The sequence below is a fragment of the Rhodopseudomonas palustris genome, assembly GCF_003226555.1.
Lineage (GTDB): Bacteria > Pseudomonadota > Alphaproteobacteria > Rhizobiales > Xanthobacteraceae > Rhodopseudomonas > Rhodopseudomonas palustris_I.
Map to the genome: position 1 here is coordinate 1 of NZ_QKQS01000042.1, position 54,737 is coordinate 54,737.

The following is a 54,737-nucleotide window of genomic DNA, read 5'->3' on the forward strand; positions in this document are numbered from 1 at the left end:
AAAACCCTGCCGCGATGCCCCTGTTGTGGCCTCGCGGCAGCATCAAGCCGGCGGCGGAAACTTATGACGCAGTAGTACTAGTCCGCCCTACGATCGCCTCTCCGCTACTTCACCGCCGCCCGCATCGCGGTCCAGTCGAAGCCTTTCGCCGTCGCCAGCGCTTCGTCCTCGCCGAGGCCCTTGAACGCCAACGACAGCGCGGCGGAAGGGCCGAGGGCGATCAGGATGGTGCCGGACTTATCGCTGGCCTGGAACGTCCGCGTCACCTTGAAGCCGTCGATGGTGGTGGTGCTGGCCGGGCCGTGGCTGGCTTCGGTCTTCATCCCGGTGCCGCCGGCCGCCAGCCGGCTCTGGGCCGGCGCGCCGGCGAGCAGCTGGACGCTGACATGGATCTCGCCGCGCTCATAGCCGCGCTGCACCACCACGATGCGGCTGCCGCCGTCCTGCATTGCCAAGCCACCGAGCTTGCCGGCTTTCCAGCCCGGCAGTTCGACCAGCAGCGGCGCGTAGGGCTCCAGCCCGTCCCCGGCGCGCGCCGGCGACGGCGGCGCCAGCGCCGCTGCGGCGAGCGCGGGCGCTACGACAGCCAAACCAGCAAGACGACGACGCGCGATCATGACAACCTCCAATTCAGAACAACGGTGGCAACTTAGCAAGGCCGCCGGCCGCAGCATTGATCTGAGCGCACCATCGCCGAAGGTCGCAGTCGTCGCGTGGAGGAGCCAAGCGCGCCGGATCGGGCGCAGGCGGCATCCCCACAACGCCATCGCCAGCCCACGGCGTTCGCAGCGCTCACCCCTGCTGCCACGGCCGCCCCGATGCGGTATGTTCGATTCGATCCGACTTGCTGCCCGTGGGGACCGCGATGAAAACGGACGACACCCTGATCCTGCACGTCACGCCGCCGGGCAACACCAAGGTGTACCGCGACATCGAGATCGGCGCGGCGTCATCGCTCTATGTCCTCGCCAGGGCGATCGTCTCCGCGTTCGACTTCGATTTCGATCACGCGTTCGGATTCTACTCCGGCCTCACCGACCGGCAGTTGCTGACCAAGCATCCGATGTACGAATTGTTCGTAGATATCGGCGAGGCCGACGAAAAGCGTGCGCTCTCGGTCAAGAAGACCAAGGTCGCCGAGGCGTTTCCGACGATCGGCCACACCATGACGTTCCTGTTCGACTACGGCGACGAATGGCTGTTCCGCGTCAAGCTGATCGAAGCCGGACGCAAGATCGCCAAGGTCAGGTATCCGCGGGTCGTGGCGACGCGCGGCGAAGCGCCGGTGCAGTATCCGGAGCCCGACGATGAGGACGAGGAGGACGGACCGAGGTACATGGTCAATCTGCTGACCGGCGAAAAGATCTGGTTCAAGAAGTAGTCATCCGTCGCCTGGGCGGCGCGCACCCAATGCGCGTTAACCAACCGTTAACGATAACACGGCGCTGACGCGAACCAGACAATTGTCGTCGCGATTAGTATCACATCGAAACGATGGAGAGATGCCATGAGCGAAGCGACACTGATACTTCCGAACATGCGCGGCGGCTGCGCCACCGCCGACGGCAAAGTGCACACGCTGTTTCGGATCAACACCGCGTCCGGCGCGAGATGGCGAAGCCGGCGTCCGTGACGTCCGCGCCTCGGGCCGCGAACGACGACCACACGCCGGACGATCGCGCCCGCGAAGGATGATGACTTCGCGCTGCGGCTCACGCCGCCGCCGGCACCTTCACCCGCGCGCCGGGCGCAATCGTCGGCGGCGCGGCGTTGAGGTGATCGATCGCGAAGCCGGCGGCGGCCTTGTAGCCGGCCATGAAGGCGGCGCGCTCGGCCGGCGGGATCACGTCGTCGATATTGTCGAAGGTGCCGCCGCAGCGCTCGTCGACCAGGTTGAGCAGACCGAACGGTCCGGCGCCGCGATTGCGCAGGATCAGCTGCGAGATCGGGCCGCACAGCTTGGCGTCGAACGCGGCGAGCGCCGCCTCGGTCGCACCATGCGCGACCATCGCGGCGCCGAGTTCGCGCGCGTCGACGATCGCCTGGGTGCCGCCGTTCGATCCGGTCGGATACATCGCGTGCGCGGCGTCGCCGATCAGCAGCACCGGGCCGTCGCGCCAGGTACTCACCGGATCGCGGTCGATCATCGGATTCTCGTAAGCGGAGTCGGCCTCGCGGATCATCGCCGGCACGTCGAGCCAGTCCCACACCCAGCCGTCGAAATGATGCGCGAACTCGGAGGTCGGCACCTGCCGGAACCAGCCCTGCTGCTTCCAGCCGTCGGCATTGTCGAGCGTGACTTCGGCGATCCAGTTCAGCATCGACAGACCGGTCGCGGGATCCGGATGCGAGATCGGATAGATCACCACGCGGTGGCGATGGGTGCCGAGCCCGATGAACGACGCGCCGCTGCGGGTCGGCTTGCCCCAGGTCGTGCCGCGCCACATCACCGCGCCGCCCCAATGGATCGGCGGCTGGGTCGGATGCATCTGCGCCCGCACCGCGGAGTGGATGCCGTCGGCGCCGATCAGCAGCGCGCCGCTCACCTCCGAGCTGCCGCCATCGGCGTGCTCCAGCGTCACGGTGACGCCGTCCGCGGTCTTGCGATAGGAAGTCACGCGGCGGCCGAGCTGCACCGCATCGGCGCCGAGCCGTTCGATCACCTTGTCGTTCAGCAGCATGTGGAAGCGGCCGCGATGCACCGTATATTGCGGCCAGCGATAGCCGGCGGCCTTGCCGCGCGGCTCCGCATAGATGTCGTTGCCGCCCAGCCCGACCAGCGCCCATTCCTTCGCCGGCAGGCCGACGCCGTCGAGGTCGGCTTCGGTGATGCCGAGGTCGAGCAGTTCGCGGACCGCGTTCGGCTGCAGATTGATGCCGACGCCGAGCGGGCGCATCTCGCGCGCCGCCTCATAGACCACGCAGGGCACGCCGATCTGATGCAGCGTCAACGCCGCCGCAAGCCCGCCAATGCCGCCGCCGGCGATGATCACCCTGTCGCTCATGAACGCGTCCTGCCCTGCTCGTGATTGCGACTTGCTGTAGCCAGCAACGCCGGGCGAGGCAAGCAAGGGCGGCCGAGAGGCGCAGCGGCGACGGTATTCGGCTTTCGTTCCCGAAATGGCGCTTGACGGACACGAACATATCGGGAACATTCTGCAATCAGGAATTGCGGAACGATCGGAGCGGTTGCAGCGGGAGGCGTGGATACGGTGTCGTTCTCAGTCGTCCAGCGCAGCGTCGGTGCAGCAGAGCGCCGCCCTGCCCGCCTCCGACAGGACGACCTGTCGTGAGTAGTCCGGAGGAAGACGTCACCACCAAACCGGACGCGCTACGGGTCAGCCCGGAAGCCGATCAGGTCACCGGCCGCTGCGAGTGCTGCGGCCAGATCAGCCGCCGTGTCTCGGGCACGATCGAAACGGCCGATGCCGCCGTCGCGGCCTATACGGTGTGGTGGACAGTCGGCCACGTCGCGGAACGTGGCGCTGAGCTCGACCTGATCATCGGGCGCTGGGGCGACGGCGCCAGCCCGTCCGACCGCTTCGTCATCCGCCTGCATCACTTCATCGCCCCGACCGGCCCGGCCGTGATGGTGCAGGATGCCAGCTTGGCGGAAGGCCTCGACCGGCTCGCCGCGCACGCATTGCGGCGCGACGACATCATCGGCACCCCGCGCGCCGCGGAGGTGTTCGCGTTGTACGACGCGATCGCGCAGCAGGACGCACGGCTCACCGAGCTGTTCGGTGCGCCAGCGCCGTGCGGGCACTGCGGCCCGCGCGCCGAGCGCCGCAAGCTGCCGTCGCGGCGCAGTCGTTCGGGAGCCCGCCGTGGCCGGACTATTTGAACCCGATCGCCAGACCCGACAGATCGAGGTCGGCGATCAGGCCGACCTGCGAGCCGGACAGTTCGAGCACCGCGCCCTTCTCGTTGCGCAGCACGATGGCGCGGGCGCCGACGCCGACCGCCGCACCGGCCCCGACCGCGCCGTAGACGCCGGCGACATCGCGCGGCGAGCGGATGTTGCTGACACGCCCGGCGAGCTGCGCCTTCGAGCCGCCGAACACCAGACCGTAGGACAGCCCGCCGATCGACAGCGGATAACGCCGCCCGTGGAAGTTCAGCATGCCCGAGCCGCCGGAGCCGCCGATCACCCAGCCGCCCTTGTAGATCGTCAGCGAGATCCGTCCCTCGTCGGCGCGGGCCGACGCGCCCAGTGCAAACAGGCCGATCAGCACGGCCACCACGGTCCCCAGCAATCCACGCATCCCGCACTCCTCATGTCGCTCGCCCCTTACGGGCATCATCTTTCCCGTCTAGCACTGCCATTGCGATTCGGGCGCCAAGACGGTGAAACCACCAGCGGCGCCACCGGACCTGCAGCTTGTGCTGAACCGGCGCATCGCTCGCGGCGACAACGAACCGCGACACCGCACCGACCCGACCAGAAGGAGAATCGAATGGTTGCCACCCGCCGATCCGCTGTCAGACTGCTCGTCGGCGGTCTGATGTGTCTTGTCGCCGTGGCACCCGCGCTCGCGACCGAAACTCCGAACTCGTCCGACGTTCTCACCGAAAAGCTCAATGCCTATATCGGCTGCCTCAATCGGCTGTCGGCCCGCGCGTTCGATTCCCGCGCCCGCTACTTCTCCTGGGCCGCCAAGACCGGGCCGACCGGCAAGGAACGGATCGTCTACGGCACCTACACGATCTATGACACCAAGGACTGCCGCGTCGCCGTCGAGAAGGCCAACGCGATCGAGCCGCACGAACCCGACCTCGAAGCCGCCGCCTCTGCCTACGCGGACGCGGTCGGCGAGCTCGAGCCGCTGCTGAAGGAAACCGACGACTACTACACGCAGGAGAACTACAAGGACGACAAGATGGCGAAGGGCAAAGCCCTGCATCCCCGTCTGGTCGCCGCTTGGGATGCGTTCGCGGACGCCGACCGCAAATTGCGCGGCGGCGTCGAAATCATCAAGGACCGTCAGTCCGCCGAGAAGCTGGCGGCGATCGAACGCAGCGAAGGCCGCAAGGCGCGCTACCAGATCGAAGCCACCATGATCGACGCCAAGCGCGTGATCCGCGCGGCTGACGCCGAAAAGCCCGATCTGGCGGCGCTGACAGCGGCCATCGACACTTATGGGAAGACCGTCGCGGCGAACGAGGCTTTCACCGAGGGCGAGCGAAACGCCAAGATCGGCTCGATGTTCATGTCGAACGCCAAGTCGTTTCTCGTCACCGCCAAGCAACTGATGCGCCGCCAGCGCGACAAGACGCCGTATTCGAGCGGCGAGAAGATGATGCTGAGCAACGCCGGCTCGGGATGGATGGTGGAAGGCTCGCCGCCACGCCTGCTGCGCGACTACAATCAGCTGGTCGATTCCTACAATCGCGGCGCAGGTCTCTGAGAGCTCGACCTGGGCTCGGTCAGTCGATCGGTTTCCTCGGCGAGACGGCGCGGGCCGAACACGATCGGTGCAGCCCCGCGCCGCATGCTCTCTGAACTGCTTGCGTTGCTACGCAACCAAAGCGAGAACACTACGATCCGTGGATGGCGGCTCGCGCGAGCTCCGGGCAGCTCGACCGGAGCGACCAGCCCCGGCGGCGTTGCCGAACTCAACGGCGGATCGGGCCGTTGCCGATGCGAGCCCCGCACGATCCCATCGTCGTTGATGCAACTCAAACGCAGCCTCGTTGAGCGAAGACGCGACCATCGTCGAGGCCGGTTCGATGGGTAAAACCCTGCCATTTTGCGCCCCCTGGCTTCCGGCGCGGTGCAATTGACGATAGGTTGAGGGAGATAATTTCCGAGGATCGAGCGGTGCTGCGCAAAGCCTTCATGAGAGTGTTTTCGGCCCATCCGGTCGAGACCATCGCCGCCTGCACCGGTCTGTTCATGATCGCGCTCGGCGTCGCGCTCGGCACGCAGTCGGGCTGGATCTGGTTCTGGGGTCAGATCTCCGCGATCTGCGGCGCCAGCCTCGCGACGCTGGCGGTGGTGTGGACGCTGCGCCAGCGCGCCACGGAGGCCCGCATGGCCGCCAACCTCAACGTGCTGGCGCGCCAGCTCGAGACCTCGATCAGCCAGATCCACAAATCGGTGAAGGGCGGCCGCGACGAGTCGATTCCCGCCGCGGTGTACTTGGCGCAGATCGAGCAGTGCATCGACAATCTGATCGGCGTCACCCACGAAATCGGCGAGATCACCGGCCGGCAACTGCCGTTCGACGTGATCGAGATGCTGACCGCGCGCGATACGCTGCAGATCGAAGCGCGGATCACCGACGGCCGCACGCCCGAGCGCAAGCTGGTCACCGAGACCGAGAACTGCCCGGCGTGCAAGAAGCAGGTCGAATTCCAGGTCGGCAGCCTGCCCGGCGACAGCGCCAAGCCGACCTGCCCGCATTGCGGCCAGCGCTTCCACGCCCACCGCTCGACCAGCGGCAACATCTTTCTGCGGATGCCGGGCGCCTCGCAATTCACCCGCGCGGTGTCGGTCAATTGCCCGGTCTGCGCCAGCAAGATCCCGGCGAATATCGACCAGGGCAAGCAGCACTCGGAGACGCGCTACTGCTTCTCCTGCGGCGCCAAAGTGTCGATCGATCCGCTCGGCCAGCAATGTACGCTGCTCAGCAAGCAGGACCGCCTGCCCGGCCATCTCAACGGCGCCGGCACGCTGGTGTGCGGCAAGTGCAACGACCCGGTGATCACGCTGACCTCGAACAGCGCCGGCACCTACGGCATCTGCCGCAAGGACGACGGCCTGGTGTTCGCCGCCGCCGGCACGCCGCCGCATCCGGCGCGCGCGCCCGCACCACCGGCCGCTTCGCCGCACCCTGCTGGGTCGCCCTCCACTTCGGCGCCATCCACTTCCTCGCCATCTCCTTCGGCACCCGCGCCATCGCCACAAGCCGCCAAGCCGCAAGGCGACGCGATGGCGCGCAGCGACGCTGCCGAGTAGCGCGGCGGCGCCTGCCTGCAACCGCGCCCGCCGCGGAATTGAAGCCGTCACGCAAGCTCTGGTAAAGTCACGCATCAGAATCGTTTGGGGGCGTTGCGTGGCTGAAGAAGAATCCACCCGCCGCGGACGTCCGGGACCGCAAGGTCCGCGTGGACGTCCCGGCGAACCGGGCCGACCGGGACCGCAGGGACATCCGGGCCGCCCAGGCCCCGAAGGTCCGCGTGGCAAGCCAGGCCCGATCGGCAAGCCCGGCCCGCAAGGCAAAGCCGGGCCGCAAGGCAAGCCCGGCGTCCCCGGCAAGGCCGGACCGGCCGGCAAACCCGGTCCGGATGGCAAGCCCGGCCCCGATGGCAAACCCGGTCCGATCGGCCCGCGTGGCGAACAAGGCCCCCGCGGCGAGCAAGGTCTTCGTGGTGAGCAAGGACCGCGTGGTGAACAGGGACCGCGCGGCGAGCCCGGCCCGCCCGGCGCGCTGCCCTCGATCGATCAGGTGATGCCCTGGCTGCACCTGATCTTCGACGCCTACGAAGACTACAAGGCGCAGCGGGCCCGCGAAGCGCGTGAGCTGGAAGAGCGGATCGCCGCCGAAGCGCTCGAGCAGGCGGCCCGCGAAGCCGCCGCGCGCGAGGTCGCCGCCGCGATCGAAGCGGCCAATGCCGAAGCCGAAGCCGAAATCGCGTCCGAGGACGACGCCAACGGCGATGGCGGCAAGAAAAAGAAGAAGCGCAAGCACAAGGACTGATCGGCGTCAGCCGCGACGTCCTCATCGCGCGGCGCGGCCGGTGTCTCAATGCCACTTGCCGCGTCATGATACGAAGCCGATCGGACCTTGCCGATCGCGGTGCAATGATTAGCTGACGTCGAACAGTGCATCGCACGGCGGAGACGGCGGCATGGCCTCGGCGATCTGGTACTATACGGTTCTGGTCGTCGAATCCGTTCTCGGCGTCGTCGGCCTGCGGCTGTATGAGGAGCCGGCCTATACCGTGCTCGACCGGCCGGCCGAGGCGATCGAGATCCGCCGCTATGCCCCGCGCATTGCCGCAGAAGTCGATCTCGAACGCAGCGGTAACGCCGACAGCCAAGCCTTCACGCTGCTGTTCAACTACATCGCCGGCGCCAACCGCGGCATCTCGGGCGCGTCCGAGCGCGTGGCGATGACCGTGCCGGTCGATGTCGCACGTCCTGCGAAGATCGCCATGACCGCGCCGGTGGAAACCGCAACGCAGGGGCGGATGACACGGATGCGATTCTTTCTGCCGGCGGAGTACACGATCGACACCGCGCCGAAGCCGGACGATACGCGGGTGCAGATCGTCACCGTGCCGGAACAAACTATTGCAACGCTGCGCTTCTCCGGCACTGGCAGCGACCTGCGCGAGCGTGAGCAGCAACTGATCGCCGCGCTCGCGAACACGCCGTGGCAGCCGGTCGGCGCGCCCTACGGCCTGTTCTACGATGCGCCGTTCACCTTGCCCTTCGTCCGCCGCAACGAAGCGGCGGTGGACGTCGCCAAGCGCTGATCACACCAAGCCGAGGTCGGCGGGACGAACACCGGCAAAGATCCGCTGCAGCGCAGCCGCATCGAGCCCATACATCCGCTGCACCAGGCCGGCGAACAGCGCGCGATAGTCGGTCAGCACCGGATAGTCGCGATTCTGAAACAGCGCCGTCTGCGCGACCTTGATCTGCTCGCCGGCGATCCGCCCGCCATTGAGCCCGCCGCCGAGCACCCAATACACACTGCCATGGCCGTGATCGGTGCCGCGGTCGCCGTTCTCGCGGAACGTCCGTCCGAATTCGGAGATCACCACGACCACACTGTCGCGCCACGCCGCCGGTCCAATTTCCTCGCGGAAGCCGGCCAACGCCCGGCCGAGCTCACCGAGCCGATCGGCGAGATAGCCGGTCGCCGCGCCCTGGTTGACGTGGGTGTCCCAGCCGCCGACATCGACGAAGCCGAGATTGAACTGCTCGCGCATCAACCGGCCGATCCGCCGGGCCGACAGTTCGAAACCGCGCGGCGACACCGCACCGCGGTTGGCGGCGGTCATCTCGTCGGAGATCGACTTCACCACTTCGTCGCGCACGCGAAAGCCTTCGGCCACCGCGGACGCGAGCTTAGTCCGGGCGTACATCTGCTTGATCAGCTCGGCCTGGCGATCGTCGACGCCGGGCTTGCCGACATTGCCGAGTGCGATATTCGGGATCTCGGCCTGACCGCGGAAGATCAGCGGCAATTGCTCGGTGAAGGCGATCGGCTTCACCCGCGTCAGTTCGGCGGCGAGCCGGCTCATGAAGCCGGAGCGATAGTCGCGCCGGCCGGTCGTCGACTGGCCGAGCTCGATCGTATCCTGGGTCTCGAAGTGACTGCGGGTGGTGTCGTCGCTGGTGCCGGCGAACGGTACGAACGCAATCTCGCGGCTGGTCCACAGCGGCGCGATGGTATCGCGCAGCGCCGGGTGCAGGCCCCAATCGGCGTCGAGCGCGACGGCGGCGTTCGGATTGCCGATGTCCGGCTTGGCGATCGCGAGGTGCGGCCGTGACTCGTAGTAGAAGCTGCTCGACACCGGCACCACCACGTTGGCGGCGTCGTAAGCGCCGCGCAGGAACACGACCAGCAGCTTGGCGTCGGTGGCGGGCGCGGCCCACACCCGGCCGGCGATCGTGGTCGTCAATGCGGCCGGTGCGAGGGCCGCGACGGCTTTCAGCAGATCACGACGGTTCATGCGGCAGCTCCGCGCGTTGACGAACCATGAATTCGGGCGACGACAGAAACAGCGTATTCCAGTCCTGCGGCGAGACCGCAGAGTCGAGCGCGCTACGCGTGGTCGAACTCAGCGTCCGGCTCAGCCCACCGAAATACAGCGCGTTCTGCAGCAGCGGGAACGCGGGCCGATCCTTGGCATCCGCCTGGTCCGGCTTGAACAGCCCGGCCGAGCCGGAACCGATCTGGCGCGCGATCTCGAACCGCAGCATCATCTGGCCCGGGCCGTTCCAGGCGCTCGCAGTCAGCGGATAGCCGTCCGGCGTCTGGCGCTGATACAGTCCCTCGCCGAGGCGGCCGAGCCAACGCTGGATCGGCACGGTATTGAGCACCACCTTGTCGTCATAAGCGAGCCGCACCGCCGAATACACGTAGCCGACCGGATCCTTGAAGCGCTCGCCGGTCTTCAGTGAGGCGTCGAACTCCGGCGCGCCGATCATCGTGGCGAGCACCTGCGCGATGTCGCCGTCGGATGCGATGAAGGTTTTCGCCATCTTGTCGATCAACGATTGCGGCGGCTCGTCCGATACGAAGTACGTGGCAATCTTGCGCGAGACGTGCTGCGCGGTCGCCGGATTGTGCACGATCAGGTCGAGCGCCTGATCGACTTCGGCCAGGCCGCTGCCGCGGATGGTGTGGCCGAGAAAGACCTTGTCGGAGTAATCGTGCCGCGCCGGATTGAATTCGAACGCGCCGTCGCGCACGAGCTGCGAAGCCAGCGCTGGCCTGAGCTTCGGATCCTCGGGCCGATAGTCGATGCCGACGCCAGTCAGAATTCTGGCGAGCGCTTCGACATCGGCCTGGGTGTAGCCGCTGCCCACCCCCATGGTGTGCAGCTCCATGATCTCGCGCGCATAATTCTCGTTGAGCCGGCCGTTCGCATTGCCGGCATTGTCGAGATAGCGCAGCATCGCCGGATGCCGCAGCGTCGCGCGCAGCAGGTCGCCGAACTTGCCGAGCGCGTGCGCGCGGATCGCCCGATCCTCATAGTCGCCGAGCAGGAGACGCAGCTCGGCCTTGCTCTGGTGGACGTTGAAGTGGTTCAGCCAGAACCAGCTCATCCGCTCGCGGAGCTGGTCGGGCGCGTACAGCGCGCGCAGGATCGAGCGGCTCGCCGCCTGCTTGGCGCAGTCGTTCAACGCCTGCTGGTACACCTGCTTGGCGGTCTTGCGCGCTTCCGGATCGGTGAGCTGATTGGCCTCCTTGGCCTGCGCCTGAAACGCGTTGATCGTCGCCGGCGTCAGGTTGCTCGCGTCGGACATCGCCTCGATCTGAGCGGCGGCCGGCGGCGGCAGCGGATTGTCTGCGGCCGGATGAAGCTGCTGATCGAGCCAGCGCGCCGCGCCGAGCTTCTGGAATTGCGCAACGGTGGAGCCGTTGACGCCCCAGGTCAGCCGATCGATCAGCGCCAGATCGTGCGCCGAAATGTCCGCGGCCTGGGCCGGCCGTCCGCCGAACACCGCGGCGGCTGCAATCGCCAGTGCAGCCAGCCCGAACCCGTTCCTCAGCTTAATGATCATCATCCGCACCGTCCGCGGCCGGTTGCCTAGGTCGAGCGGTATCATGCGGCCTTGGTCGCTGAACCGGCACTGAATGCTCGATGGCGAGAGCATGGCGTGGTGATGACGAGCGCCGACGGCAGCCGAGTACAGGTCCGGCAACATCCGGAATACTACGTAAGGCACCTCACAACACGATTTCGGCCGTATCCTGCTGATTACAGGTAACTATTTGCCTCGCAACGGATTTTCGGACGCTGACTATTAACCGTGGTTTCACGAGGTCGGCGTAGTCCTGCCGCGATGCGCGGACGCGCAATTCACGATTTCGCCGCGGTCTCGCCGGTGCTTCGGCCGACCGCGCCAATGCGAAGGTTCTCCACATGAGATTCAATAGTATCGGAATGAAGCTCGGCCTCGCGAGCTTGACCAGCATTGCGCTGTCGCTCGGCATGGCGGCCAATCAGCTGACGACCGAGCGATCGATCAATGCCGTCAACGCGCGGGCCGACGCGCAGCAGATGGTCGCCGATCACGGTCTCGAAGCCAACGTCGCGCTGCGCCGGATGCAGCTCGCCGCTGCCGAGATCCGCCTTGCCACGACGCCGGCGCAGGTCGAGAGCGCTCTCACCGCACTGCACGACGCGCGGGAGTCGATCGATCGTCGGATCAGCAACGCGGTGGCGCAGATCGCAGACGGCACCGACAAGGAACGCCTGCGTTCGATCGGGGCCCTGACGACGCAGTACGATAGTGCGATGACCGAAGCCGGCAAGCTGACCAAAGCCGGCCAATCAGGCGCCGCCAACGACGCCGACAAGGCCAAGCGCGACCAATTGGTCAGCCAGGCCCACTCGGTCGCGACGCAAGCGCTCGGTCTGATGGGCGAGGCAGTCGAGCGCGCCGAGAAGGCTGCCAAGGCCACCAAGACTCAGGCCGCGGACGAGCTGTTCAGCGCCAACCGGATCAACTTCGCCCTCGGCATGGTGGTGATGATCTCGCTGGTGATCTCGATGGTATTCACCTTCTTCGGCATCTCGCGGCCGCTGATGCGGCTGAACGGCGCGCTCGGCAAGATGGCGGGCGGCCAGCTCGACGTCGAAATCCCCGGCGCCTCTCGGGGCGACGAGATCGGCGACATCGCCAAGACCGTGGTGGTGATCCGCGAGAATGCCGATCACCGCGCACGCGAGGAAACCGAGCAGAAAGCCCACCAGGACGAAATGGCGGCGTTGCAGCGCAAGCAGGAAATGCAGAAGCTCGCCGACGCGTTCGAGGGCGCGGTCGGCCGCATCGTCGAAGCGGTATCGAGCGCATCGACCGAACTCGAAGCCTCCGCCAGCAAGATGGCGCACACCGCCGAAGAGGCCGAAAAGCTCACCGTCGCGGTCGCCGGCGCGTCAGAGATTGCGACCAGCAATGTGCAATCGGTCGCTTCGGCCACCGAGGAGATGGCATCGTCGATCCACGAGATCAGCCGCCAGGTTCAGGACTCGTCGCGGATCGCCAGCTCCGCTGTGCAACAGGCCAACAAGACCAACGACCGCATCAATCAGCTCGCCACCGCAGCGCAGCGGATCGGTGACGTCGTCGATCTGATCAACACCATCGCCGGCCAGACCAACCTGCTGGCGCTCAACGCCACGATCGAAGCGGCGCGCGCCGGCGAAGCCGGCCGCGGCTTCGCCGTGGTCGCCGCGGAAGTGAAGGCGCTCGCCGAGCAGACCGCGAAAGCGACCGGCGAGATCAGCCAGCAGATTTCCGGGATGCAGGCCGCGACCGAAGAGTCGGTGTCGGCGATCAAGGAGATCGGCACCACCATCGGCCAGATGTCGGAGATTTCGTCGGCGATTGCCTCGGCGGTCGAGCAGCAGGGCTCGGCCACCCAGGAGATCTCGCGCAACGTCCAGCAGGCGGCGCAGGGCACCATGCAGGTCAGCGCCAACATCGCCGACGTCGAGCGCGGCGCTGCCGAGACCGGCCAGTCGTCCTCTCAGGTGCTCGCAGCGGCCCGGTCGTTGTCGAACGACAGCGCGCAGCTCAAGACCGAAGTGGCACGCTTCCTCAGCTCGGTGCGGGCGGCCTAATCGCCCCTCGCCTCATCGTCCGAACCGCACGGCCCGGCTTCCCGCGAAGCCGGGCCGATTGCGTTTCTACCTTCCGAACCGGATCTTGCGTTTGGCACGCACAGGTTGCAAACTGCGATCGCGGCCGGGGGAGGTTGCGGTGCGTGTAGCGTTGTGTGTGATTGGCCTGGCGTTGGCCGGATGCGTCAGCGACGGTACGCTGCGATCAGGCAGTTGGCAGATCGATCAGCGCCCAGATCTGATCACCGGAAAGCCGGTGGCGGGCGCAGTGACGATCGCTGCCCAGGCGTCAAACAGCACCGACCCGCTGCGCGTTGCAATGGCGAGCCTGCAGCTCACCTGCTTTGAGAACCGGCCGGTTGCCAAGATCAATTTCAGCTTCCGGATCGGCAGCGATCGCAACACCAGTTTCGGTTACCGCTTCAACGACAAGCCGGGCCACGACGCAGTCGAGTCGCGGGTGCTGCTGGGCCTTCGGGTGATCGTGATCGAAGATGCCGCGGCGCTGCAACAGTTCGTCGCCGACCTGCACGGCGCGAACCGGCTCGTGGTGCGGATCAGGTCGCTGAATGCAGGGACCAGTACGGCGGTGTTTCCGGTCGACGGCTCGGATCAGGCGATCGAGGCCGCCTATCGCGAATGCCCGTTGTCGCCGGCGCAAGAGCCGCGCCGGACGACGTGAGAGCGATGGCCGCTGGGCGGCCCTGCCGGGCGGAAGACCGCCCGGCCGAGCGATCAGTGATCGAGGATCAGTGATCGAGCTCGCCGATGTGATGCTGCTGATACAGTTCGACACCGATGCGGCCGACCAGATCGAGCTGGGTCTCCAGGAAGTCGATGTGGCCTTCCTCGTCCTTCATCAGCTCTTCGAACAGGTCGCGCGACACGTAGTCCTTGACGCTGTGGCAGTAGGTCGCCGCTTCCTGATACAGCGTGCGCGCGTCGATCTCGGCCTGAAGGTCGGCTTCGAGCACTTCCTTGATGTTCTGGCCGATCCGCAACGGATCGAGCACCTGCATGTTCGGGAAGCCGTCGAGGAACAGGATCCGGTCGGTGAACTTGTCGGCGTGGACCATCTCCTCGATGGATTCCTTGCGCCAGACCTTGGCGAGATCCTTCAGGCCCCAATTGTCGAGCAGGCGATAATGCAGCCAATACTGGCTGATCGCCGTCAGTTCGCTACGCAGACCGCGGTTGAGATACTCGATGACCTTTGCGTCGCCCTTCATGGTGGTTCCGTAACTCCTGCAATCGGCAAACCGCCAGCGCGGCCGCTTTAGAATTAGAATAATTCTAGATCAGAGTGCGGGTGAAATGCAATCCCGGTGGCGGATCAATCCACGGTGACGGAACCGAATGTTCAGAGAGCGAAAGATTCAGGCGTTGGTATTGCGATGATCGGCGCCGCACAGCGCCTCTTTCATGATGTTCTTGATCGTGTGCATGCAGCGACCGCACTTGCGGCTGCAGCCGAGGCAGCGATGCACCTCGCCTGGGTTGCGCGCGGGGCCGCCTTCGCTGTGCATGGTGGCACGGACATCGTGGTCGCTGAGGACGTTGCAAGAACAAACGATCATCGGTCTCAATCCAGCAGGTCGCAGCTTTCGAATAGTGAGTTGCAATCGCGGAAGCAAAAGGAAAACGTGCAACTTCAACCTATTCCAATCTGCAAGAGGCGGCTTGATTTCAGTCAAGCGCGACACGCCGGCTGTTTAGATCCGCTCCAATCTCGCGTAGCTCGACGACGCCGATGGCGTCTTCGGCAAGACTGCGAAGTCCGCACGCTGCCACTGCAAATGCTCGGCGACGCGACTGACAATGGCAGCACTGCGGCGACGGTATTCATGGTTCGTTCAATCGATTGGTGAAAGCATACGGTATGGACCATGGCAGGGACGCGCCCGCGCCCCATCGGGTCCGGTGATCGATCGAAAGGTGATGCCATGAAAAAGTCGATGATGGCGTTGGCTGCAGCTGCGACGCTGGCGGTTGCGGCGGTTGGATCAACCGCGCCGGCACAGGCGCATGACGGCTTCGGCGCGGGAATCGCGGCCGGGCTGATCGGCGGCGCGCTCATCGGCGGTGCGCTTGCCTCGCCCTATTACGGCGGCCCCGGCTATTATTACGGCGGCGGATATGGCTACGGCTACGGCCCGCGCTACGTCTATGGCTACCGCCCTGCCCCGGCCTATGTGGTCGCGCCCGGGTATTACGGCGGCTGCTATTGGCAGCGGCAGCGGTTCTGGGACGGCTACGGCTGGCGAATCCGCCGAATCCGCGTCTGCGAGTAAGGATGAACCCTACGCCGTCCGGTGCCGACGAACTCTGCAGCCTGAACGCCCGGTCGACGTCGGCTGTCGGCGGTATCGGCCCGAAAAACACCGCTTTTCGGAGACACTGATCTGCCGGCCGATATGCGACAATTGACGGCATTGCGCTTTTTTGGTGCTGTGCGGTCGGGGACTACCGGTTCGTTTATCTAGCGCCAGGCGCGGCGCGATCTCAGGAGAGCCTCTCAGATGAAGAAGACTGTTACCGCCCTGCTTGCTGCTGCGACCGTCGCCGGTTCGCTGGTCAGCATCGCCCCCCCTGCCAAGGCCGATGGCGGCCGGATCGCCGCCGGCATCGCAGGCGGCCTGATCGGCGGCGCCCTGCTCGGTGGCGCGCTCGCCAACAGCCGCCCGGCCTACGCCGAACCCGCCCCGGTCTATGTCGAAGAGCCGGTGTGCCACTGGACGCGTGAGCGTTTCTGGGACGACTACGCCGGCGTGTGGCGTTCGCGCCGCGTCCGCGTGTGCGATTGATCCTGTCGCGGCGCAAAGCCCGCGCCTGCGCGAATTTCCAACCCGGCCGAGCCATCGGCCGGGTTTTTGTTTACTCGGGTTTGGCTTACCCGGCCTTTCATTGCCTCAGCGCGTCGCTTCGATCGCGCGCAGCACCGTCTCACTCGGCCAGCAGTCGACCTTCAGTCCGGCCCGCTTCTGGTAAGCGCCGAGCGCGGCGCGGGTCAGCATTCCGGCCTTGCCGTCGACCTTGTCCTGATAGAAGCCGAGCCGCGTCAGCCCGCGCTGCATCGCTTCGACGTCCGCGGTGCGAAGCTGTTTCGACGCCGACCAAGGCGTCGCGAAGGGGCGCGGATCGGTCATCCGGTCGGCCAGATGGCCGACGAACAGCACGTACAGATCCGAGAAATTATACTCCTTGATCACGAAGTAGTTCTTCGTGGTCAGGAACGCCGGACCGTAGCTACCCTCGGGCTGCAGCAGCGACGCCGGCTGCCGCAGTTCCTCGGTGCTCAGCTTCGCCGGCCGCGCCAGAGCAAAGCCTTCGTGCAACCACTGGCCGATCGGCTTGGTCACCTCCGGCACGCCCTGCGTGCAATCGGCGCGCGCCGGCGCCTTGACCTCGTAGGCCCAACGCACGCCGCCCTGCCAGCCCTTGTTGACGAGCTGCTGCGCCGCCGAGGCCAGCGCGTCCGGCACCGAGTGCCAAATGTCGACCTTGCCGTCGCCGTCGAAATCGACGCCGTGCTTGTAGTATTCGGACGGCAGGAACTGGGTCAGGCCGGTGGCGCCGGCCCAGGACGAGCGCATCCCCTGCCGCGTCACCACGCCGTCGCTGATGATCTTCATCGCCTCGATGAATTCGACGCGGTACTGCTCCTTGCGGCGCCCGACATAGGCCTGGGTCGCCAGCACCCGCACCGCATCGTAAGGCAGCCGGTAGCGGCCATAATCGGTTTCGCGTCCCCAGATCGCCAGCACCACCGGCCCCGGCACGCCGAAGCGGCGCTCGATTCCGTTCAGCGTCGACCGGTACTTGTCGAGCAGCTTGCGGCCGTGCGCGGCGAGGCTCTCGATCCGCGATTCCTTGACGTAATCGGCCGGCACCTGGACGAACTCGGCCTGCCGCGGCGCGCCGGTCTTCGGCCGCCCCGGCAGGATCAGGTCCGGCAGCTTGTAGTCCGGCTCGAGTCCGGCAGTAACCGCATCGAAGGTGGCGCGCGAGACCCCGGCCTGTTGCGCCTCGGGCCATAGCGATGCGATGAAGCGGGTGAAGCCAGGGTCCGCGGCGCGGGCGACCGTCGGGCCGGACAGCACCGCGGCCATCACCGCCGCGCCGAGAACGACCGCCGCGACGGCCCGCCGCATCAATGTCCGGCGTGCGCCTTGGCCTCCTCGATCGCCAGATTCGAAATCCGGTCGACCCAGGCGATGCCGATCGCCGACAGGATGAACACGGTGTGGATGATGGTCTGCCACATCACTCCGGTTTCGGTGTAGCCACCGACCCGGCCCTCGGCGCCGATATTGCCGGCCTCGATGAAGGTCCGCAGCAGATGGATCGAGGAGATGCCGATGATCGCCATCGCCAGCTTGATCTTCAGCACGCTGGCGTTGACGTGGCTGAGCCATTCCGGCTCGTCCGGATGACCGCGCAGGCCGAGCCGCGACACGAAGGTTTCGTAGCCACCGACGATCACCATCACCAGCAGGTTTGAGATCATCACCACATCGATCAGCCCCAGCACCGCCAGCATGATCTGCTGCTCGCTGAAGTCGAACGAGTGCTGGAACAGATGCCACAGCTCCTTCAGGAACAGCACGACGTAGATGCCCTGGGCGACGATCAGCCCGACATACAGCGGCAATTGCAGCCAGCGCGAGCCGAAGATCAGCATGGGGATCGGGCGCAGCGGCGAGCCTTTCGGCGGCAGCGGCGTCTCTGGTGTCATCGACATGAAAGAAAGCTCCGAACAGCGTGATGGGGCGAACAGTCACTTGGGAACTTCCTTCGATTCTGTCGAGACTCCGGGGAGCGGCGTTTAACCGCAGTTTATGGCCGGACCACCGGGTCGGAGCACCATCACGCCGCCGGAACGCCGCACACGATCTGGGACCGGGCCGGCTATTTGACGGCGACGAGGAAGATCCGCGGAAACCGCAGCAACACTTTGCCGTCCGCCTGCGCCGGATAAGCCGCCGCGATCCGCGCCGTGTAGGCGGCCAGATAGGTCTTGCGCTCCGGCAGCTCGAGCGGGTCGATGAACGGTCGCAGCCCGGTACCCTTGACCCATTCGACGATCGCTTCGGGGCCGTCGAGGACGTGGTTGTAGACGGTGTGCCAGATCTCCAGCCGGCTGCACAGCGGCCGCAACGCGTCATAGTACACGCCGGGCTTCGGCAGCGTGTCGCGCAGCTCGGCGGCCTTCGACAATTGCTGGCGCCAAGGCTCCTGCATCGCGACTTCGCGCATCAGGATATGCGACGGCTCGTCGAGATTATCGGGCATCTGGACGGCGAGCACACCACCGGACTCGAGCCCCGCAGCCAGCCGCTTCAGGTGCTTGAGGTGATCCGGCACCCACTGAAACACCGCATTGGCGAACAGCACATCGGTGCCGGCCGGCGGCGCCCAATGCGCCACATTGGCCTCGATGAACTTGTGGGTAGGCAGCCGCTCGCGCGCCTGGCGCAGCATGTCGGCGGAGGTGTCGACGCCAATCACCGCAGCGTCCGGCCAGCGCTCGACCAGCAGCGCGGTGGAATTGCCCGGCCCGCAGCCTATGTCGGCGACCTTGCGCGGCGCCGTGGTCGGCACCTGCGCCAGCAGATCCCGCGCCGGCCGGGTCCGCTCGTCTTCGAATTTCAGATATTGCTCGGCATTCCAGTCGGCCATTCAGCGTCCCTTGCGCCCCCGAGTCTGTGAGGGGAAAGCTATTGATCGGGAAGGATTTTGCAATATCCTCCAGCGATCGTATATTTGTGACATATACAGATGATCGACCTGAGCCAGATCGTCGGATTTGATTGGGACGACGGCAACTCGACCAAGAGCACGCAGAAGCACGCCGTAAGCCGCGGCGAGGCCGAGCAAGTCTTCGCCAACACGCCGCTGCTGCTCTTCACCGACTGGACGCACAGCACGTCAGAGCCGAGGTACCATGCTTACGGGCAGACCGACGCCGGACGGCTCATCCAGATCAGCTTCACGCTACGCCACGATGGCACTCTGTTGCGTGTGATATCTGCCCGACCGATGAGCGCAAAGGAGCGCGCGAGATATGGCCAAGAAGCTTAAGCAGGTTCCGAAATTCGCAAGCGAAGCTGAAGAGCGTCAATTTTGGGAGACGCACGACACTGCGGATTATTTCGACTTGTCGAAGGCGGTTCCCGTCCGCTTTCCAAACCTTAAGCCCTCTACCGTTTCGATCTCGCTACGCCTCCCAATCGCCATGCTGGAGCAAATCAAAGTCGCCGCCAACAAACGCGACGTGCCGTATCAGTCGCTGATCAAGATGTGGTTGAGCGAGAAGGTGGGGTAGCTTACCCGCATAAGCTGGCTTGACTGGTCTTGCCAACGGAGAGCGTGTCAACGACACACATTGGCATTGACGGTCGGAGAGCTCAGTATTACTTCTTGTAAATTGGTAATACCAGGCGGTGAACCATGCCGACAACGATCACCAGCAAGGGCCAAGTTACGCTTCCGAAGAAGATTCGCGACGCCGCCGGGATCAAACCCGGCGACAAGGTCGAAGTTCGCAACACAGCGTCAGGCGGCATCTACATTGGAAAATCCGGGTCCGAGGCTGAGTACCTAAAGAAACTTCAGGCGCTCGCCAAACGCCATCCGATCCGCGGCAATACTGACGAAATCATGAGGGAATTAAGGGGCGATCCCGCGGACGACTACAAGTCGTGACACTCGTCGATACCAATGTCCTGATCGACATCCTGACAATGGATCGGACATGGCGACCGTGGTCGGCGGCGGCACTACGGCAACAATCGCTGCATGGCGCCCTCTTGATCAACGAGATCATCTACGCCGAGCTGTCGAGCCGGTATTCCACTCAGAAAGCGCTCGACGCCGTCGTGCACACGCTCGGCCTCGATTTGGAGTGGCTTCCAAAGACGGCGCTGTATATCGCTGGGAGAACATTCAGCGACTATCGACGCGCCGGCGGCACGCGGACCAGCGTGCTAGCCGACTTCTTCATCGGCGCACACGCAGCCGCGGCCGGACTGCCTATCCTGACTCGCGACACCGGGCGCTATCGCAGCTACTTCCCCGGCGTCGCATTGATCACCCCTGACTGACGCGCCTCAGCGCGTCAGTTTCTTGTACTTCGCCCGGTGCGGAATGATGGCGTCCTGGCCGAGACGGCGCATCTTGTCCTTCTCGTAGTCCTGGAAGTTGCCTTCGAACCACTCGACGTGGCTGTCGTCTTCGAACGCCAGAATGTGCGTGGCGATACGGTCGAGGAACCAGCGATCGTGGCTGATGATCACGGCGCAGCCGGCGAAATCCTCCAGTGCCTCTTCGAGCGCGCGCAGGGTGTCGACGTCGAGGTCGTTGGTCGGTTCGTCGAGCAGCAGCACGTTAGCGCCGGACTTGAGCATCTTGGCGAGGTGGACGCGGTTGCGTTCACCGCCCGACAGCGAGCCGACCTTCTTCTGTTGATCGCCGCCCTTGAAGTTGAACGCCGAGCAATAGCCGCGCGAATTGACTTCCTTCTTGCCGAGCAGGATCAGCTCGTTGCCGCCGGAAATCTCTTCCCACACCGTTTTCTTAGCATCGAGGCTGTCCCGCGACTGGTCGACATAGCCGAGATGCACGGTCTCGCCGACCGTGATGGTGCCGCCGTCGGGCTTCTCCTGACCGGTGATCATCCGGAACAGCGTGGTCTTGCCGGCACCGTTCGGGCCGATCACGCCGACGATGCCGCCGGGCGGCAGCTTGAAAGTGAGGTCGTCGATCAGCAGCTTGTCGCCGAAGCCCTTGGTCAGGTGCTCGAAGTCGACCACGTTGTTGCCGAGCCGCTCGGCCACCGGAATGATGATCTGCGCGGTCTGAGTCTGCTTCTCGCTGGCCTTGGCGAGCAGTTCCTCGTACCGCTGGTAGCGCGCCTTGGACTTGGCCTGGCGGGCCTTGGGCGACGAGGCGATCCACTCCTGTTCGCGCTCGAGTGTCTTCTGGTGCGCGGCGTCCTCGCGGCCCTCCTGCAGCAGCCGCTTCTGCTTCTGCACCAGCCAGGACGAGTAGTTGCCCTCGTAGGGAATGCCGCGGCCGCGGTCGAGCTCGAGAATCCAGCTCGTGACGTTGTCGAGGAAGTAGCGATCGTGGGTGACGATCAGGATCGCGCCCGGATAGTTGCGCAAATGGTTTTCCAGCCACGACACCGACTCGGCGTCGAGATGGTTGGTCGGTTCGTCGAGCAGCAAGAGGTCGGGCTGGTCGAGCAGCAGCTTGCACAAAGCGACGCGGCGGCGTTCGCCGCCCGACAGCTTGGAAACGTCGGCGTCGTCCGGCGGGCAGCGCAGCGCGTCCATCGCCTGGTCGACCTTGCTGTCGAGATCCCACAGCCCGGCGGACTCGATCTGGTCCTGCAGCGCTGTCATCTCGTCGGCGGTCTCCTCGGAGTAGTTCATCGCCAGCTCGTTGTAGCGATCGAGGATCGCCTTCTGCTTGGCGACGCCGAGCATGACGTTCTCGCGCACGTTAAGCGCCGGATCGAGCTGCGGCTCCTGTTCGAGATAGCCGACGCGGGCGCCTTCGGCGACCCAGGCTTCGCCGGTATATTCCTTGTCGATCCCCGCCATGATCTTCAGCAGGGTCGATTTACCGGCGCCGTTGACGCCGAGCACGCCGATCTTGGCGTCCGGGTAGAACGACAGATGGACGTTATCCAGCACTTTGCGGGTCGGATAGGCCTTGGTCAGACCCTGCATGAAATAGACGAACTGGCGAGCCATTTTGGCCTTGCAACCTTCACGAGCTTTGAGAGAGGATGCCTCTTCTAGCGAAACGAGCCGCATTTCACAATCGACGATGCGGTCGCTGCGGGGCCGACGATGGTGGCCACAGAGCAGACGGAAGCTGGTGAGGTCACGTCCGATACGATTCCGTCCTGGGGCGCCGATCCGCTCGGCATTCGGGCCGACGTTCGCGCGTTTGCGCGGATGATTTGCCTCGAACAGGCGACGCCGCCGCTGTCGATCTGCCTGCTGGGCGAATGGGGCTCCGGCAAGTCGAGCTTTATGGAAGGCATCCAGAGCGAGGTTAAACGACTCACCGCACCGCCGCCCGAAGGGCGCGCCGCCGCTGCACCGGCGGAGGACGAGCCCAATTTCGTTGAGGACATCGTCCAGATCCGGTTCAACGCTTGGCATTTCGCCGACGCCAATCTGTGGGCCAGCCTCACCGCGGTGTTCTTCGATCAACTTCGCCGTGGCGGATATGACGGCGGCCGGCAGCGCGATTATCAGGCGCTGATCACCAAGGTCGCCGACAAGGTGAGAAGCCTGGAGGCGAGCACCGCACAGGCGGTCGGCAAGGTGGACGACGCCAAGCGCAAGCTGGAAACCGCCACCGCGGCTCTGACGCTTGCGGAGAAGCAGCTCACCGCCAGCGAAGTCGCGCTGGCCTGGGACCAGCTCCAGGCCGATTTCGAGACCATCCGCAAGGACAATCAGAGCAAGCTGAAAGAGATCGGCCGCCGCGTCTATCGCGACGATCTGGCGGCGGATACCAAGACATTCGCCGCCGCCGTTGCCGACGCAGCCTCGGCGCCGGGAAAGCTCGCCTTGATTGGACGCATCCTGATCGGCGGCGGCCCGGCCACCTGGCTCGGCATCGTCGCGATCTTGGCGATCGGATGGATCGGCGTCGTCCTGCCGGCATTCGACACCGCCGAGGCCGCGACCTTGTATCAGCGTGTCGCGGCCTGGGGCGCCGGCAGCTTCGCGGCGCTCGGCGCGCTGTGGCAGGCGTTCCGGATGGCCAAGCCGATCATGGACGGCGCCTGGACTTACGCCAAGGCGGTCGAAGGCGCACGTGAGAAGGCCGCCAAGGATCTCGATGCCAAACGCAAACAAGCAGCCGAGGCCACCGCCGCGTTGGCGGCCGCGGAGGCCGAACTCGCGGCGTCGCAGAAGCCACTGTCCGCATTCCACGGCCAGCCTGCCGATGCACCCGCCACCATCCTGCGCTACTTCCTGTTCGAAGACAGCGACGTACGCGACTACGACAAGCACGTCGGCATCGTCAGCCGGGCGCGGCGATCGTTCGAGCAGCTCGATGCCATCGTCGCCACCGCGCGGCTCGGCCGCAAGGCCGACGACAAGTTTCAACACGGCGTCCCGCTATCCAAGACCGAAGCAGCGCTGCGCGACAAATGGCTGGCGGCCGGCGACGGCAACGGGCTGCGCGTGCCCGACCGCATCGTGCTGTATATCGACGATCTCGACCGCTGCACCCATGATCAGGTCTACGCCGTGCTGCAGGCGATTCACCTGCTGCTGTCGTTCGAACTGTTCGTCGTCGTGGTCGGGGTCGACGTCCGCTGGATCGAGGCGGCGATCGCCAAGTCGTTCGACAAGGAAGGCGCTTCCGGCAACGACGCGCCGCAGGTCCCGAGCATCGCGCGGCGCAAACAGGCGCTCGATTATCTGGAGAAGATCTTCCAGATCGCGTTCTGGCTGGAACGTCTGACGCTCGGCGACGGCGCAGCCGAAGGCAGTTACGGCGCTTATGTCCGAACGCTCCTCAAAGAGAACGAGCGCGCGACGCCCGGCCTGAACATCTTCAAGTCGGTGCTGGCATCGACCTCGGTCCGGCTGGACGCCGACTTTGCTCGCGAACTCGCTGGGAACGGGCTAGAAGCCCCCGGCGGTGCCCTGGCGCTGCCGGGCGAGCCGGTTCCGGAGGAAGACGAGTTCGGCGCGGTGAACGCGGCGCTGGCCTCGCTCAAATTGGAGGCGGAAGAGGTTGCGCTGCTCGCGAGTCCCCTGATCGGCGCGCTCGCCTGCAAATCGCCACGCGCCGTGAAGCGTCTGGTGAACATGTATCGGATCGTGCGGGCCCGGCTCTCCGATCGCGAGCTGGAGCAGTTCCTCGGCAGGTCGGACGGTCCGCCGCGCTACCCGGTCGTCACGCTGCTGGCCGCGATCGAAACCGGCCAGCCGCTCGAACTGGTCGAGCTGTTCTACCCGGCGCTCGACGCACTGCCGCGCGAGGCACCGCTCGCTGCAGCATTGCCCGACGCCGAGCACGACGCGCCTCAGGCGGAGGCCGGATTCGGAGGCACGAATGCGGGATACGTCCTGCTGAGGCAGGCGGTGACGCTGGAACCGGCTCTGGAAACCGCGATCCGCGCGATCGATAAGCAGCATCCGCGAAAATTCACAGTCGACGTGTACTTGCAGACAGCCAGGCAGGTGCGCCGCTACTCGTTCAAACGCTCTTACTAGCGCGCGCCAAATCGCCGTTAGCGATTCATTCAGCCTGTCGCGTGCAGCCTCCGAGCTTTGCGGACAATTCGAAGACAATCTTAACGTCCTCGTCCAACACTCGTCATCCACAGCGGCGAAGATGTACCGCAGCGCCGGAACGGCGCGGATCACGGGGCAGAACGATGGCGAGCCTCACCACCACGAGCGAAGCAGCACACGAGCCGCAGGGCGCGCAGGACGACAGCCTGCTGGCCGAAATCAGGCTGTTCTGGCGGCAATTCTTCGTCCAGGCATTCGCGCCCTATCGGCCCGAGCTGTACTACATGCGCGGCCCCGGACCGGCATGGCGCGCCAAGCACGGCCACAAGTCGCCGCCGCTCGGCTGATCCCGCCGCCGACGATTCCTCAACCGGACAACAAAACGCCCGCCGATGGCTGGCATCAGCGGACGTCTGTCCGTTCAGAAAACGCGTATCAGCGACGGATCAGGTCAGCGGATGGTGACCGGCGCCGGCAACGGCTGCACCGAGGCCGGCTGCGCGCCCGGCAGCGGCGCCAGTTGCTGCGGCATCGCTTGTCCGGTGGCGGTGGTCGAAGCCTGCGCGGTGGCGGTCGGCTTCGGCGAGCCCGGCAGCACGACGACGCGGGTGCCGACCTTGACGCGGTCGAACAGATCCTCGACGTCCTCGTTCAGCATGCCGATGCAGCCCGACGACACGAATTTGCCGATCGTCGACGGCTGATTGGTGCCGTGGATGCGATACACGGTCGAGCCGAGATACATCGCGCGGGCACCGAGCGGATTGCCCGGACCACCGGCCATGAAGCGCGGCAAGTAAGGTTGTCGCTCGATCATCTCGGTCGGCGGATGCCAATCCGGCCACTCCGCCTTGCGGGTGATCTTCTGCACGCCGTTCCAGGTGAAGCCGTCGCGGCCTACGCGGACGCCATAACGCATGGCACGGCCGTTGCCGAGCACGTAGTACAGGTGGGTGTTCGCGGTATCGACCACGATCGTGCCCGCCGGCTCCTTGGTCTTGAAGTCGACTTCCTGACGACGGAGGTTCGGCGGCAGCTGCACGCTCTGGTCGGCTTCCGGCTGGTCTTCCGGCGGCAGTGCCGAAACCTGCAGCGGCTTGCCGTCGGCACCGAGCTGCGGCGATCCGGCGCCCGCCTGGGCGCCGTTGACGCCCGCCGGCGGACGCATGCCGTCGCCGCGATCGGAATAGATCACCGAGGGTTGGTTCATCGGCTGGCCGTAACGCGGATCGTCCGGGGACATCACCGGGCCCTGCGGTGCGGCGGCGGCCGGAGCAGCCGCGTTCGAATACGCCGGGACGCCCATCGGACGGCCATAGCGAGGATCGTCCGGTGACATCACCGCCCCCTGCGGCGCAGCGTTGGAATAGGTCGGCGCCATCGGACGGCCGTAGCGCGGATCATCCGGCGACATCACCGGGCCCGGCGGCGGCAGCGAGCCGGAATTGCGGGCGACCGGCGCCTCCTCGTCATCGATGCTGTCGAAATTCGGCAGCCCGGGACGGTTCTCCCCCGCTTGCCCAACGTAGGCGCCGGGAGTCGAGGGATAGCTCTGTGCGAGCGCAGCGGAAGTTCCCGCGGCGACCACGGCAGCGGACGCCAGCATCGTCAGTAAGCGCTTGTTCATCATAACCCGTTTGTAAATCGGAACGGCAACCGGACCGTTAACGGCGCCGGGATGCCGGAGGATCGCGGCGCATTCAAGACAATGCCAGCACAATCAGGCGAAATTCGACATTCTGGGCGGCACACTGCCCCGCCAGCCCCTGAAATCGGGCGACTGCGACAAATGTACCACGATCGCGTTCACTATCGACCACGCCCCGGCCTCTCCAAAGCCCGGTCCCTTCAACCGCACGTGATGCGACTCGTTTTGCGCTATTGTGGACGGGCTCTGATTCGCGGCGCGTTTTGCGCCGGCCGCGAACCGGATGTCGCAGTGGTCGCCGCGTTGGTGTTGGTCAAATAGTGTCGTCGCGTCCGAGCGTGATGACGGAATGAATCCGAGATGCTTCCCGGTTTCCGGTTCTTGTTCGCGGCGATTACGCTTGCGGTTTCGTTGCTGGTGTTCGGTCTCGGCGCCGCTGCCCTGCTCCGTGCGGCGCACGAGCAGTTCGTCAACGTGCACACCGTCCGTCCACCGTCGATCACGCTGCTAGCACGGGCGCCGGAGGGGCCGGCGCCGAGCCTGAGCCTGCTTCGGGTCGATCCGCCGGCCCCGCCTGCACCGGCGCCCGCGTCACCAGACCCCGAGCCGAACGCCCCAGCGGCAACAGAGGACCTCGCGGCTTCGCACGACGTCGGCGTGCGCCAGAAGCCCCAACTCAGCCCTTCCGATCCGGCCCAGATCGCCGCGCTGCCGCCGCCGGCTACCGACACACCAAGCACTCCGCCGGCCGCGCAGCCGCAGGCCGATCAACCTGCAGCCGCCCCGGTGCCTGCGCCGCAAGCAAACCTGACGCCGCCGCAGCAGCCGGCCGCGGCCCCCGAAGCGGCCGCGACCGCCGAGATACCCGCCGCACCGCCCGCGACCGCCGCGAGCGCGCCGGATGCGCCGAAGCCGGACGACAAGCCTCAGGCCGAAGCGAACGATCAGCCGGCCGCGCCGGCATCCGCGCAAACCGCCGCGATCGATCCGGCGCCCCAAGTCGCGGCACCCGCTACGCCGCCGGCCCCCGAACCCGTCGTCGAACTGCTGCCGGAGGTTGCGCCGCTGTCCGGCCCGATCCCGACGCCGCGCCGCGATCCGCGCGAACGGCCCAAGACCGCCGCGATCGAACCGGCCGCGCCAGCCGCCCCCGCCGCTGCGGCGCCCGACGAAGCAGGCGCGGATCTGACCGGATCGCTCGGCGATCAGCCGCTGCCGCCGCTGGATGCGACGCCGCTGCCGGTGGCACGGCCGAAGCCGGCCGTCCGGCGTCCGCTGAAGCCGCGGCGCCAGGTCGCGCGCCGAGGCGCGCCGCGCACCGAACAGCCGCAGCCGCAGCAGCCAAGTTCCGGTTTCGGGTTTTAAGCGAAGCTGCTTGAGGTTACGCCGTGCCGGTGGCGACCGGCGGGCCGTCCTGCAGCCCCCATTCCGACCACGAGCCGTCATACAGCGCCGAGCCCCGCACGCCGAGCCGATACAACGCCAGCGTCAGCACTGCTGCGGACACGCCCGAGCCGCAGGTGGTCACGACCGGCCGGCCAAGGTCGATCCCTGCCCGTTCGAACGCCTGCCGCAGCTCGTCGAGCGGCTTCATCATGCCGGTCGCGGGATCGATCAGCTCGTTGTAGGGCAGATTCCGGCTGCCCGGGATGTGGCCAGCGCGCAGGCCGGGCCGCGGCTCGGCGACGCTGCCCTCGAACCGAGGCGCACCGCGGGCATCGATCACCTGCTCGGCAGAGCTGTCGAGATTGGCGACCAGCTGATCGCGGCTGCGGATGAACGACGGATCGAGCTTGGCGCTGAACCGGCCGGGCGCGATCGTCGGCTTGCCGGCCTCCGTCGGCCGCCCCTCGGCCATCCACTTCTTCAGTCCGCCGTCGAGAATGCGGATATCGGCATGGCCGAACGACAGGAACATCCACCACGCCCGCGGCGCCGCGACCCAGCCGCCGGCGTCGTAGACAACCACAGTGTCGCCCGACGAGATGCCGAGCGCCTCGACGTCGCGCGCGAACTGCTCGGCGCTCGGATACATATGCGGCAGCGGGCTGGTGTGGTCCGACACCGCATCGACGTCGAAGAACACCGCGCCGGCAATGTGCGCGGCGAGATAATCCTCCGCCGGCAGCGGCAACACGCCGGGCATCTTGAAGCTGGCGTCGATGATCTTCACTTTGGGATCGCCCAGCCGCGCGGCGAGCCATTCGGTGGAGACCAGGGGATCGGTGTGAGTGGTCATGCGAGGTCGTCGCCTTTGGTCGGAGCGTCATCGCCGGGCTCTCGACCCGGCGATCCATCATCTTACGAAGGAGATGGACACGCGGGTCAAGCCCGCGTGTGACGATCCGGCAGCGGAGATCGACTCCCAATGCGCTGCGCTCACTTTTTCTTCGGCACCCAGGCTTCGACCGGACCGCCGGCGTCGCGCCAGGCGCCGAAACCGCCTTCGATATGGGCGACCGGCTTCAGCCCCATGTCCTGCGCGGTCTTGGCGGCGAGCGCCGAGCGCAGACCGCCGGCGCAGTAGAACACGAACTTCTTGTCTTCCTGGAAGATCGGTTTGGCGTACGGGCTCTGCGGATCGATCCAGAACTCCAGCATGCCGCGGGTGCAGGAGAACGAGCCCGGGATCTTGCCGTCGCGCTCGATCTCGCGCGGATCGCGGATATCGACAATCACCACGTCGCTGGCGCCGGACTGATGCAGCGCGATCGCATCCGCAGTCGTCAGCGTCTCGATCGACGAATTGGCCTCGTCGAGCATCGTCTTGATGCCGCGGGTGATGGTCTGGGGCATGGCCGTTCCTTGTTTTCGTTTCTTATCAGAGGTTCGGTCATTCCGGGGCGCGCGAAACGCGAGCCCGGAATCTCGCAGTTGAACATCTCGGGATTCCGGGTTCGCGAGCTAGCGCTCGCGCCCCGGAATGACGGACCGATGCCGAACCTAGCGCACCAGCTCGCGCATCGCGCCTTCGAGGCCTTCGATCGTGATCGGATACATCCGCTGCGAGAACAGACGGCGGATGATGGTGGTCGATTCTGAATAGTCCCAGTGCCGCTGCGCCACCGGGTTCAGCCACACCGTGTGCGGATAGGTTTGAAGCACTCGGTCCAGCCAGACATGGCCGGCTTCTTCGTTGACGTGCTCGACCGAGCCGCCCGGCACCATGATTTCGTACGGGCTCATCGATGCATCGCCGACGAACACGACCTTGTAGTCGTGCGGAAACTTGTGCAGCACGTCCCAGGTCGGGGTGCGATCGGTGAAGCGGCGCTTGTTCTGCTTCCACACGCCTTCGTACAGGCAGTTGTGGAAGTAAAAATATTCCATGTGCTTGAATTCGCTCTTGGCCGCGGAGAACAACTCCTCGACCTGAGCGATGTGGCTGTCCATCGAGCCGCCGATATCGAAGAACACCAGCACCTTCACCGCGTTGCGGCGCTCGGGGCGCATGTGCACATCGAGATAGCCGTGATTGGCGGTCTCGCGGATCGTGGTGTCGAGATCGAGTTCGTCCGGCGCACCGGTGCGGGCGAACTTCCGCAGCCGGCGCAGCGCCACCTTGATATTGCGGATGCCGAGCTCGACGTTGCCGTCGAGATCCTTGAACTCGCGTTTGTCCCACACTTTGACGGCGCGCTGGTGCCGGCTCTTTTCTTGGCCGATCCGCACGCCTTCCGGATTGTAGCCCTCGGCGCCGAACGGCGAAGTTCCGGCGGTGCCGATCCACTTATTGCCGCCCTGGTGCCGCTTCTTCTGCTCCTCGAGGCGCTTCTTCAGCGTTTCCATGAGCTTGTCCCAGCCCATCGCCTCGATCTGCTTCTTCTCCTCCTCGCTGAGATATTTCTCGGCGAGTTTCTTCAGCCATTCGGCCGGGATCTCCGCCTTCTCCATGGCATCCAGCAGGTTTTCCAGGCCCTTGAAGGTGGCCCCGAACACCCGGTCGAACTTGTCGAGATTGCGCTCGTCCTTTACCAGCGCGGCGCGCGACAGGTAATAAAAATTCTCCACGCTCTGATCGGCGAGGTCGGCGTCGAGCGCCTCCATCAGCGTCAGATATTCGCGAAGCGTGACCGGAACCTGGGCGTCGCGCAGCGACGTGAAGAATTGAAGGAACATGGCGGACAGATTGCCCGACCCTGCGGCCCCGTCAAGCCGGAATACCTTTCATCGCATCTGTTGAAAACTCGCTCTCGAACAGTCGAAGGGTCAAATCCGACTGGTGGAATTATCGGTCGGTAAAGCATCTGGGGTGCAAGCACAGGCGCCCGAAGAATGGCCGTGTGATGTTCCCTCGCCTTGCCCTGTTCCGAAGCTGGATCGGCCGCGTATCCACCGCGACCCTGGTCGTCACGTTGTTCGTGACGGCGCTGGGCGCCTGCGTGCTCGGGCTGATGCTGTGGAAGGGTTACGACTCCCGCCGGTTCGCCCTGGCGCAGAATGAAACCGAGACACGGAATTTGGCGCAGTCGCTCGCCGAACACGCGACCCACACGTTCCAAGGCGCCGACATCGTGCTCGACGACATCGTAGCCTATGTCAGGTTGCGACCGGAGCTGAACGCGGGCTTCAACGAGCGGCTGCGCGCGCTTGCCGACCATCTGCCGCAGCTCTCCGACGTCGCGATCGTCAATTCTGTCGGCAACGTCACCCACGCCTCGGTGACGCCGGTGCCGCCGCTGAACAATGCGGACCGCAGTTACTTCCGCTATCACCGCGACAACCCCGACGACGCGCTGCTGATCACCGGACCGATCGAGTCGCGCACCTCGAGGCAATTGATCTTCGCCGTCAGCCGCCGGCTCGAAACCGCGGACGGTCACTTTGCCGGCGCTGTGGTTGCGACCATCGCCAGCGACTACTTCAGCGACTTCTACAAGACGATCGATCTCGGCCCCGGCGGCAGTATCAGCCTGCTGCACAGCGATGGCCGGCTGCTGATCCAATGGCCATCGCTGCAGAGCGGCCGCGACATGTCGAATTCGGTGCTGTTCCAGCATGCGCTACGCCAGGGCCCGAACGGCTTCTATCTCACCGTCTCGCCGTTCGACGGTCTCACCAAATACCTGGCGTATCGACAGATCAGCCGCTACCCGCTGGTGGTGACCGTAGCGCGGACAAAGGACTCCGTGCTGGCCGGCTGGCGGGAGACCGTGCGATCGGACGCCGCCGTGGCGGTAACGCTGCTCGCCTGCGTGGTGCTGCTGGCTGCTGTCCTTGCGGCGCAACTCCGCCGCCGGCAGGAGGTGCAGCATCTGCTGCGCGAGCGCGACGCGCATTATCGGCTGATCGACGCCAATATGGGCGACGTGATCGTGCTGACCGACCCCGGCGGCATCATGCGGTTCGTGTCGATGTCGGTCGAGGCCGTGCTCGGCTTAAAGCCGGAGCAACTGATCGGCCGCGCCTGGACCGAAATGGTTCACGCCGAGGACGTGCCGGCCCTGCAGGCCGTCGCCGCACGGCTGCGGAAATCGCCTGCGGGCCTGTGCGCCGAGTTCCGGATGCGGCGCGCTGAGGGCGATCAGGTCTGGCTCGAAGCGAATTTCGCCTACACCCGTTCCGACGATGGCCCGGGCCATTGCGTCGTCGGTACGCTGCGTGACGTCACGCAGCGCAAGCTGATGGAGCAGGAGGTCAAGGCGCTCAATGCCCGCTTGGCGGAATTGGCGCGAACCGACGGCCTCACTGGCCTGCCGAACCGCCGCTCGCTCGACGGTTTCATCGGTCGCACAACCGCCTCCGCCGCGACGATGGCGGTGCTGATGATCGATGTCGACGACTTCAAGGGCTTCAACGATCATTTCGGCCATCAGGGCGGCGACGACGCGTTGCGCCAGCTTGGTAACCTGTTCAGCGGCCTGGTGGGCGGCATGCACGGCTTCGCCGCGCGGTACGGCGGCGAGGAGTTCACCATCGTGTTGCCCGGTGCAGATGCCGCCGCCGCGATGAATTTCGCCGAGAGCCTGCGCGCCGCGGTGCGCGCGCTGGCGGTGCGCAACCCGGCCTCGGCGCACGGCTGCCTCACCGTCAGCATCGGCTTCGCCTGCGGCACCGCGCCGTTCGATTCCGCGCTGCTGCTGCGCGACGCCGACATCGCGCTGTACGAAGCCAAGCGACGGGGCCGCGACTGCTGCGTCGCCGCCACGACCGCCGATTTCGTTGCCGATGCCGGACCGCTGCAGCCCGAGCAAGAGCCCGCATCCGCGGAATCGGCATCCTGACCTCGCCGCATCTGCCCTCGCCGATCGCAGGCTGCAATCTGCGCACGAAACCTCGGGCTGCCGCATCCTGCGAAAACGATAGCCTGCCCCGCGGGATGCGCGCTAAACTCGTATCCGTTGCCGGGCCTAAAGCCCGGCAGCGGGACGAACAAGCACGAGGAGCGCAATGGGGATCGATTCCATTCTGGTCTGGCTTCTGGTCGGTGCGATCGCCGGCTGGCTCGCCGGACTGATCGTTCGCGGCGGCGGATTCGGGCTGGTCGGCAATGTGGTGATCGGCATCGTCGGGGCCGTGGTCGCGGGCTGGCTGCTGCCGTTCCTCGGCGTCAATCTCGGCGTCGGGATTGTCCGGGCGATCATCAATTCCGCAATCGGCGCGGTGATCGTGCTGGTCCTGCTGGCGATGATCCGCAGAGCCTGATACCGACGCTGCGCGATCTCGCGGTTGCGGCTGCGGCCGCGCCCTCTCCTCCAACCACCACCAATCAACAAACAACAACAACGGCGCGCGCGCCGGATCAGACGAGGCTGAAACGCATGAAGTTCACCGGCACCAAGGATTATGTGGCGACCGACGACCTCAAGGTCGCCGTCAATGCGGCGATCGTGCTCGAACGGCCGCTCCTGGTGAAGGGCGAGCCTGGCACCGGCAAGACGGTGCTGGCGGAGGAAGTGTCCCGGGCGCTGAACGCGCCGCTGCTGACCTGGCACATCAAGTCGACCACCAAGGCGCAGCAGGGCCTTTACGAATACGATGCGGTCAGCCGCCTGCGCGACAGCCAGCTCGGCGATCCACGCGTCTCTGAGATCAAGAACTACATCAAGCGCGGCAAGCTGTGGGAGGCGTTCACCGCCGAGCAGCGCCCGGTGCTGCTGATCGACGAAATCGACAAGGCCGACATCGAATTCCCGAACGACCTGTTGCTCGAACTCGACCGGATGGAATTCCACGTCTACGAGACCGGCGAAACCATCAAGGCCGCCAAGCGCCCGATCGTGGTGATCACCTCGAACAACGAAAAGGAACTGCCGGACGCGTTCCTGCGCCGCTGCTTCTTCCACTACATCAAGTTCCCGGACGCCGACACCATGCAGGCGATCGTCGACGTCCACTTCCCCGGCATCAAGCAGCGCCTGGTCGAGGAAGCGCTGAAGATCTTCTTCGAAGTCCGAGACGTGCCCGGCTTGAAAAAGAAGCCGTCGACCTCCGAACTGCTCGACTGGCTGAAGCTGCTGCTCAACGAAGAGATGAGCCCGGAGCAGCTCCGCGAGCGCGATCCGCGCAAGCTGATCCCGCCGCTGCACGGCGCGCTGCTGAAGAACGAGCAGGACGTGCATTTGTTCGAGCGGCTGGCGTTCCTGAGCCGGCGAGAGGTTTAAAGCCCCTCTCATCGTCATTCGGGGCGCGCATAGTGCGCCCCCGAAATGATGAGGTGTCCTGCGCAATGCATTGCTCCCCGCAGGTCGCCGGCATGGACCAAGCCTCACGTGAACTGGATCGCCAGTTCCGCCGCCGCGAAACGCCGGTCGGCGAGGTCGTGCTTGGTGATGAAGAAGTACAGGAAGCCGCCGGGCCCCAAGCCGGCGGCTTCGCTGCCGTTGGTGTAGCTGTCGAATTGCAGCAGCAATCGATACTGATCGTACGGCTGATCCAGAGTGAACTCGAAGCTCTCGCCCTGCAGTAGATCCGGCCAGCCCAGCAGCTTGCTGCCATTGCACGGATAGTCGATCTCGGCGGGAAGGCCGTGCCGCCGCATCTCGCGATGGAAGCTTTTGTAGGTCGCTTGGTTCGACCTGTCCGGCAGGATCGCCGCGATCACGCTGCTGTCAGGGTCCGGCAGGTCCCACATCGGCCGGAAGAGCAGCTCTGCGCGCGGAAACACGGTGAGCATTTCCAGCGGTGGTTCGGCCGGCAGCAGATGGTCGGTTTCGGGCCAATAATACAGCGCGCCGCCCTCCCCGGTGAGCAGACATCCCATCACCGTATCGTGGTCGCCGAAGCACGACAGCAGGCCCTGCGACGGCAACACCTCCGCGCCCGGTAGGCCGCGCAGGTCGGCGCAGTTGATCTGTCCAATGAACAGCATCGGCTCGGTCGCAGCGATTGGCCACTGCCATCCCGGCGGCGCGCAAGGCATGCCCCCCAGCCGGGAGCCATCGATCGGCGCGTCGGCGCGGGCCGCTTGCGGCCACAGCCCGATCGCGGGACGAAGCTGACGCAACAGCGCCGCCGCTTCCAGCGGCAATGCCGCGATCAGGCGCTTGACGATCTCGGCCACGTCCATGGCCGGCGGCGGCGGCGAAAGCGCCAGCCGGAACATCGGACGATCCTCCGGCAGAACCGCATCAGCCGAGTCGGGCGGAGCCGGGTGCGCGCGTCCCTCGGCGGTCTCGGATCTGCGCAGCGCCTGTTCCGCACTCAGGACGACGTCCGGATCGTCGCCTGTGAGCAACTCGCGCAGCCGATTCAGGCCACCGGCGCGTCCGACCAGTTCACGCTCGATCTGCAGCTGGTCCTGCAGGTGGCGATTGAGCGCGCCGATGTGCTCGATCGCGGCCCGGCTGCGGACATGGTCGAGCCAAGCTTGCAGCAGTTCGTTGTCGGAACGCTGGGTCAGTTCGCTCATACCCACTCCCCCTCCGAAAAGCAGGCTACGGGAACAAACTAAGAACTATCTAGTCAGTATTTTCCCGTCCGTAAGATCGACTGACACGCAGTATACAGCAATGCGCGATTTCGTCGGCAATATGAGCAAATCCGGTTGCCTTAACCGCATTCATGTATACAATCTGGACTCAACAATAATATTCAGGGAGGCTACGATGCCCGCCTTTCCGCTCAACGCCTGGTATGCCGCGGCGTGGGACGCCGACATCAAGCACGCGCTGTTTCCGCGCACCATCTGCGGCAAGCATGTCGTGATGTATCGCAAGGCCGACGGCAGCGTCGCCGCGCTGGAGGACGCCTGCTGGCATCGTCTGGTGCCGCTGTCGAAGGGCAGGCTCGAGGGCGACACCGTGGTCTGCGGCTATCACGGGCTGAAGTTCAATCCGCAGGGCCGCTGCACCTACATGCCGTCGCAGGAGACGATCAATCCGTCGGCCTGCGTGCGCTCCTATCCGGTGGTCGAGCGGCATCGCTTCGTCTGGCTGTGGATGGGCGATCCGGTGCTGGCCGATCCGGCGCTCGTCCCCGACATGCATTGGAACGACGATCCGGCCTGGGCCGGCGATGGCAAGACGATCCACGCCAAATGCGACTGGCGTCTCGTCGTCGACAATCTAATGGACCTCACCCACGAGACCTACGTGCACGGCTCGTCGATCGGCAACGAAGCGGTGGCCGAAGCACCGTTCGACGTCACCCATGGCGACCGCACCGTCACGGTGACGCGCTGGATGGAAAGCATCGAGCCGCCGCCGTTCTGGGCCGCACAGCTCCGCAAGCCCGGCCTCGTCGATCGCTGGCAGATCATCCGGTTCGAAGCGCCCGGCACGGTGACGATCGACGTCGGCGTCGCGCCCGCCGGCACCGGCGCGCCGGGAGGCGACCGCTCCCAGGGCGTCAACGGCTTCGTGCTCAACACCATGACCCCGGAGACCGACACCACCTGCCACTACTTCTGGGCGTTCGTGCGCAACTACCGGCTCAGCGAGCAGCGACTCACCACCGAGATCCGCGAAGGCGTCTCCGGCATTTTCCGCGAGGACGAGATCATCCTCGAAGCCCAGCAGCGCGCGATGCTCGAGAACCCCGACCGGGTGTTCTACAATCTCAACATCGACGCCGGCGCGATGTGGTCGCGCAAGCTGATCGACCGCATGGTGGCGCGGGAAAACGCGCCGAAACTGCAGGCGGCGGAGTAAACGATGAACGACAAGGCCGCCGACCGTTCGATATCGCAGACCGTGCGTGCGCAGCTTGCGCTGCGCGACATGGTGCTGTCCGGTCAGCTCCGCGCCGGCGAACGGATCTCCGAACTGCAGGCGGTCGACATCACCGGCGTGTCGCGCACGCCGGTGCGGATGGCGCTGGTGCGGCTCGAGGACGAGGGCCTGCTGCAGGCGATCCCGTCCGGCGGCTTCATGGTCAAGGCGTTCTCCGAGCGCGACATCCTCGACTCGATTGAACTGCGCGGCACCATGGAGGGTCTCGCCGCCCGGCTCGCCGCCGAGCGTGGCGCCAGCGCGCGGCAACTCGAACCATTGAAGCAGTGCCTCGGCGATATCGACGAGCTGGTGCGACAGGATCCGATCTCGGTCGATGCATTCTCGGCCTATGTGGCGCTCAACGCCCGGCTTCACGCGCTGCTCAACGAATTGTGCGGCTCGGCGCCGGTGATGCGCCAGATCGACCGCGTCGCCGCCCTGCCGTTCGCCTCACCGAGCGCCTTCGTGATGGCGCAGTCGGCGCTGCCGGAGGCGCACCAGATCCTGCTGATCGCCCAGGATCACCACCGCGCCGTGATCGACGCGATCGAGAACCGCGAAGGCGCCCGCGCCGAAGCGGTGATGCGCGAACACGCCCGGCTCGCAGTGCGCAACCTGCGCTTGGCGCTGCGCAGCCGCACCCATCTCGACCTGCTGCCGGCGCTGACGCTGGTGACCCAGGCCGCCGACAAGTAATCGCTCGACCACCCACCGACAGGAGGCCGCGATGCGCTTCGCCGAACAGTGGACCAGCAGCACCGTCGTGTCGACCCGCGACCTGACGCCGTCGATCCGCGAAATCGTGCTCGAACCGGATATGGCGGTCACCACCTGCGCGCCCGGTAGCCATATCAACGTCGCGGTGCTGATCGACGGCCAGCCCGACAAGCGCAGCTACTCACTGGTCGGCGCGCCGGATAAGGGGCGGTTGCGGATCGCGGTGCGGCTCGCCGGCGACAGCCGCGGCGGATCGCGAGCGATGTGGGTGCTGAAGCCGGGACAGCGGATCGACATCACCCATCCGGCCTCGCTGTTCGAGATCGATTGGAGCCGTCGGCACTACGCGCTGATCGCCGGCGGCATCGGCGTCACACCGATGCTCGGGATCGCCGCTGCGCTCGCCCGCCGTGGCACCGAGCTGACGATGCACTACGCGGTGAAATCGCGCAGCGACGCCGCGCTCCACGACGAGCTGAGCAGCCTGCTCGGCGACCGGCTGCGGCTTCATGCCGGCGACGAAGGTGCAAGGCTCGATCTCGACGCCGCCTTCCGTGCTCTGCCAGAGGGCGCCGTGGCGGTGCTGTGCGGTCCGCTGCGGATGCTGGAAGCTGCGCGGCACGCCTGGCATCAGGCAGGCCGCCCGGCGAGTGATCTGTGTTTCGAGACCTTCGGTTCCAGCGGCCGGCTGCCGACCACCGAGTTCCGCGTCCGCATCGGCGCCACCGGCAGCGAAATCGTGGTGCCGCGCGACCGCTCGATGCTGGACGCGCTGAACGCCGCCGGCTTCGACGTGATCTCCGATTGCGAGCGCGGCGAATGCGGCGTCTGCGCCGTCGACGTCACCGCCGTGGACGGCGAGATCGACCACCGCGACGTATTCTTCAGCGACCATCAGAAACACGACAGCGGCAAGATGTGCGCCTGCGTCTCCCGCGCCCGCGGCACGGTGACGATCGACACGCTGTACCGGCCGGATCAGTTGCCGGGAGCGGCCGCCTAAGCCGCCTACGGTCCAAGACGAAGTAACTTGCCCCAGGCAGGGCCTACTCCTTCTCCCCGCGCGCGGGGAGAAGGGTGGGATGAGGGGGCGTCTCCACGTGGCCGAGCTGCCGGCCTTTTCACCCACGTCGCACCAAAGAACCGCCAAGCTCAGACTCGCGGAAGCGCCCCCTCACCCGGCTCAGCGCTACGCGCCGAGCCGACCTCTCCCCGCGCGCGGGGAGAGGTGACACTCCACCCGGAGCTAGTTACGCAGACTCAGCGCCACCCTTCCAGCACGCCGATCGGCTGGTCGCAGACCCATTCTGGCCGCAGCATCACCTGGCAGCCTTTGTCGAACGGCAGCAGTCCGACCCGGCGCTGATCCTGCATGATTTCGATCGACCAGGTCCGCGGCACCGACGGATGCACCTGGACCAGCCGCTGGATCACCCCGGCGGCGAACAGCGTCGCATCGATGTCATCGGCGAGCGCCGCCCCGTCATGGCCCGGGCCATCGACGCGGTTGATCGGATCGCGGACGTGAAATCGATAAAACGGCATAGCACTAGAATGGCGTCGGCAAAGGCTCCGCAAAATGACGCAGATCAAACGGAGCCTATCGGGGGCGCTATTCTTTGGATGATCAGCCGATTAGCAAGCGAAATCTTGATCAAAATCAAGGGAACCTACGCCCGGCGGCTCAGCGCCCGGGCTTCTCGAACAACTGATAGCTGAGATGGGCCTTCACGGTTGGCCATTCGGCGGCGATGATCGAGTACACCACGGTATCGCGTAGCGTGCCGTTTGGCGCGATCTGGTGATTGCGCATGATGCCGTCCTGCTTGGCGCCGAGCCGCTCGATACCGCGCCGGGATTGATGGTTGAAAAAGTGTGTGCGGAACTCGACCGCGATGCAGTCGAGCTTCTCGAAGGCATGCTGCAGCAGGAGCAGCTTGCATTGCGTGTTGAGTCCGGTCCGTTGCACGCGAGACGCGTACCAGGTCGAACCGATCTCGACCCGGCGATTGCCGGCATCCACGTTCATATACGTGGTCATGCCGGCGATCTTGCCGGCGGCGTCTTTCACCGTCCACGGCAGCATCGCGCCCTGCGATTGCAGCGCCAGCCGCCGCGCGATCTCGGCTTCCATCTTCGCCGGCTCGGGCACGAACGTGTACCAGAGCTTCCACAACTCACCGTCCTTCACCGCCTCGATCAGCCCGTCGCGATGCGACGGCTCGAGCGGCTCCAATGTCGCGTGCGGGCCGCTCAGGGTGACGGGTTCGAGCCAGGGCATCTGCGCTGCTTCCTCATGGGGGTCGGGAACCGAAACCATAATACGCAATGGCCGGGCTTGTCCCGGCCATCGACGAACATGCGCGTATGCGCCGATCGAGGGGCGTGTCTCCCCCCGTCGCGCGATGTCAGGCGAGTTGAAAAATCAGACCGTTACTACTTGTTGAGGAAATGGAGCGCCAGTCCGGGCCTAGCCCAATCCATTGCGATCAGTTCGCCGCGGCCGGACAAAGTGATGTAGGCGGTCTTCAGGTCAGGGCCGCCGAACGCGATGTTGGTGGTGACACGGTCGCCGGTCGGCACCTGCTCGACCAACGTGCCGTCCGGCGCGATCACCGAGATGCAGCCGGAGACCAGCGTGGCGACGCAGACATTGCCGCCCGCCTCGACCGCGAGCGAGTCGAACATCTGGTAGCCGCCGAGCCCGGCGATCGGCTTGCCCTTCTCGCCGCGATAGATCACGTCGCGCGGCTTGACCTCGCCGGGCGCCGACAGATCGTAGGCCCACAGCCGCGCGGTCGGCGTCTCGGCCGCATACATCGTGGTCTCGTCCGGCGACAGGCCGATGCCGTTGAGCGGCAGCGTGCCGAACACCTGCTCGGTGATCTCGGTCATGCCGGGCTTGATGTAGTAGGCGGCGCCGACATCCATGTCGCGGGCGCGGCGCTTGCCGAGATCGGTGAACCACAGCCCGCCGTGCTTGTCGAACACGAGATCGTTCGGCCCCTTCAGCGGGTGCTCGCCGCATTTGTCGAACAGCGTCTCGACCGCACCGCTCTGCAGATCGACGCGCTGGATCGAGCCGCCGATATATTCGTGCGGCTCGGGCGCGCCGGGCATCATCGTGCCGCGCGAGGGAAACCAGCCGAAGCCGCCGTTGTTGCAGATGTACATCTTGCCGCCGGGGCCGAGCGCGGCGCCGTTCGGCCCGCCCGCAATCTTCGCCACCACCTCCTTACGACCGTGCGGCCACACCCGCGTCAGTTGCTGCGCGCGGATCTCGACCAGCACCACCGAGCCGTCCGGCATCACGACCGGGCCTTCGGGAAATGCCAGATCGGTGGCGAGAACGCGGACGTTGGACATGGTTTTCTCCCGGGCTGTTTGTTGTGGCACAGACCGTTTCGGGCCGGCGCTTATTGTCTCGGGGACGAGTTGTAAGTCATGTCGTCGCGGCTTGCCAAGCAAGCGCGCGAATTCCGCCGAGCGGCAGACGCGGCGCGAACTACTTCTTGGCGTCGGTCTTCGGCGGCGAGGCATCCTTCGTGGGCGCCGCATCCTTAGCCGGGGCAGGCTCGGTCTTGGCCGGCTTCTGCGCCGCCTGCAGCTCGGCGAGCTGCTTCTGCAGCGCCGCCACGGCCGCGCCCAGCGCCCCGATCTGGGCGCGGGCGGCCTCGAGCTGCTGCCGCTGTTCGAGCCGCGCTTTGTCCAGGCTCTTGTGCAGGAAGTCGACATTGCTCTGCAGGCAGCTGGTGCGCCGCTCCATGGTCTTTTCCACGGTGCAGATCTCGATACCGGGCACGTCCTGCGCGGTCGCGGCCGGGCTCCACAAGAGCGGTGCCAGCACCGCCAGCGCGATCATCGGTTTGCCGGCCATCGTCGTCTCCTTCGGTTGCATCGGACGCCAGCGAAGCCGCTGGCGCGGCAGCCGTCAACGGCCTTGCCCCGCGGCCGATTGCCGGACTCAGCGAAGCCGTGCGAGGCTCGCGCCATGCAACAGGCTCCTGCCGAAGAAGAGTGCTTCGTCTACGTGCTCGGCTGCGCGCACGCGGGCCGCTATCTCACCTATGTCGGCTGGACGCTCGACCTCGACCGCCGCCTCGCCCAGCACAACGCCGGCACCGGCGCACGCTCGACCCGCGGCCGCGCCTGGGTGCTGATCCATTCGGAGCGCTTCACCTGCCGCCGCGACGCGATGAGCCGCGAGTGGCATCTCAAGCGCGACCGCACCTTCCGCCGCCGCCTCGCCGCCGAGGCGCAAGCCCACGTCGCCAAGCCCCCGAAAGCCCGCAAAGCTGTCCCAGCGCGTAACACGACGCGGCGTCGGTCTTAACCTTTGGAACGCGGCCGGAACGAAGCGGGGCCGAATCACTGCGAATCGGCTCGCGACACAACCTCAGCACCAGATCGCGCGCGACCAGCGCGTCCATGACACAACACCTGTTGGCGCAGCCGGCGTGCGAAGCCGCGAAAATGGCTGAATGCGTTAATGCTCGCGCCTCATATGCCGACCTTCGCCGGCCTCCTCGTCGATGCTGCGGACGACGCGTGCGAGCAATCATGCTGGACAGCGTGTCCCCGAATGCGACACCGCGCCTGCACGGTCTTAACGCTTCGAACGCGGCCAGAACGAAGCCAGCCCGAATCACTGCGAATCAGCTCTCTCGGTCGCGATCTCACTAGATCTCGGCGCCGCCGAGACGACGCGGCACAACACCTGCACGCGCGTGTTCACGCGACCGCGCTGATCACCGTTACAATCGTTAATACGCGGCCGAGCACCGCACGGCGAACGGTGCTTGCCGTCGTTGCTGAGATCGTCGTCGACTGCGCGCAGGCATCCTCACTGCCGCTGTCCCCGGATGCGACACTCGCCGTGCTTGATCTTAAGATCTGGAACGCGGGCGGAACAAAGCGCCGACGAATCAGCGCGAATCAGTGGCTCGCGCCGCGCCGACACCAGATCTCGGCGCAGGCCATCGCGGATGCGCGCAACATCTGCGCGGCGATGTTCTTGCGCGAGATCATCCCGCCTGCCGATCGTTAACGTCCGGGCGCAAACCGGAAACGCGAATGCGCACCGGTGCGCGGGAGCGCACCAGCGACGGCATTACTGCGAGATGATGAGAAAACTCCCGGCCGGGCGCAGAGCAACAGCCGCCGGCGTGAAGCTCAGCTTCGCGGACGGATATACGGCTCGACCGGGCCGTGAACCTTGATCGCGAGCTGATTGCCGAAGCGATCCTTCGCGGTGCCGGCGGCGACGCGGATCCAGCCCTCGCTGACGCAGTATTCAATGACGTTGGTCTTGTCCTGCCCCTTGAAGCGGACGCCGACGTCGAGCTCGAGCAGGTCGGCGTTGTAATAAGGGCTGGAAGGCTCGATCGACAGACGATCGGGCAGTTCGATGTTCGGAGTGTCGGTCATAGCAAAGTCTCGATCTCTTTCGAAAGCGCCTCCGGCGTGGTGGTCGGCGCATGCCGCGATACCACGCGCCCGGACCGGTCGACCAGGAACTTGGTGAAATTCCATTTGATCGCCGAGCCGAGCAGGCCGCCCTTTTCGTCCTTCAGAAACTTGTACAGTGGATGCGCGCCCGAGCCATTGACATCGATCTTGGCGAACATCGGGAAGGTCACGCCGTAATTGGTCGAACAGAATTGCGCGATCTGCGCCTCGTCGCCGCGCTCCTGCGCGCCGAACTGGTTGCAGGGAAAGCCGAGCACCGAAAAGCCGCGCGGGCCGTATGTCTGCTGCAGCGCTTCGAGGCCCTTGTATTGCGGAGTGAAGCCGCAGGCGCTGGCGGTGTTGACGATCAGCAGCACCTGCCCTTCGAACTGCTTCAGCGAAACGTCCTTGCCCGCCAACGATGTGGCGGAGAAATCATAGATCGACGCCATCGTCCCCTCGCCTCAGCTCAAGCCACCGGGTCGATCGGCGACGGCGGCACTCCGCCGGCCTCGATGGCTTCGCCGGCGAGCAGGCACAGATCCTCGCGATAGCGCCCCGCCACCACTTGCACGCCGACCGGCACCCGGCCGACCATCCCGGTCGACACCGTCAGCCCCGGCAGGCCGACGAACGGCAGTCCGACCTGCGGCATCTGTGCCGCCCACACCCGCTTGAACGAGGCGTCGTCCTTCAGGTCGAGCCGCTGCGGGAACGGCAGCTCGCCGCACACCGGCATCAGCAGCACGGCATAGCCATCGAAGAACGTCTGCCAGTCACGGGTCAGCGTTGCCCGACGGGTCAGCAGCTTGGAGTAGCTGGCGAGATCGGCGATCGCCTTGTCGCGGTTGCCGCGCAGGCATGCCAGCGCGCCTTCGTCGCCCTCGCGCTCGGCCGCCTCGAGCATCGCCTGATAACCGTCGCCGAGCCAGAACTGCGCCTGCAATTCGGCGGCCTCGCGCAGCGGCGGCGTGTTCTCGATCTCCTCGACGATCCAGCCGGCGGCTTCGAGCCGCTTGGCGGCGTCCTTCAGCGCAGCGCGCACCTCCGGCACCACCGCAAGATCGTCGGGCGCGATGCACAGCGCAGCGCGCTTGTCGCGCGGCGGGCCGTCGAGCGGCGCCGGTACCCACCACGGATCGCGCGAGTCCGGCTGCGCCAGCGCCTGCAGTCCGAGCCGCACGTCGGCGATGGTCCGGGCCAGCGGCCCCGACACCGCGCTGATCTGCGGACAGATCGGCCGCTCCGGCGAGGACGCGTTGTAGGCGGCGACGCGGCCGATCGTCGGCCGCAGCCCGTGCACGCCGCAGGCATAGGCCGGATAGCGCACCGAGCCGGCGATGTCGGTGCCGTGCGCGATCGCTCCGATGCCGGCTGCAACCGCGGCGGCCGCGCCACCGGAGGAGCCGCCCGGCGTGATCGAGGAATCGCGCGGGTTCAGCGTCTCGCCATGCAACTTGTTTGCGGTGAACCAACGATAGGAGAAAGCCGGCGTATTGGTGCGGCCGATGATCACCGCGCCGGCTTTGCGCAGATTGTCGAGCACCGGACTGTTGGTTTTGGCGATCAAGTCGCGCTGCAGTGTCACGCCGTTGGTGGTGGCGAAGCCCTGCTGATCGACATTGACCTTCACGGTCACCGGCACTCCGGCCAGCACGCCGAGGCTTTCGCCTTTGGCGAGCGCGGCGTCGACCGCATCGGCCTGCGCGAGCGCGGCCTCGGTGTTGTGATCGACCACCGCGTTGATCGCAGGATTGACGGCGGAAAGCCGGTTCAGCGCGGCCTCGGCTACTTCCCGCGCCGAGACGCGGCGGCTGCGGACGAGATCGGCCAGTTCAGTCGCGGAAAGGCGCCAGATGTCCTGCATGATCACTCCGTTGCGAGACGAATGTGATAGCGCGGCAGGATCGGGCGCGCCATCGCCAATTCAGCAACCGCTCAATGCCGGTTCCGCGGCGACGCCGGCAGATCAAGCATCGCCTCGCTGAACGGAAATTCCAGCAGCACGCCGCCCTCCTCGTCGGTGACTTCGAGGCTGGCGCGGATCAGATCGAGCTGCGCGCTCTCGGTCTTGACGATTTCGCGGATGGTGGCGCGCGCCACTTCCCAGGCGTGGTCGGCGTCGCGCAGTTCCTCGCCCTCGGGATCTGGGATCAGTTCCTCGCCGATCCGGGTGTTGAAGAAATATCGCGGCATTCCGGCTCCCGATTGAACACCTCTTTCAGGTGGCCATCACGCCGTTGATCCGCAACCCTCGGGGCGCCGCCCATCCGCGCGCCGCGAGGCGCGGCGCTCGCAAACCCTGCAGTTTCGCGCTAACAAGTTCGAATGCCGCTTGACCCGCAAGACGATGCTTCGTCCGCGCAGCGCCCTGCACCAGGTGCGCCGCTCTCCTCGCAACTGCTCGCGGTCGGTGACGGCCACGAACTCTATGTCGAAAGCAACGGCCGTGCCGACGGGATCCCCGCGGTTTACCTGCACGGCGGCCCCGGCAGCGGCTGCCAGGCGGATCATCGCCGGTTGTTCGATCCGCAGCGGTTTCATGCCGTGCTGTTCGATCAGCGCGGCGCCGGTCGCAGCCGCCCCAAGGGCGGCTGCGACGCCAACACGCTGCCGCATCTGATTGCCGACATGGAGGCGATTCGTACCCTGTACGGTTTCGAACGCTGGCTGGTGGTCGGCGGCTCGTGGGGATCGACGCTGGCGCTGGCCTATGCCGAGGCGCATCCGGAGCGCGTCAGCGGGCTGGTGCTGCGAGCCACTTTTCTCGGCACCCGCGCCGAGCTCGAAACGGCCTTCCTGATCAATCTGCCGCAATTTTATCCGGCGCTGAATGAGGATTTTCTCGGCCTGCTGCCGGAGTCCGAACGCGCCGCGCCGCTGGACGCGTATTGGCGGCGGATTCTCGATCCCGACCCCGCGGTGCACGCTCCTGCGGCGAAGGCTTGGGTCGAAACCGAAGGGGTGCTGTCGATGGTGACGCCCAGGCGGACGTGGCTCGATCGCGCACATCCGACCAGCCAAAGCGCGCTGCCAGTGACGCCCTATATCGAGTCGCACTACTTCGCAAACGACTGCTTCATGCGCCCCAATCAGCTGCTCAACGAGGCCCACAAGCTCGCCGGCATTCCGGGCGTGATCGTGCAGGGCCGCTACGACCTGCTGTGTCCGCCCGCAACCGCGCACCGGCTCGCCGCATTGTGGCCGGAGGCCGAGCTGCGCACCGTCGACGCCGCCGGCCACCTGCTCTACGACCCCGGCATCCGTGACGCGGTGATCGCCGGGATCACTGACGTCGCGGCCCGGTCCAGGGCCTGAAAGGACACCCGATGCCGATCGCCGGACAAGGCATGCTGCTGACTTCGATGGATATCGCACCGGAGGACGAAGCCGATTTCAATCGCTGGTACGACCGCGAGCACATCGCCGAGCGCGTCGCGATCGAGGGCTTCGTCGAGGCGCGGCGCTACGTCGCGCTCGATGCCGCACCGAAATATCTCGGGTTGTACTCGACTGAGACCTTCGAGGTGCTGAGCAGCGATGCCTATCGCACAGCGCTCGCCAGTCAGACCGAGTGGTCGAAGCGCAACATCGCCAAGTTCAAGAACATGATCCGCGGCGTCGCGCGGATCACACTGAGTCGCGGCCTTGGCCGCGGTGCAGTGCTCGGCCTGGCCCGTGTTCGTCCTGCCACGGGCCAGGAGGACGCCTTGCGCGCGGATCTCGCAGCGAAGCTCGATCCGGCACCGCTCGACGGCATCATGTCGATGCATCTGCTCGAAAACGATCCCACGCTGTCGAAGCCACTGACCGATCCGCCCGGCGTCACCAGCCCGGGCGCGTCCGATTGGTTCGTGCTGATCGACGGCACCAGCATTGAGGCCGTGAAGGCGGCCCTCGCCGGCCGCTTCGACGCTGCAATCACAGCTGCCGGTGCCGAGCTGATCGCGGCCGGGACTTACGCGCTGCTATGGGATCTGGCCAAAGCAGAAATGGGCAGCTGAACCCCACTTTGCGCTGTCCGCCTGTAATCGCATCATCACATCGGTGGGATACGCTGGCATCAGGGAACTTTTTCCGGATTCAAACGTCATCTCCGCGTTGGGCGGTAATTGGCTGGCGTGCAAGGCGCCGGTCAGGACGAGTTGACAAGCTTCGATCCCCGGACGGAAATGCGTTCGAGGCCGTCATCGCACCGAACAAGCAGACAAGGCACCATGAATCCCGTCAAATCACTCGAAAAAAACGGCCAGGCGATCTGGCTCGATTTCCTGGCCCGCGGCTTTATCGCCAAGGGAGATCTGAAGAAACTGATCGAGACCGACGGGGTGAAGGGGGTCACGTCCAACCCATCGATCTTCGAAAAGGCGATCGGCGCAAGCGATGAATATGACGGCGCGATCGGCGAGGCGCTGAAGCAAGGCGACCATTCGGTCGGAGAGCTTTACGAAACGGTCGCCGTCGAAGACATTCAGCATGCCGCCGACGTCCTTCGCCCGGTTTATGACAAGCTGAAGCGCCGCGACGGCTTCGTCAGCCTCGAAGTGTCTCCCTATCTGGCGCTCGACACCAAGGGCACGCTGGCGGAAGCCGAGCGGCTGTGGAGCCAGGTCAGTCGCGAAAACCTGATGATCAAGGTGCCTGCGACTCGCGAGGGCCTGCCGGCGATCAAGCAGCTGATCTCCAAAGGAATCAGCGTCAACGTCACGCTGCTGTTCTCGCAGAAAGTCTATAATCAAGTCGCGGAGGCCTACCTTTCCGGCCTCGAGGCGTTGATCGCCTCCGGCGGCGATCCGGCGCACGTCGCCAGCGTCGCCAGCTTCTTCATCAGCCGCATCGATACCGCGGTCGATGCAGCGCTCGACGACAAGATCGGCAACATCAGCGATCCCGCCGAGAAGGAGCGATTGGAAGATCTGAAGGGCAAGGTCGCGATCGCCAACGCCAAGCTCGCTTATCAAGACTACAAGCGGCTGTTCAGCGGCGACCGCTGGGCCAAGCTGGAAGCCTGCGGGGCCAAGCCGCAGCGCCTGCTGTGGGCTTCGACCGGTACGAAGAACAAGGCCTACAGCGATGTGCTGTACATCGAGGAGCTGATCGGCCCCGACACCGTCAACACCGTGCCGCCAGCGACGCTCGACGCCTTCCGCGACCATGGCAAGCCGCGCGACAGTCTGGAGAAGGACATCGACGAAGCGCAAGCCGTGCTGAAGGGCCTCGACAGCTCCGGCATTTCGCTCGACGCGATCACCGATAGGCTGGTCACCGAAGGCGTGCAATTGTTTGCAGACGCTTTCGATAAACTGCTCGGCGCCGTCGCCTTCAAGCGTGAGACGGTGCTCGGCGGTGCGGTCGACAAGCAAACGCTGGCCCTGGCCGGCGATCTCGCCGACAAAGTCAAGGAGCAAATCGAGGCGTGGCGGAGCGCCGGCAAGATCCGGAACTTGTGGGCGCGCGACAAGGCCGTGTGGACCGGCCGCGATGAAGACAAGTGGCTGGGCTGGCTCAGCGCACCGATGACCGCCAAGGCCAAGCTCGACGACTATCAGGACTTCGCCAAATGGGTGAAGAGCCAGGGCTTCACCGATGCGGTGGTGCTCGGCATGGGCGGCTCCAGCCTCGGCCCCGAGGTAATCGCCGAGACCTTCCCCAAGCAGGACGGTTTCCCCAAACTGCACGCCCTCGACTCCACCGATCCGGCGCAAGTGCGTGCCCTGGAAGCCAAGGTCAAGCTGGCTTCGACACTGTTCATTGTGTCGTCGAAGTCCGGCGGCACCACCGAGCCGAACGTGATGAAGGCGTATTTCTACGCGCGCATCACCGAAGCCGTCGGCGCCGATCACGCTGGCCGGCACTTCGTCGCCGTCACCGACCCCGGCTCGTCGATGGAAAAGGTCGCGACTGAACAGAAATTCGCCAAGATCTTCCACGGCGATCCAACGATCGGCGGACGCTATTCGGTGCTGTCGCCATTCGGTATGGTGCCCGCGGCTGCGGCCGGGCTCGATCTTGCCGCGCTGCTGAATACGACGCTGACCATGGTCCGCTCCTGCGGCCCCAATGTCCCGCCGCAGCAGAACCCCGCGGTCCAGCTCGGCCTGGTGATGGGCTGCGCCGGTCTCGCGGGCCGCGACAAGGTGACGATCACGTCGTCGAAAGCGATCGCCGATTTCGGCGCCTGGGCCGAACAGCTGATTGCGGAGTCGACCGGCAAAGAAGGCAAGGGCCTGATCCCGATCGACGACGAGCCGCTGACCGATGCGGCGACCTACGGCAACGACCGGCTGTTCATCGATCTGCGCACCGAAGCCGAAGCCGATCCGGCACACGAGTCGAAGCTCGCCGCGCTGGAAGCGGCCGGACATCCGGTGGTGCGGATCGTGCTGAAATCAGCCGAGGCGATCGGACAGGAGTTCTTCCGCTTCGAACTCGCCACCGCCGTCGCCGGCTCGGTACTCGGGATCAACCCGTTCGACCAACCCGACGTCGAGAGCGCCAAGATTAAGACCCGAGAACTGACGGCGGCGTTCGAGAAGTCAGGCGCGCTGCCGGAGGAAACGCCAGCGTTGTCGACTGCCGAGGTGGACCTCTACACCGACGCCGCCAACGCCGGCGCGCTGCGCCAGGACGGTGCCGACAGCACGCTCGACTCGTGGCTGAAGGCGCATCTGTCGCGCGTGAACAGCGGCGATTACGTCGCGTTGCTCGCCTACATCGAGCGAAATTCCGCGCATATCGACGCGCTGCAACAGATTCGGCTGCAGATCCGGGATAAATGCCGGGTTGCGACCTGCGCCGAATTCGGCCCGCGCTTCCTGCATTCCACCGGCCAAGCCTACAAAGGCGGGCCGGACAGCGGCGTTTTTCTGCAAATCACCGCCGACGACGCCGCCGATCTGCCGGTGCCGGGCCAGAGCGCCAGCTTCGGGGTCATCAAGGCGGCGCAGGCGCGCGGCGATTTCGACGTGCTTACCGAACGCGGTCGGCGTGCCCTGCGGGTTCACTTCAAGGGCGATCTCGGCGCCGGCCTGAAGATGCTCGGCGACGCGATCAAACAGGCGCTCGCATAAGAGTGCCGGGACGTTAGTTCCGACGACCACTGAAGGTCGTCATTGCGAGGAGCAACACGACGAAGCAATCCAGAACTCCGATTGATGGAGCGTTGGATTGCTTCGCCTTCGGCTCGCAATGACGGAGTAACCGCCTACAAACGTAGCTTCGCACTTCAAGCGGGGCGCGGCCAAACAATGGAGACTTGCGCATGCAGATCGGCATGATCGGCCTAGGCCGGATGGGCGGCAACATCGTCCGGCGACTTATAAAGGATGGCCATCATGCCGTGGTCTACGACCGCGACCCGCAGGCGATCGAGGCGCTGACGCGCGAAGGCGCGACCGGGAGCAGCGGGCTCGACGACCTGGTGCGCAAACTCGACGCGCCTCGGGCGGTGTGGGTGATGCTGCCCGCCGGCCACATTACCGAAACCACCATCGACCAACTGGGCAAGCTACTCTCTGCCAATGACGTGGTAATCGACGGCGGCAACACCTTCTGGCAGGACGACATCCGCCGCGCCAAAGCCCTTCAGGAACGAGGCATCCACTATGTCGACGTCGGCACCTCCGGCGGGATCTGGGGCTTCGAGCGCGGCTACTGCATGATGATCGGCGGCCACAAACCGGTCGTCGACCGGCTAGATCCGATCCTCGCCACGCTAGCGCCGGGCATCGGCGACATCCCACGGACACCGGGCCGCGAGAGCCGCGATCCCCGTGTCGAGCAGGGCTATATCCACGCCGGGCCGGTGGGCGCCGGCCATTTCGTCAAGATGGTCCACAACGGCATCGAATACGGCCTGATGCAGGCCTATGCCGAGGGCTTCGACATTCTCAAGAACGCCAGCAGCCCCTCGCTGCCCGAGGAGCACCGCTTCGATCTCGACATCGCCGACGTGGCCGAGGTCTGGCGACGCGGCAGCGTGATCCCGTCCTGGCTGCTCGACCTCACCGCCACTGCCCTCGCGAGGAACGACCAGCTCGACAATTACTCCGGCTTCGTCGAGGATTCCGGTGAAGGTCGCTGGACCATCAACGCCGCCATCGAGGAAGCGGTACCGGCCGAAGTGCTCACCGCGGCGCTGTATGCGCGCTTCCGCTCGCGTCGGGACCACACCTTCGCCGAGAAGATCCTGTCGGCGATGCGCGCCGGCTTCGGCGGCCACAAAGAGCCGCAGCAGCATCCGGAGCCGGAGCAGCAAGCCGCTCCGCAGCAGAAACTGAAACCGGCATCGGAGCGCGCGTGACTACGCAAGCCAACAGCAATCAGGTCCCCGAAGGCTGCGCCTTCGTCATCTTCGGCGTCACCGGCGACCTCACCCACCGTCTGGTGATCCCGGCGCTGTACAATCTCGCCGAAGCCGGGTTGCTGCCGGAGAAATTCTGCGTCGTCGGCATCACTCGCCAGGACATGGCCAGCGAGGCGCTACGCGCGAGCCTGATGCAGGGCTTGCGCAAATACGCCACCCGCCCGGTAGACGACAAGGTCGCCGATCAGCTTCTGTACTGTGTGACCGCGATCAATGCCGATCCGAACGACCCGGATTCGTTCGATCGGCTGCGGGAGCGGCTCGAGAAGCTGGAGGCCAACCGTAACACCGGCGGCAACCGGCTGTTCTATCTCGCTACTCCGCCGGACGCCTTCGCGCCGATCGCAACCGAACTCGGCCGCGCCAAGCTCCTCGAAGAGGTCAGCGGCGCGTGGCGCCGGCTGGTGGTGGAGAAGCCATTCGGCACCGACCTCGCCTCGGCCAAGGCGCTGAACGATCATCTGCTCAGCATCATCTCCGAGCACGAACTGTACCGGATCGATCACTATCTCGGTAAGGAGACTGTGCAGAACATTCTGGTGCTGCGGTTTTCCAACGGCATGTTCGAGCCGATCTGGAACCGCGAGCACATCGACCACATCCAGATCACCGTCGAGGAAAAGCTCGGCGTCGGCCATCGCGGCAGCTTCTACGACAAGACCGGCGCGCTGCGCGACATGGTGCCGAACCATTTGTTCCAATTGCTGTCGCTGGTGACGATGGAGCCGCCGGCGCATTTCAACGCCCACGGAGTGCGCTCAGCCAAAGCCGACGTGCTCGCGGCGATCCAGCTCCAGAGCGAAGACGAAGCGCTGCGCAATTCGGTGCGCGGCCAATACACTTCCGGCAGGATCGGCGACACCGAGATTCCGGACTATCGCAGCGTCGAGGACGTCGAACCGGACAGCACCACCGAGACCTTCGCGGCGCTGAAACTGTCGATCGACAATTGGCGCTGGGCCGGCGTGCCGTTCTACCTGCGCACTGGCAAGGCGCTGTCGGGCAAACGCACCGAGGTGGCGATCAAGTTCAAGGAAGCGCCGTTCTCGATGTTCCGCTGCACCCCGATCCGTGAATTGTCGCAGAACTATCTGGTAATCGGGATCGAGCCGGTCGAAGGCATTTCGCTGCAGTTTAACACCAAGGTGCCCGGGCCGTCGATTGCCATCAATGGCGTCGAGATGACATTCCGCTACAAGGACTACTTCAAGGTGGCGCCGAGCAACGGCTACGAGACGCTGCTGCACGACTGCATGATCGGCGACAACATCCTGTTTCAGCGCGCCGACGGCGTCGAGGCGGGATGGCGCGCGGTGCAGCCGTTTCTCGAGGCCTGGAAGAAGGCCGGCGCCCATGGCCTGCAGATCTATCGCGCCGGCAGCGACGGCCCCGAAGACGCCGACGAACTGCTGTCCCGCGACGGCCGCGAATGGCGCAAGCCGGGTTAGCCGATGAGAAGCGCCGATTATCACCTCGTGGTCGCAGCCGACGCCAACGCGCAAGCTCGCCTCGCAGCGCAGCGGCTGATCGCACGGATTGAGCTGCATCACGACCGCCCGGCGATCTGCCTGACCGGCGGCTCAGGACCGCAGCGCATGTTCGAGCTGCTCGCGGGCGAGTTCGAGAACCGAATTCCGTGGCAGCGCGTGCACTGGTTCATCAGCGACGAGCGTTTCGTGCCCGAGAGCGATCCGCTCAGCAACATCGGTGCCGCCAAGCACGCGTTCCTGAATGGCCGCGCGCCGCCACAGAACGTCCACGCCATCCCGACCGACACGGCGACGCCGGACGACGCGGCACAGCGCTACGAGGCCGAGTTAAAGGCGTTCTACGGCAGCGACGTGCTCGCGCCCGATCGGCCGCTGTTCGATCTGGTGCTCGGCGGCGTCGGGCCCGACGGCCACACCGCGTCGTTGTTTCCGGGGCGGCCGCAACTTCAGATCCAGGACCGCTGGGCCGCCGGCGTCGACACTGCGCCGGTCGAACCTCTGGTGCCGCGGGTCACCCTCACCCTTCCGGCGCTCGCCTCCTGTGCCGAGATGCTGTTCCTGGCCCACGGCGCCGCCAAGCGGAGCATTCTTTCCCGCGTGTTTGCCGGCGAGGATCTGCCGTCGGCGCGCGCGCGTTCGCAGGGCGAGACGGTTTGGCTGGTGACGCAGGACGCGCTGCCGGAGAATGCCGGTGATGCCTGAACAAACAGATCGTGAACCACTGCCGCGTGCGCTGATCGTGATGGGTGTGTCCGGCTCGGGCAAGAGCACGATCGGCGAAGCGCTCGCGCAGCGGCTCGGCTGGCGTTACGAGGACGCCGACGACTATCACCCGAAAGCCAACGTCGCCAAGATGAGCGCCGGCCAGCCGCTCACCGACGACGATCGCTGGCCGTGGCTGCGTGCGATCGCCGACGAGATCGATCGTGTGATCGGCAGCGGCAGCCACGTCGTGTTCGGCTGCTCGGCACTGAAACGCGCCTATCGCGACGTGCTGGTGCACGGCCGGGACGACGTCCGCATCGTCTATCTCGACGGCAGCCGCGAGCTGATCGGCGCCCGGATGGCGGCGCGCAAGAACCACTTCATGCCGACCGGCCTGCTCGACAGCCAGTTCGCGACGTTGGAGTGCCCCGGCCCCGACGAGCGCCCGATCGTCGCCTCGATCGACGCACCGGTCGAGGTGATCGTCGACGATATCGCCGGCCAGATTCCAACCTTAGTCAGCGACTAGATCGATGCTCAGCCTCGTCATTGCGAGCGAAGCGAAGCAATCCAGAGGCTCGGTTCACGACTCTGGATTGCTTGGTCGCTCCGCTCCCCGCAATGACGAAGGCTCCACTTTGAGGTTCGTCCCATGACCCGCATCCAGCTCGTGATTTCAGACGTCGACGGCACGCTCGTCACCACCGACAAGCGGCTGACCGACCGTGCCCGTGACGCGGTGGCGCGGCTCGAAGCCAGCGGCGTCGGCTTCACCCTCACCTCCAGCCGGCCGCCGGTCGGGATGCGGATGTACAGCGATCCGCTCGGCATCACGCTGCCGCTCGGGCCGTTCAACGGCAGCTCGATCCTCACCCCCACACTCGAGGTGATCGAGCAGCATCTGATTCCGGAAGCCGCCGTGACCACCAGCATCGCGCTGTTCGAGCGCAATGGCATCGACATCTGGCTGTTCACCAATGACAACTGGTACATCCGCCGTGACGATGGCAAATACGTGCCGCACGAGGAGAACACCATCCAGTTTGCGCCAACCAAGCTGGACGATCTGACGCCGCTCGCCGGCAAGGCCTGCAAGATCGTCGGCGTCAGCGCCGATTTCGCCCTGCTGAGGCGCTGTGAGCCGGAGCTGCAGGCCGCGCTCGGCGGCGGTGCGCTGGCGGTGCGGTCACAGGACTACTATCTCGACGTCACGCCGCCCGGCCACAGCAAGGGCACCTTCGTGCAGGCCATGGCGAAGCGGCTCGGCGTCGCGGCGGATGCGATCGCCACCATCGGCGACATGCAGAACGATCTGCCGATGTTCGGCGTCAGCGGCCTGCCGATCGCGATGGGCAACGCCACCGACGATGTCAAGCGACAGGCCGCCCACGTCACCGGCCGCAACGACGACGACGGCTTCGCCGCCGCGATCGACTTCATCCTGGATCGCAACGCGAGGCTCGACCGCTAACTCTGCTTGGAGCGTTGCATCGCCGGCTTCTCGGCCGAGGCCTTGGCGGCGGTGAGGTTGTTGGCGGTGTTGATCAGCGCGATGTGGGTCAGCGCCTGCGGGAAGTTGCCGGCCTGGCGCCGCTCGGTGGTGTCGTATTCTTCCGCCAG

General features: G+C 65.7%; 59 protein-coding genes (1 of these 59 running past the window's edge). 34 read left to right on the forward strand and 25 right to left on the reverse strand.

Features of this window, described 5'->3' with window-relative positions; genetic code table 11:
• Window positions 1–104: 104 nt before the first annotated feature.
• Window positions 105–617 carry a hypothetical protein gene (locus DNX69_RS25320; RefSeq protein ID WP_110788784.1) on the reverse strand — a complete coding sequence of 171 codons (513 nt, stop codon included), beginning with the start codon at window positions 615–617 and terminating at the stop codon, window positions 105–107.
• A 248-nt stretch (window positions 618–865) separates the two neighbouring features.
• Between DNX69_RS25320 and DNX69_RS25325 the strand changes: the two genes are divergently transcribed.
• Both DNX69_RS25325 and DNX69_RS26810 read left to right on the forward strand, forming a co-directional pair.
• Entirely contained in the window at window positions 866–1,381 is a 516-nt protein-coding gene (locus DNX69_RS25325) for an IS1096 element passenger TnpR family protein (RefSeq protein WP_110788785.1), read from the forward strand.
• A gap of 126 nt (window positions 1,382–1,507) precedes the next feature.
• The gene (locus DNX69_RS26810) at window positions 1,508–1,633 is read left to right on the forward strand and encodes a hypothetical protein (RefSeq protein WP_283809361.1); all 126 of its coding nucleotides are present in this window, start codon (window positions 1,508–1,510) and stop codon (window positions 1,631–1,633) included.
• 79 nt (window positions 1,634–1,712) lie between these two features.
• Here the strand turns inward: DNX69_RS26810 and DNX69_RS25335 are convergent, their stop codons facing one another.
• Window positions 1,713–3,005, reverse strand: a complete 1,293-nt coding sequence (locus DNX69_RS25335; protein ID WP_110788786.1) for a flavin-dependent oxidoreductase — start codon at window positions 3,003–3,005, stop codon at window positions 1,713–1,715.
• 284 nt (window positions 3,006–3,289) lie between these two features.
• Here DNX69_RS25335 and DNX69_RS25340 point away from each other — a divergent pair, with 284 nt between their 5' ends.
• Window positions 3,290–3,844 (forward strand): hypothetical protein, encoded by a 555-nt coding sequence (locus DNX69_RS25340; protein WP_110788787.1) that lies wholly within the window; start codon window positions 3,290–3,292, stop codon window positions 3,842–3,844.
• On the opposite strand, the gene DNX69_RS25345 is transcribed toward DNX69_RS25340, so the two are convergent.
• A complete protein-coding gene (locus tag DNX69_RS25345) occupies window positions 3,837–4,265 on the reverse strand; it encodes a hypothetical protein (protein ID WP_110788788.1) in 429 nt (142 codons plus the stop codon). The two genes, DNX69_RS25340 and DNX69_RS25345, sit on opposite strands and share 8 nt — an antisense overlap.
• 192 nt (window positions 4,266–4,457) lie before the next feature.
• Here DNX69_RS25345 and DNX69_RS25350 point away from each other — a divergent pair, with 192 nt between their 5' ends.
• The 4 genes from DNX69_RS25350 to DNX69_RS25365 all read left to right on the forward strand — a co-directional run bounded on the left by DNX69_RS25350 (window position 4,458) and on the right by DNX69_RS25365 (window position 8,484).
• Entirely contained in the window at window positions 4,458–5,408 is a 951-nt protein-coding gene (locus DNX69_RS25350) for a YiiG family protein (protein WP_110788789.1), read from the forward strand.
• Between the two features lie 413 nt (window positions 5,409–5,821).
• Complete coding sequence (locus DNX69_RS25355; protein WP_110788790.1) at window positions 5,822–6,961, forward strand: hypothetical protein; 1,140 nt, start codon at window positions 5,822–5,824, stop codon at window positions 6,959–6,961.
• 97 nt (window positions 6,962–7,058) lie between these two features.
• Window positions 7,059–7,703, forward strand: coding sequence for a collagen-like protein (locus DNX69_RS25360; RefSeq protein ID WP_110788791.1), 645 nt, complete (start codon window positions 7,059–7,061; stop codon window positions 7,701–7,703).
• Between the two features lie 151 nt (window positions 7,704–7,854).
• On the forward strand, window positions 7,855–8,484 hold the full coding sequence (locus DNX69_RS25365) for an SOUL family heme-binding protein (protein WP_110788792.1): 630 nt from the start codon (window positions 7,855–7,857) through the stop codon (window positions 8,482–8,484).
• Here the strand turns inward: DNX69_RS25365 and DNX69_RS25370 are convergent, their stop codons facing one another.
• Together DNX69_RS25370 and DNX69_RS25375 are read right to left on the reverse strand one after the other, a co-directional pair.
• Window positions 8,485–9,690, reverse strand: coding sequence for a DUF1501 domain-containing protein (locus tag DNX69_RS25370; protein WP_110788793.1), 1,206 nt, complete (start codon window positions 9,688–9,690; stop codon window positions 8,485–8,487). It lies immediately after the preceding gene.
• Entirely contained in the window at window positions 9,677–11,251 is a 1,575-nt protein-coding gene (locus tag DNX69_RS25375) for a DUF1800 domain-containing protein (RefSeq protein WP_234827081.1), read from the reverse strand. Before DNX69_RS25375 ends, DNX69_RS25370 begins: the two co-directional genes overlap by 14 nt.
• A gap of 359 nt (window positions 11,252–11,610) precedes the next feature.
• Here DNX69_RS25375 and DNX69_RS25380 point away from each other — a divergent pair, with 359 nt between their 5' ends.
• Entirely contained in the window at window positions 11,611–13,314 is a 1,704-nt protein-coding gene (locus DNX69_RS25380; protein WP_110788794.1) for a methyl-accepting chemotaxis protein, read from the forward strand.
• A 58-nt stretch (window positions 13,315–13,372) separates the two neighbouring features.
• The gene (locus DNX69_RS25385) at window positions 13,373–13,996 is read left to right on the forward strand and encodes a hypothetical protein (protein ID WP_234827082.1); all 624 of its coding nucleotides are present in this window, start codon (window positions 13,373–13,375) and stop codon (window positions 13,994–13,996) included.
• Window positions 13,997–14,063: 67 nt separating this feature from the next.
• Here the strand turns inward: DNX69_RS25385 and bfr are convergent, their stop codons facing one another.
• Window positions 14,064–14,543 (reverse strand): bacterioferritin, encoded by a 480-nt coding sequence (bfr, locus tag DNX69_RS25390; protein WP_110788796.1) that lies wholly within the window; start codon window positions 14,541–14,543, stop codon window positions 14,064–14,066.
• A gap of 147 nt (window positions 14,544–14,690) precedes the next feature.
• Entirely contained in the window at window positions 14,691–14,891 is a 201-nt protein-coding gene (locus tag DNX69_RS25395) for a (2Fe-2S)-binding protein (RefSeq protein ID WP_110788797.1), read from the reverse strand.
• Between the two features lie 366 nt (window positions 14,892–15,257).
• Between DNX69_RS25395 and DNX69_RS25400 the strand changes: the two genes are divergently transcribed.
• Window positions 15,258–15,605 carry a hypothetical protein gene (locus DNX69_RS25400; RefSeq protein WP_110788798.1) on the forward strand — a complete coding sequence of 116 codons (348 nt, stop codon included), beginning with the start codon at window positions 15,258–15,260 and terminating at the stop codon, window positions 15,603–15,605.
• A gap of 228 nt (window positions 15,606–15,833) precedes the next feature.
• Complete coding sequence (locus DNX69_RS25405; protein WP_110788799.1) at window positions 15,834–16,118, forward strand: hypothetical protein; 285 nt, start codon at window positions 15,834–15,836, stop codon at window positions 16,116–16,118.
• 105 nt (window positions 16,119–16,223) lie between these two features.
• On the opposite strand, the gene DNX69_RS25410 is transcribed toward DNX69_RS25405, so the two are convergent.
• The 3 genes from DNX69_RS25410 to tam all read right to left on the reverse strand — a co-directional run bounded on the left by DNX69_RS25410 (window position 16,224) and on the right by tam (window position 18,993).
• Window positions 16,224–17,465: a lytic murein transglycosylase gene (locus tag DNX69_RS25410; RefSeq protein WP_110788800.1), complete on the reverse strand. Its 1,242-nt coding sequence runs from the start codon at window positions 17,463–17,465 to the stop codon at window positions 16,224–16,226.
• Complete coding sequence (locus tag DNX69_RS25415) at window positions 17,465–18,055, reverse strand: TIGR00645 family protein (RefSeq protein WP_110788801.1); 591 nt, start codon at window positions 18,053–18,055, stop codon at window positions 17,465–17,467. Before DNX69_RS25415 ends, DNX69_RS25410 begins: the two co-directional genes overlap by 1 nt.
• 167 nt (window positions 18,056–18,222) lie before the next feature.
• Window positions 18,223–18,993 carry a trans-aconitate 2-methyltransferase gene (tam, locus tag DNX69_RS25420; protein ID WP_110788802.1) on the reverse strand — a complete coding sequence of 257 codons (771 nt, stop codon included), beginning with the start codon at window positions 18,991–18,993 and terminating at the stop codon, window positions 18,223–18,225.
• Window positions 18,994–19,092: 99 nt separating this feature from the next.
• Between tam and DNX69_RS25425 the strand changes: the two genes are divergently transcribed.
• From DNX69_RS25425 to DNX69_RS25440, 4 genes are all read left to right on the forward strand, one after another.
• Window positions 19,093–19,395: a BrnT family toxin gene (locus DNX69_RS25425; protein WP_110788803.1), complete on the forward strand. Its 303-nt coding sequence runs from the start codon at window positions 19,093–19,095 to the stop codon at window positions 19,393–19,395.
• Entirely contained in the window at window positions 19,379–19,639 is a 261-nt protein-coding gene (locus DNX69_RS25430; protein ID WP_110788804.1) for a BrnA antitoxin family protein, read from the forward strand. The genes DNX69_RS25425 and DNX69_RS25430 overlap by 17 nt, the downstream gene beginning before the upstream one ends.
• A 125-nt stretch (window positions 19,640–19,764) precedes the next feature.
• Complete coding sequence (locus tag DNX69_RS25435) at window positions 19,765–20,019, forward strand: AbrB/MazE/SpoVT family DNA-binding domain-containing protein (protein WP_047309745.1); 255 nt, start codon at window positions 19,765–19,767, stop codon at window positions 20,017–20,019.
• Complete coding sequence (locus DNX69_RS25440; protein ID WP_110788805.1) at window positions 20,016–20,417, forward strand: type II toxin-antitoxin system VapC family toxin; 402 nt, start codon at window positions 20,016–20,018, stop codon at window positions 20,415–20,417. Before DNX69_RS25435 ends, DNX69_RS25440 begins: the two co-directional genes overlap by 4 nt.
• 6 nt (window positions 20,418–20,423) lie before the next feature.
• Here the strand turns inward: DNX69_RS25440 and ettA are convergent, their stop codons facing one another.
• On the reverse strand, window positions 20,424–22,073 hold the full coding sequence (gene ettA, locus DNX69_RS25445) for an energy-dependent translational throttle protein EttA (RefSeq protein ID WP_110788806.1): 1,650 nt from the start codon (window positions 22,071–22,073) through the stop codon (window positions 20,424–20,426).
• A 99-nt stretch (window positions 22,074–22,172) separates the two neighbouring features.
• On the opposite strand from ettA, the gene DNX69_RS25450 reads away from it, so the two are divergent.
• Both DNX69_RS25450 and DNX69_RS25455 read left to right on the forward strand, forming a co-directional pair.
• Window positions 22,173–24,569: a P-loop NTPase fold protein gene (locus DNX69_RS25450; protein WP_110788807.1), complete on the forward strand. Its 2,397-nt coding sequence runs from the start codon at window positions 22,173–22,175 to the stop codon at window positions 24,567–24,569.
• 164 nt (window positions 24,570–24,733) lie between these two features.
• Window positions 24,734–24,937 (forward strand): hypothetical protein, encoded by a 204-nt coding sequence (locus DNX69_RS25455; protein WP_110788808.1) that lies wholly within the window; start codon window positions 24,734–24,736, stop codon window positions 24,935–24,937.
• Window positions 24,938–25,041: 104 nt separating this feature from the next.
• On the opposite strand, the gene DNX69_RS25460 is transcribed toward DNX69_RS25455, so the two are convergent.
• Window positions 25,042–26,220, reverse strand: coding sequence for a L,D-transpeptidase (locus tag DNX69_RS25460; protein ID WP_110788809.1), 1,179 nt, complete (start codon window positions 26,218–26,220; stop codon window positions 25,042–25,044).
• A 378-nt stretch (window positions 26,221–26,598) separates the two neighbouring features.
• On the opposite strand from DNX69_RS25460, the gene DNX69_RS25465 reads away from it, so the two are divergent.
• Entirely contained in the window at window positions 26,599–27,603 is a 1,005-nt protein-coding gene (locus DNX69_RS25465; protein WP_110788810.1) for a hypothetical protein, read from the forward strand.
• A gap of 16 nt (window positions 27,604–27,619) precedes the next feature.
• On the opposite strand, the gene sseA is transcribed toward DNX69_RS25465, so the two are convergent.
• From sseA to DNX69_RS25480, 3 genes are all read right to left on the reverse strand, one after another.
• Window positions 27,620–28,477 carry a 3-mercaptopyruvate sulfurtransferase gene (sseA, locus tag DNX69_RS25470; protein WP_110788811.1) on the reverse strand — a complete coding sequence of 286 codons (858 nt, stop codon included), beginning with the start codon at window positions 28,475–28,477 and terminating at the stop codon, window positions 27,620–27,622.
• Window positions 28,478–28,617: 140 nt separating this feature from the next.
• Entirely contained in the window at window positions 28,618–29,034 is a 417-nt protein-coding gene (locus DNX69_RS25475; RefSeq protein WP_110788812.1) for a rhodanese-like domain-containing protein, read from the reverse strand.
• A 147-nt stretch (window positions 29,035–29,181) separates the two neighbouring features.
• The gene (locus DNX69_RS25480) at window positions 29,182–30,357 is read right to left on the reverse strand and encodes a vWA domain-containing protein (RefSeq protein ID WP_110788813.1); all 1,176 of its coding nucleotides are present in this window, start codon (window positions 30,355–30,357) and stop codon (window positions 29,182–29,184) included.
• A gap of 167 nt (window positions 30,358–30,524) precedes the next feature.
• Between DNX69_RS25480 and DNX69_RS25485 the strand changes: the two genes are divergently transcribed.
• From DNX69_RS25485 to DNX69_RS25495, 3 genes are all read left to right on the forward strand, one after another.
• Window positions 30,525–32,462, forward strand: coding sequence for a sensor domain-containing diguanylate cyclase (locus DNX69_RS25485; RefSeq protein ID WP_110788902.1), 1,938 nt, complete (start codon window positions 30,525–30,527; stop codon window positions 32,460–32,462).
• Window positions 32,463–32,628: 166 nt separating this feature from the next.
• On the forward strand, window positions 32,629–32,883 hold the full coding sequence (locus tag DNX69_RS25490) for a GlsB/YeaQ/YmgE family stress response membrane protein (RefSeq protein ID WP_110788814.1): 255 nt from the start codon (window positions 32,629–32,631) through the stop codon (window positions 32,881–32,883).
• A 116-nt stretch (window positions 32,884–32,999) separates the two neighbouring features.
• Window positions 33,000–33,842 carry an AAA family ATPase gene (locus DNX69_RS25495; protein WP_110788815.1) on the forward strand — a complete coding sequence of 281 codons (843 nt, stop codon included), beginning with the start codon at window positions 33,000–33,002 and terminating at the stop codon, window positions 33,840–33,842.
• A gap of 104 nt (window positions 33,843–33,946) precedes the next feature.
• Here DNX69_RS25495 and DNX69_RS25500 read toward each other — a convergent pair whose 3' ends face one another.
• Entirely contained in the window at window positions 33,947–35,089 is a 1,143-nt protein-coding gene (locus DNX69_RS25500; protein ID WP_110788816.1) for a DUF1963 domain-containing protein, read from the reverse strand.
• A 196-nt stretch (window positions 35,090–35,285) separates the two neighbouring features.
• On the opposite strand from DNX69_RS25500, the gene DNX69_RS25505 reads away from it, so the two are divergent.
• The 3 genes from DNX69_RS25505 to DNX69_RS25515 are packed head-to-tail and all read left to right on the forward strand — an operon-like array spanning window position 35,286 to window position 38,112.
• A complete protein-coding gene (locus tag DNX69_RS25505; protein ID WP_110788817.1) occupies window positions 35,286–36,329 on the forward strand; it encodes an aromatic ring-hydroxylating dioxygenase subunit alpha in 1,044 nt (347 codons plus the stop codon).
• Between the two features lie 3 nt (window positions 36,330–36,332).
• On the forward strand, window positions 36,333–37,088 hold the full coding sequence (locus DNX69_RS25510) for a GntR family transcriptional regulator (RefSeq protein WP_110788818.1): 756 nt from the start codon (window positions 36,333–36,335) through the stop codon (window positions 37,086–37,088).
• Between the two features lie 31 nt (window positions 37,089–37,119).
• Window positions 37,120–38,112, forward strand: coding sequence for a PDR/VanB family oxidoreductase (locus DNX69_RS25515; protein WP_110788819.1), 993 nt, complete (start codon window positions 37,120–37,122; stop codon window positions 38,110–38,112).
• A gap of 257 nt (window positions 38,113–38,369) precedes the next feature.
• Here DNX69_RS25515 and DNX69_RS25520 read toward each other — a convergent pair whose 3' ends face one another.
• The 4 genes from DNX69_RS25520 to DNX69_RS25535 all read right to left on the reverse strand — a co-directional run bounded on the left by DNX69_RS25520 (window position 38,370) and on the right by DNX69_RS25535 (window position 40,986).
• Complete coding sequence (locus DNX69_RS25520) at window positions 38,370–38,654, reverse strand: hypothetical protein (RefSeq protein ID WP_013501491.1); 285 nt, start codon at window positions 38,652–38,654, stop codon at window positions 38,370–38,372.
• A gap of 139 nt (window positions 38,655–38,793) precedes the next feature.
• A complete protein-coding gene (locus DNX69_RS25525) occupies window positions 38,794–39,390 on the reverse strand; it encodes a GNAT family N-acetyltransferase (protein WP_110788820.1) in 597 nt (198 codons plus the stop codon).
• A 155-nt stretch (window positions 39,391–39,545) separates the two neighbouring features.
• Window positions 39,546–40,475 carry an SMP-30/gluconolactonase/LRE family protein gene (locus DNX69_RS25530; protein ID WP_110788821.1) on the reverse strand — a complete coding sequence of 310 codons (930 nt, stop codon included), beginning with the start codon at window positions 40,473–40,475 and terminating at the stop codon, window positions 39,546–39,548.
• 139 nt (window positions 40,476–40,614) lie between these two features.
• Window positions 40,615–40,986 (reverse strand): hypothetical protein, encoded by a 372-nt coding sequence (locus DNX69_RS25535; RefSeq protein WP_110788903.1) that lies wholly within the window; start codon window positions 40,984–40,986, stop codon window positions 40,615–40,617.
• A 114-nt stretch (window positions 40,987–41,100) separates the two neighbouring features.
• Between DNX69_RS25535 and DNX69_RS25540 the strand changes: the two genes are divergently transcribed.
• The gene (locus DNX69_RS25540) at window positions 41,101–41,442 is read left to right on the forward strand and encodes a GIY-YIG nuclease family protein (protein WP_110788822.1); all 342 of its coding nucleotides are present in this window, start codon (window positions 41,101–41,103) and stop codon (window positions 41,440–41,442) included.
• 462 nt (window positions 41,443–41,904) lie between these two features.
• Complete coding sequence (locus DNX69_RS25545; protein WP_110788823.1) at window positions 41,905–42,156, forward strand: hypothetical protein; 252 nt, start codon at window positions 41,905–41,907, stop codon at window positions 42,154–42,156.
• Window positions 42,157–42,281: 125 nt separating this feature from the next.
• Here the strand turns inward: DNX69_RS25545 and DNX69_RS25550 are convergent, their stop codons facing one another.
• The 4 genes from DNX69_RS25550 to DNX69_RS25565 form a co-directional block, all read right to left on the reverse strand.
• Window positions 42,282–42,536 (reverse strand): DUF3297 family protein, encoded by a 255-nt coding sequence (locus DNX69_RS25550; RefSeq protein ID WP_110788824.1) that lies wholly within the window; start codon window positions 42,534–42,536, stop codon window positions 42,282–42,284.
• Entirely contained in the window at window positions 42,533–43,009 is a 477-nt protein-coding gene (locus DNX69_RS25555) for a glutathione peroxidase (RefSeq protein WP_110788825.1), read from the reverse strand. The genes DNX69_RS25550 and DNX69_RS25555 overlap by 4 nt, the downstream gene beginning before the upstream one ends.
• A 17-nt stretch (window positions 43,010–43,026) precedes the next feature.
• Window positions 43,027–44,424, reverse strand: coding sequence for an amidase family protein (locus DNX69_RS25560; protein WP_110788826.1), 1,398 nt, complete (start codon window positions 44,422–44,424; stop codon window positions 43,027–43,029).
• Between the two features lie 71 nt (window positions 44,425–44,495).
• Entirely contained in the window at window positions 44,496–44,753 is a 258-nt protein-coding gene (locus tag DNX69_RS25565; protein WP_110788827.1) for a DUF6894 family protein, read from the reverse strand.
• A gap of 132 nt (window positions 44,754–44,885) precedes the next feature.
• On the opposite strand from DNX69_RS25565, the gene pip reads away from it, so the two are divergent.
• The 8 genes from pip (at window position 44,886) to DNX69_RS25605 (ending at window position 54,588) form a co-directional block, all read left to right on the forward strand.
• Window positions 44,886–45,875, forward strand: coding sequence for a prolyl aminopeptidase (gene pip, locus DNX69_RS25570; RefSeq protein WP_110788828.1), 990 nt, complete (start codon window positions 44,886–44,888; stop codon window positions 45,873–45,875).
• Window positions 45,876–45,886: 11 nt separating this feature from the next.
• Window positions 45,887–46,561 (forward strand): DUF4286 family protein, encoded by a 675-nt coding sequence (locus DNX69_RS25575; RefSeq protein WP_110788829.1) that lies wholly within the window; start codon window positions 45,887–45,889, stop codon window positions 46,559–46,561.
• Window positions 46,562–46,774: 213 nt separating this feature from the next.
• Window positions 46,775–49,627, forward strand: coding sequence for a bifunctional transaldolase/phosoglucose isomerase (locus tag DNX69_RS25580; protein ID WP_110788830.1), 2,853 nt, complete (start codon window positions 46,775–46,777; stop codon window positions 49,625–49,627).
• A gap of 191 nt (window positions 49,628–49,818) precedes the next feature.
• Window positions 49,819–50,859 carry a phosphogluconate dehydrogenase (NAD(+)-dependent, decarboxylating) gene (gene gnd / locus DNX69_RS25585; RefSeq protein WP_110788831.1) on the forward strand — a complete coding sequence of 347 codons (1,041 nt, stop codon included), beginning with the start codon at window positions 49,819–49,821 and terminating at the stop codon, window positions 50,857–50,859.
• Window positions 50,856–52,370, forward strand: coding sequence for a glucose-6-phosphate dehydrogenase (zwf, locus tag DNX69_RS25590; protein ID WP_110788832.1), 1,515 nt, complete (start codon window positions 50,856–50,858; stop codon window positions 52,368–52,370). Before gnd ends, zwf begins: the two co-directional genes overlap by 4 nt.
• A gap of 3 nt (window positions 52,371–52,373) precedes the next feature.
• A complete protein-coding gene (gene pgl, locus DNX69_RS25595) occupies window positions 52,374–53,114 on the forward strand; it encodes a 6-phosphogluconolactonase (protein ID WP_110788904.1) in 741 nt (246 codons plus the stop codon).
• Window positions 53,098–53,646 carry a gluconokinase gene (locus DNX69_RS25600; RefSeq protein ID WP_110788833.1) on the forward strand — a complete coding sequence of 183 codons (549 nt, stop codon included), beginning with the start codon at window positions 53,098–53,100 and terminating at the stop codon, window positions 53,644–53,646. The genes pgl and DNX69_RS25600 overlap by 17 nt, the downstream gene beginning before the upstream one ends.
• 123 nt (window positions 53,647–53,769) lie before the next feature.
• Window positions 53,770–54,588 carry a Cof-type HAD-IIB family hydrolase gene (locus tag DNX69_RS25605; RefSeq protein ID WP_110788834.1) on the forward strand — a complete coding sequence of 273 codons (819 nt, stop codon included), beginning with the start codon at window positions 53,770–53,772 and terminating at the stop codon, window positions 54,586–54,588.
• Here DNX69_RS25605 and DNX69_RS25610 read toward each other — a convergent pair.
• Window positions 54,585–54,737 carry the 3' portion of a glycoside hydrolase family 15 protein gene (locus DNX69_RS25610; protein ID WP_110788835.1) on the reverse strand. The gene runs 1,656 nt beyond the window's last position, so the window shows 153 of its 1,809 coding nt (coding positions 1,657–1,809); its start codon lies beyond the right edge, outside the window; it ends in the stop codon at window positions 54,585–54,587. The two genes, DNX69_RS25605 and DNX69_RS25610, sit on opposite strands and share 4 nt — an antisense overlap.

Coding starts and splice junctions, on each gene's coding strand:
- DNX69_RS25320 (WP_110788784.1), bottom strand. CDS start 617: ATGATCGCGCGTCGTCGTCTTGCTGGTTTGGCTGTCGTAGCGCCCGCG.
- DNX69_RS25325 (WP_110788785.1), top strand. CDS start 866: ATGAAAACGGACGACACCCTGATCCTGCACGTCACGCCGCCGGGCAAC.
- DNX69_RS26810 (WP_283809361.1), top strand. CDS start 1,508: ATGAGCGAAGCGACACTGATACTTCCGAACATGCGCGGCGGCTGCGCC.
- DNX69_RS25335 (WP_110788786.1), bottom strand. CDS start 3,005: ATGAGCGACAGGGTGATCATCGCCGGCGGCGGCATTGGCGGGCTTGCG.
- DNX69_RS25345 (WP_110788788.1), bottom strand. CDS start 4,265: ATGCGTGGATTGCTGGGGACCGTGGTGGCCGTGCTGATCGGCCTGTTT.
- DNX69_RS25350 (WP_110788789.1), top strand. CDS start 4,458: ATGGTTGCCACCCGCCGATCCGCTGTCAGACTGCTCGTCGGCGGTCTG.
- DNX69_RS25365 (WP_110788792.1), top strand. CDS start 7,855: ATGGCCTCGGCGATCTGGTACTATACGGTTCTGGTCGTCGAATCCGTT.
- DNX69_RS25370 (WP_110788793.1), bottom strand. CDS start 9,690: ATGAACCGTCGTGATCTGCTGAAAGCCGTCGCGGCCCTCGCACCGGCC.
- DNX69_RS25375 (WP_234827081.1), bottom strand. CDS start 11,251: ATGATGATCATTAAGCTGAGGAACGGGTTCGGGCTGGCTGCACTGGCG.
- DNX69_RS25380 (WP_110788794.1), top strand. CDS start 11,611: ATGAGATTCAATAGTATCGGAATGAAGCTCGGCCTCGCGAGCTTGACC.
- bfr (WP_110788796.1), bottom strand. CDS start 14,543: ATGAAGGGCGACGCAAAGGTCATCGAGTATCTCAACCGCGGTCTGCGT.
- DNX69_RS25395 (WP_110788797.1), bottom strand. CDS start 14,891: ATGATCGTTTGTTCTTGCAACGTCCTCAGCGACCACGATGTCCGTGCC.
- DNX69_RS25400 (WP_110788798.1), top strand. CDS start 15,258: ATGAAAAAGTCGATGATGGCGTTGGCTGCAGCTGCGACGCTGGCGGTT.
- DNX69_RS25405 (WP_110788799.1), top strand. CDS start 15,834: ATGAAGAAGACTGTTACCGCCCTGCTTGCTGCTGCGACCGTCGCCGGT.
- DNX69_RS25410 (WP_110788800.1), bottom strand. CDS start 17,465: ATGCGGCGGGCCGTCGCGGCGGTCGTTCTCGGCGCGGCGGTGATGGCC.
- DNX69_RS25415 (WP_110788801.1), bottom strand. CDS start 18,055: ATGTCGATGACACCAGAGACGCCGCTGCCGCCGAAAGGCTCGCCGCTG.
- tam (WP_110788802.1), bottom strand. CDS start 18,993: ATGGCCGACTGGAATGCCGAGCAATATCTGAAATTCGAAGACGAGCGG.
- DNX69_RS25425 (WP_110788803.1), top strand. CDS start 19,093: ATGATCGACCTGAGCCAGATCGTCGGATTTGATTGGGACGACGGCAAC.
- DNX69_RS25430 (WP_110788804.1), top strand. CDS start 19,379: ATGGCCAAGAAGCTTAAGCAGGTTCCGAAATTCGCAAGCGAAGCTGAA.
- DNX69_RS25435 (WP_047309745.1), top strand. CDS start 19,765: ATGCCGACAACGATCACCAGCAAGGGCCAAGTTACGCTTCCGAAGAAG.
- ettA (WP_110788806.1), bottom strand. CDS start 22,073: ATGGCTCGCCAGTTCGTCTATTTCATGCAGGGTCTGACCAAGGCCTAT.
- DNX69_RS25450 (WP_110788807.1), top strand. CDS start 22,173: ATGGTGGCCACAGAGCAGACGGAAGCTGGTGAGGTCACGTCCGATACG.
- DNX69_RS25455 (WP_110788808.1), top strand. CDS start 24,734: ATGGCGAGCCTCACCACCACGAGCGAAGCAGCACACGAGCCGCAGGGC.
- DNX69_RS25460 (WP_110788809.1), bottom strand. CDS start 26,220: ATGATGAACAAGCGCTTACTGACGATGCTGGCGTCCGCTGCCGTGGTC.
- DNX69_RS25465 (WP_110788810.1), top strand. CDS start 26,599: ATGCTTCCCGGTTTCCGGTTCTTGTTCGCGGCGATTACGCTTGCGGTT.
- sseA (WP_110788811.1), bottom strand. CDS start 28,477: ATGACCACTCACACCGATCCCCTGGTCTCCACCGAATGGCTCGCCGCG.
- DNX69_RS25475 (WP_110788812.1), bottom strand. CDS start 29,034: ATGCCCCAGACCATCACCCGCGGCATCAAGACGATGCTCGACGAGGCC.
- DNX69_RS25480 (WP_110788813.1), bottom strand. CDS start 30,357: ATGTTCCTTCAATTCTTCACGTCGCTGCGCGACGCCCAGGTTCCGGTC.
- DNX69_RS25485 (WP_110788902.1), top strand. CDS start 30,525: ATGTTCCCTCGCCTTGCCCTGTTCCGAAGCTGGATCGGCCGCGTATCC.
- DNX69_RS25490 (WP_110788814.1), top strand. CDS start 32,629: ATGGGGATCGATTCCATTCTGGTCTGGCTTCTGGTCGGTGCGATCGCC.
- DNX69_RS25495 (WP_110788815.1), top strand. CDS start 33,000: ATGAAGTTCACCGGCACCAAGGATTATGTGGCGACCGACGACCTCAAG.
- DNX69_RS25500 (WP_110788816.1), bottom strand. CDS start 35,089: ATGAGCGAACTGACCCAGCGTTCCGACAACGAACTGCTGCAAGCTTGG.
- DNX69_RS25505 (WP_110788817.1), top strand. CDS start 35,286: ATGCCCGCCTTTCCGCTCAACGCCTGGTATGCCGCGGCGTGGGACGCC.
- DNX69_RS25510 (WP_110788818.1), top strand. CDS start 36,333: ATGAACGACAAGGCCGCCGACCGTTCGATATCGCAGACCGTGCGTGCG.
- DNX69_RS25515 (WP_110788819.1), top strand. CDS start 37,120: ATGCGCTTCGCCGAACAGTGGACCAGCAGCACCGTCGTGTCGACCCGC.
- DNX69_RS25520 (WP_013501491.1), bottom strand. CDS start 38,654: ATGCCGTTTTATCGATTTCACGTCCGCGATCCGATCAACCGCGTCGAT.
- DNX69_RS25525 (WP_110788820.1), bottom strand. CDS start 39,390: ATGCCCTGGCTCGAACCCGTCACCCTGAGCGGCCCGCACGCGACATTG.
- DNX69_RS25530 (WP_110788821.1), bottom strand. CDS start 40,475: ATGTCCAACGTCCGCGTTCTCGCCACCGATCTGGCATTTCCCGAAGGC.
- DNX69_RS25535 (WP_110788903.1), bottom strand. CDS start 40,986: ATGGCCGGCAAACCGATGATCGCGCTGGCGGTGCTGGCACCGCTCTTG.
- DNX69_RS25540 (WP_110788822.1), top strand. CDS start 41,101: ATGCAACAGGCTCCTGCCGAAGAAGAGTGCTTCGTCTACGTGCTCGGC.
- DNX69_RS25550 (WP_110788824.1), bottom strand. CDS start 42,536: ATGACCGACACTCCGAACATCGAACTGCCCGATCGTCTGTCGATCGAG.
- DNX69_RS25555 (WP_110788825.1), bottom strand. CDS start 43,009: ATGGCGTCGATCTATGATTTCTCCGCCACATCGTTGGCGGGCAAGGAC.
- DNX69_RS25560 (WP_110788826.1), bottom strand. CDS start 44,424: ATGCAGGACATCTGGCGCCTTTCCGCGACTGAACTGGCCGATCTCGTC.
- DNX69_RS25565 (WP_110788827.1), bottom strand. CDS start 44,753: ATGCCGCGATATTTCTTCAACACCCGGATCGGCGAGGAACTGATCCCA.
- pip (WP_110788828.1), top strand. CDS start 44,886: ATGCCGCTTGACCCGCAAGACGATGCTTCGTCCGCGCAGCGCCCTGCA.
- DNX69_RS25575 (WP_110788829.1), top strand. CDS start 45,887: ATGCCGATCGCCGGACAAGGCATGCTGCTGACTTCGATGGATATCGCA.
- DNX69_RS25580 (WP_110788830.1), top strand. CDS start 46,775: ATGAATCCCGTCAAATCACTCGAAAAAAACGGCCAGGCGATCTGGCTC.
- gnd (WP_110788831.1), top strand. CDS start 49,819: ATGCAGATCGGCATGATCGGCCTAGGCCGGATGGGCGGCAACATCGTC.
- pgl (WP_110788904.1), top strand. CDS start 52,374: ATGAGAAGCGCCGATTATCACCTCGTGGTCGCAGCCGACGCCAACGCG.
- DNX69_RS25600 (WP_110788833.1), top strand. CDS start 53,098: ATGCCGGTGATGCCTGAACAAACAGATCGTGAACCACTGCCGCGTGCG.
- DNX69_RS25605 (WP_110788834.1), top strand. CDS start 53,770: ATGACCCGCATCCAGCTCGTGATTTCAGACGTCGACGGCACGCTCGTC.